Origin of the sequence: Cupriavidus sp. Agwp_2 (assembly GCF_040784895.1) — a bacterium.
Taxonomy (GTDB): Bacteria; Pseudomonadota; Gammaproteobacteria; order Burkholderiales; family Burkholderiaceae; genus Cupriavidus.
The window spans coordinates 2,447,438-2,504,159 of the sequence record NZ_CP088084.1 but is presented as its reverse complement, the minus strand read 5'-3'; the positions used below and the strand labels follow the sequence as shown (position 1 = coordinate 2,504,159).

General features: G+C 68.3%; 49 protein-coding genes (1 of these 49 only partly in view). 35 read left to right on the top strand and 14 right to left on the bottom strand.

All coding sequences use genetic code 11. The features are described 5' to 3' along the window. Together phnA and LPA45_RS29065 are read right to left on the bottom strand one after the other, a co-directional pair. On the bottom strand, positions 1-747 hold the 5' portion of the coding sequence (gene phnA, locus LPA45_RS29070; protein WP_317920786.1) for a phosphonoacetate hydrolase. The gene continues 522 nt to the left of window position 1, outside the view; the window shows 747 of its 1,269 coding nt (coding positions 1-747); the start codon lies at positions 745-747; the stop codon falls past the left edge of the window. Between the two features lie 77 nt (positions 748-824). After that, a complete protein-coding gene (locus LPA45_RS29065; RefSeq protein ID WP_317920773.1) occupies positions 825-1,535 on the bottom strand; it encodes a phosphonate utilization associated transcriptional regulator in 711 nt (236 codons plus the stop codon). Between the two features lie 267 nt (positions 1,536-1,802). Here LPA45_RS29065 and LPA45_RS29060 point away from each other — a divergent pair, with 267 nt between their 5' ends. The 9 genes from LPA45_RS29060 to LPA45_RS29020 all read left to right on the top strand — a co-directional run bounded on the left by LPA45_RS29060 (position 1,803) and on the right by LPA45_RS29020 (position 13,988). Continuing rightward, positions 1,803-2,834, top strand: a complete 1,032-nt coding sequence (locus LPA45_RS29060) for a putative 2-aminoethylphosphonate ABC transporter substrate-binding protein (protein WP_317920771.1) — start codon at positions 1,803-1,805, stop codon at positions 2,832-2,834. A 74-nt stretch (positions 2,835-2,908) separates the two neighbouring features. Further along, on the top strand, positions 2,909-4,021 hold the full coding sequence (locus tag LPA45_RS29055; RefSeq protein ID WP_116319506.1) for a putative 2-aminoethylphosphonate ABC transporter ATP-binding protein: 1,113 nt from the start codon (positions 2,909-2,911) through the stop codon (positions 4,019-4,021). Then, positions 4,012-5,820: a putative 2-aminoethylphosphonate ABC transporter permease subunit gene (locus LPA45_RS29050; RefSeq protein ID WP_367395063.1), complete on the top strand. Its 1,809-nt coding sequence runs from the start codon at positions 4,012-4,014 to the stop codon at positions 5,818-5,820. The genes LPA45_RS29055 and LPA45_RS29050 overlap by 10 nt, the downstream gene beginning before the upstream one ends. 53 nt (positions 5,821-5,873) lie before the next feature. Continuing rightward, positions 5,874-7,007 carry a 2-aminoethylphosphonate--pyruvate transaminase gene (locus LPA45_RS29045; RefSeq protein WP_116319504.1) on the top strand — a complete coding sequence of 378 codons (1,134 nt, stop codon included), beginning with the start codon at positions 5,874-5,876 and terminating at the stop codon, positions 7,005-7,007. A 110-nt stretch (positions 7,008-7,117) separates the two neighbouring features. Beyond that, positions 7,118-7,969, top strand: a complete 852-nt coding sequence (locus tag LPA45_RS29040) for an EamA family transporter (RefSeq protein ID WP_317923505.1) — start codon at positions 7,118-7,120, stop codon at positions 7,967-7,969. A gap of 92 nt (positions 7,970-8,061) precedes the next feature. After that, positions 8,062-10,548: an FAD-dependent oxidoreductase gene (locus tag LPA45_RS29035; protein ID WP_317923504.1), complete on the top strand. Its 2,487-nt coding sequence runs from the start codon at positions 8,062-8,064 to the stop codon at positions 10,546-10,548. 365 nt (positions 10,549-10,913) lie between these two features. Then, on the top strand, positions 10,914-12,434 hold the full coding sequence (gene adh / locus LPA45_RS29030; protein ID WP_317923503.1) for an aldehyde dehydrogenase: 1,521 nt from the start codon (positions 10,914-10,916) through the stop codon (positions 12,432-12,434). Positions 12,435-12,549: 115 nt separating this feature from the next. Next, on the top strand, positions 12,550-13,578 hold the full coding sequence (adhP, locus tag LPA45_RS29025; protein WP_317923502.1) for an alcohol dehydrogenase AdhP: 1,029 nt from the start codon (positions 12,550-12,552) through the stop codon (positions 13,576-13,578). Positions 13,579-13,592: 14 nt separating this feature from the next. Further along, positions 13,593-13,988 (top strand): DUF779 domain-containing protein, encoded by a 396-nt coding sequence (locus LPA45_RS29020; RefSeq protein ID WP_116319500.1) that lies wholly within the window; start codon positions 13,593-13,595, stop codon positions 13,986-13,988. 132 nt (positions 13,989-14,120) lie between these two features. On the opposite strand, the gene LPA45_RS29015 is transcribed toward LPA45_RS29020, so the two are convergent. Further along, positions 14,121-16,091, bottom strand: coding sequence for a sigma-54-dependent Fis family transcriptional regulator (locus LPA45_RS29015; protein ID WP_317923501.1), 1,971 nt, complete (start codon positions 16,089-16,091; stop codon positions 14,121-14,123). Between the two features lie 191 nt (positions 16,092-16,282). Next, positions 16,283-16,525, bottom strand: a complete 243-nt coding sequence (locus LPA45_RS29010) for a hypothetical protein (RefSeq protein WP_116319498.1) — start codon at positions 16,523-16,525, stop codon at positions 16,283-16,285. A 204-nt stretch (positions 16,526-16,729) separates the two neighbouring features. Between LPA45_RS29010 and LPA45_RS29005 the strand changes: the two genes are divergently transcribed. The 3 genes from LPA45_RS29005 to LPA45_RS28995 are packed head-to-tail and all read left to right on the top strand — an operon-like array spanning position 16,730 to position 21,199. After that, positions 16,730-17,695: an alpha/beta hydrolase gene (locus LPA45_RS29005; protein ID WP_116319497.1), complete on the top strand. Its 966-nt coding sequence runs from the start codon at positions 16,730-16,732 to the stop codon at positions 17,693-17,695. A 43-nt stretch (positions 17,696-17,738) separates the two neighbouring features. Beyond that, positions 17,739-19,898, top strand: coding sequence for a penicillin-binding protein 1A (locus LPA45_RS29000; RefSeq protein ID WP_317923500.1), 2,160 nt, complete (start codon positions 17,739-17,741; stop codon positions 19,896-19,898). A 47-nt stretch (positions 19,899-19,945) separates the two neighbouring features. Then, positions 19,946-21,199, top strand: a complete 1,254-nt coding sequence (locus LPA45_RS28995) for an arsenic transporter (protein WP_317923499.1) — start codon at positions 19,946-19,948, stop codon at positions 21,197-21,199. Positions 21,200-21,243: 44 nt separating this feature from the next. Here the strand turns inward: LPA45_RS28995 and LPA45_RS28990 are convergent, their stop codons facing one another. Continuing rightward, on the bottom strand, positions 21,244-21,405 hold the full coding sequence (locus LPA45_RS28990; RefSeq protein WP_116319616.1) for an arsenite efflux pump ArsB: 162 nt from the start codon (positions 21,403-21,405) through the stop codon (positions 21,244-21,246). Between the two features lie 335 nt (positions 21,406-21,740). Between LPA45_RS28990 and folE the strand changes: the two genes are divergently transcribed. Together folE and LPA45_RS28980 are read left to right on the top strand one after the other, a co-directional pair. After that, entirely contained in the window at positions 21,741-22,487 is a 747-nt protein-coding gene (gene folE, locus LPA45_RS28985) for a GTP cyclohydrolase I (RefSeq protein WP_116319494.1), read from the top strand. Between the two features lie 60 nt (positions 22,488-22,547). Then, positions 22,548-22,991, top strand: a complete 444-nt coding sequence (locus tag LPA45_RS28980) for a BLUF domain-containing protein (protein ID WP_116319493.1) — start codon at positions 22,548-22,550, stop codon at positions 22,989-22,991. Between the two features lie 28 nt (positions 22,992-23,019). Here LPA45_RS28980 and LPA45_RS28975 read toward each other — a convergent pair whose 3' ends face one another. Then, positions 23,020-23,271, bottom strand: a complete 252-nt coding sequence (locus LPA45_RS28975; protein ID WP_116319492.1) for a hypothetical protein — start codon at positions 23,269-23,271, stop codon at positions 23,020-23,022. 177 nt (positions 23,272-23,448) lie between these two features. Next, positions 23,449-23,613: a zinc ribbon domain-containing protein gene (locus LPA45_RS28970; RefSeq protein WP_029044829.1), complete on the bottom strand. Its 165-nt coding sequence runs from the start codon at positions 23,611-23,613 to the stop codon at positions 23,449-23,451. A 445-nt stretch (positions 23,614-24,058) separates the two neighbouring features. Here LPA45_RS28970 and LPA45_RS28965 point away from each other — a divergent pair, with 445 nt between their 5' ends. The 3 genes from LPA45_RS28965 (at position 24,059) to LPA45_RS28955 (ending at position 29,870) form a co-directional block, all read left to right on the top strand. Then, positions 24,059-24,706 carry a response regulator transcription factor gene (locus LPA45_RS28965; protein WP_317923494.1) on the top strand — a complete coding sequence of 216 codons (648 nt, stop codon included), beginning with the start codon at positions 24,059-24,061 and terminating at the stop codon, positions 24,704-24,706. A 26-nt stretch (positions 24,707-24,732) separates the two neighbouring features. Beyond that, the gene (locus LPA45_RS28960) at positions 24,733-28,311 is read left to right on the top strand and encodes an ATP-binding protein (RefSeq protein ID WP_317923492.1); all 3,579 of its coding nucleotides are present in this window, start codon (positions 24,733-24,735) and stop codon (positions 28,309-28,311) included. Between the two features lie 167 nt (positions 28,312-28,478). Further along, positions 28,479-29,870 (top strand): MFS transporter, encoded by a 1,392-nt coding sequence (locus tag LPA45_RS28955; protein WP_116319489.1) that lies wholly within the window; start codon positions 28,479-28,481, stop codon positions 29,868-29,870. Between the two features lie 42 nt (positions 29,871-29,912). Here LPA45_RS28955 and LPA45_RS28950 read toward each other — a convergent pair whose 3' ends face one another. Next, positions 29,913-30,725, bottom strand: a complete 813-nt coding sequence (locus tag LPA45_RS28950) for an SDR family oxidoreductase (RefSeq protein ID WP_317923490.1) — start codon at positions 30,723-30,725, stop codon at positions 29,913-29,915. Positions 30,726-30,728: 3 nt separating this feature from the next. Continuing rightward, on the bottom strand, positions 30,729-31,706 hold the full coding sequence (locus tag LPA45_RS28945; RefSeq protein ID WP_233528121.1) for an IclR family transcriptional regulator: 978 nt from the start codon (positions 31,704-31,706) through the stop codon (positions 30,729-30,731). 338 nt (positions 31,707-32,044) lie between these two features. On the opposite strand from LPA45_RS28945, the gene amrS reads away from it, so the two are divergent. Both amrS and LPA45_RS28935 read left to right on the top strand, forming a co-directional pair. Beyond that, positions 32,045-33,139, top strand: a complete 1,095-nt coding sequence (gene amrS, locus LPA45_RS28940; protein ID WP_116319487.1) for an AmmeMemoRadiSam system radical SAM enzyme — start codon at positions 32,045-32,047, stop codon at positions 33,137-33,139. 25 nt (positions 33,140-33,164) lie between these two features. After that, a complete protein-coding gene (locus LPA45_RS28935; protein ID WP_116319486.1) occupies positions 33,165-34,193 on the top strand; it encodes a TGS domain-containing protein in 1,029 nt (342 codons plus the stop codon). Between the two features lie 80 nt (positions 34,194-34,273). On the opposite strand, the gene LPA45_RS28930 is transcribed toward LPA45_RS28935, so the two are convergent. Beyond that, the gene (locus LPA45_RS28930; protein WP_116319485.1) at positions 34,274-34,576 is read right to left on the bottom strand and encodes a hypothetical protein; all 303 of its coding nucleotides are present in this window, start codon (positions 34,574-34,576) and stop codon (positions 34,274-34,276) included. A gap of 420 nt (positions 34,577-34,996) precedes the next feature. On the opposite strand from LPA45_RS28930, the gene LPA45_RS28925 reads away from it, so the two are divergent. From LPA45_RS28925 to LPA45_RS28895, 7 genes are all read left to right on the top strand, one after another. Continuing rightward, positions 34,997-35,125: a hypothetical protein gene (locus tag LPA45_RS28925; protein WP_271815817.1), complete on the top strand. Its 129-nt coding sequence runs from the start codon at positions 34,997-34,999 to the stop codon at positions 35,123-35,125. A gap of 115 nt (positions 35,126-35,240) precedes the next feature. Then, positions 35,241-36,104 carry a branched-chain amino acid ABC transporter permease gene (locus tag LPA45_RS28920; RefSeq protein ID WP_317923484.1) on the top strand — a complete coding sequence of 288 codons (864 nt, stop codon included), beginning with the start codon at positions 35,241-35,243 and terminating at the stop codon, positions 36,102-36,104. 13 nt (positions 36,105-36,117) lie between these two features. Beyond that, on the top strand, positions 36,118-37,146 hold the full coding sequence (locus LPA45_RS28915; RefSeq protein WP_116319483.1) for a branched-chain amino acid ABC transporter permease: 1,029 nt from the start codon (positions 36,118-36,120) through the stop codon (positions 37,144-37,146). Further along, a complete protein-coding gene (locus tag LPA45_RS28910; protein WP_317923483.1) occupies positions 37,139-37,903 on the top strand; it encodes an ABC transporter ATP-binding protein in 765 nt (254 codons plus the stop codon). The genes LPA45_RS28915 and LPA45_RS28910 overlap by 8 nt, the downstream gene beginning before the upstream one ends. Next, positions 37,890-38,597, top strand: coding sequence for an ABC transporter ATP-binding protein (locus tag LPA45_RS28905; protein ID WP_116319482.1), 708 nt, complete (start codon positions 37,890-37,892; stop codon positions 38,595-38,597). The genes LPA45_RS28910 and LPA45_RS28905 overlap by 14 nt, the downstream gene beginning before the upstream one ends. Positions 38,598-38,654: 57 nt before the next feature. After that, positions 38,655-39,827: an ABC transporter substrate-binding protein gene (locus LPA45_RS28900; RefSeq protein ID WP_116319481.1), complete on the top strand. Its 1,173-nt coding sequence runs from the start codon at positions 38,655-38,657 to the stop codon at positions 39,825-39,827. 125 nt (positions 39,828-39,952) lie between these two features. Then, the gene (locus LPA45_RS28895; RefSeq protein ID WP_116319480.1) at positions 39,953-40,423 is read left to right on the top strand and encodes a DUF1801 domain-containing protein; all 471 of its coding nucleotides are present in this window, start codon (positions 39,953-39,955) and stop codon (positions 40,421-40,423) included. 19 nt (positions 40,424-40,442) lie between these two features. Here the strand turns inward: LPA45_RS28895 and LPA45_RS28890 are convergent, their stop codons facing one another. The 3 genes from LPA45_RS28890 to LPA45_RS28880 form a co-directional block, all read right to left on the bottom strand. Beyond that, positions 40,443-41,030, bottom strand: a complete 588-nt coding sequence (locus tag LPA45_RS28890; protein WP_116319479.1) for a J domain-containing protein — start codon at positions 41,028-41,030, stop codon at positions 40,443-40,445. 74 nt (positions 41,031-41,104) lie between these two features. After that, a complete protein-coding gene (locus LPA45_RS28885; RefSeq protein ID WP_317922706.1) occupies positions 41,105-43,990 on the bottom strand; it encodes a DUF6600 domain-containing protein in 2,886 nt (961 codons plus the stop codon). Between the two features lie 324 nt (positions 43,991-44,314). Then, complete coding sequence (locus tag LPA45_RS28880; RefSeq protein WP_116319477.1) at positions 44,315-45,643, bottom strand: bifunctional diguanylate cyclase/phosphodiesterase; 1,329 nt, start codon at positions 45,641-45,643, stop codon at positions 44,315-44,317. A gap of 319 nt (positions 45,644-45,962) precedes the next feature. Here LPA45_RS28880 and LPA45_RS28875 point away from each other — a divergent pair, with 319 nt between their 5' ends. The 9 genes from LPA45_RS28875 to LPA45_RS28835 all read left to right on the top strand — a co-directional run bounded on the left by LPA45_RS28875 (position 45,963) and on the right by LPA45_RS28835 (position 56,375). Next, positions 45,963-47,579: a methyl-accepting chemotaxis protein gene (locus tag LPA45_RS28875; protein WP_317922708.1), complete on the top strand. Its 1,617-nt coding sequence runs from the start codon at positions 45,963-45,965 to the stop codon at positions 47,577-47,579. A 53-nt stretch (positions 47,580-47,632) separates the two neighbouring features. Further along, entirely contained in the window at positions 47,633-48,106 is a 474-nt protein-coding gene (locus LPA45_RS28870) for a chemotaxis protein CheW (protein WP_317922709.1), read from the top strand. Next, on the top strand, positions 48,103-49,389 hold the full coding sequence (locus LPA45_RS28865) for a CheR family methyltransferase (protein WP_317922710.1): 1,287 nt from the start codon (positions 48,103-48,105) through the stop codon (positions 49,387-49,389). Before LPA45_RS28870 ends, LPA45_RS28865 begins: the two co-directional genes overlap by 4 nt. Beyond that, on the top strand, positions 49,382-50,146 hold the full coding sequence (locus tag LPA45_RS28860) for a chemotaxis protein CheW (RefSeq protein WP_317922712.1): 765 nt from the start codon (positions 49,382-49,384) through the stop codon (positions 50,144-50,146). The genes LPA45_RS28865 and LPA45_RS28860 overlap by 8 nt, the downstream gene beginning before the upstream one ends. Then, entirely contained in the window at positions 50,143-52,452 is a 2,310-nt protein-coding gene (locus LPA45_RS28855; protein WP_317922713.1) for a hybrid sensor histidine kinase/response regulator, read from the top strand. Before LPA45_RS28860 ends, LPA45_RS28855 begins: the two co-directional genes overlap by 4 nt. Continuing rightward, positions 52,449-53,492 (top strand): chemotaxis response regulator protein-glutamate methylesterase, encoded by a 1,044-nt coding sequence (locus LPA45_RS28850; protein WP_116319472.1) that lies wholly within the window; start codon positions 52,449-52,451, stop codon positions 53,490-53,492. Before LPA45_RS28855 ends, LPA45_RS28850 begins: the two co-directional genes overlap by 4 nt. Before the next feature lie 82 nt (positions 53,493-53,574). After that, positions 53,575-54,621 (top strand): PleD family two-component system response regulator, encoded by a 1,047-nt coding sequence (locus LPA45_RS28845; RefSeq protein ID WP_367395062.1) that lies wholly within the window; start codon positions 53,575-53,577, stop codon positions 54,619-54,621. Positions 54,622-55,000: 379 nt separating this feature from the next. Then, the gene (locus LPA45_RS28840) at positions 55,001-55,783 is read left to right on the top strand and encodes a DUF4397 domain-containing protein (protein ID WP_116319471.1); all 783 of its coding nucleotides are present in this window, start codon (positions 55,001-55,003) and stop codon (positions 55,781-55,783) included. A 223-nt stretch (positions 55,784-56,006) separates the two neighbouring features. Beyond that, on the top strand, positions 56,007-56,375 hold the full coding sequence (locus tag LPA45_RS28835; RefSeq protein ID WP_116319470.1) for a VOC family protein: 369 nt from the start codon (positions 56,007-56,009) through the stop codon (positions 56,373-56,375). 20 nt (positions 56,376-56,395) lie between these two features. Here the strand turns inward: LPA45_RS28835 and LPA45_RS28830 are convergent, their stop codons facing one another. Next, complete coding sequence (locus tag LPA45_RS28830) at positions 56,396-56,704, bottom strand: helix-turn-helix transcriptional regulator (RefSeq protein WP_116319469.1); 309 nt, start codon at positions 56,702-56,704, stop codon at positions 56,396-56,398. Positions 56,705-56,722 lie beyond the last annotated feature (18 nt).

Here is a 56,722-nt window from a genome sequence, read left to right as displayed (position 1 = left end):
GGTCAGCGCCACCACGCAGCCGAGTTCGTCCAGACGCGCCAGGTACTTGTCCATCATGGCGTAGAACGAATTGGCGCCGTCCGAACCGGGCGCGAACTTGTGCTGGATGTAGTCGGTGGTGGACAGGTACATCAGGTCCGGGCGGCGCGTTTCCATCAGCCGCACGCCGGCGGCAAAGACGAACTCGGACAGCTCGGCGCTGTACACATCGGGCACCGGCATGCCGACCAGTTCCAGCACGCCGTCGATGCCGTTCTCGGCCACCGTGGCCTGGTCGGCTTTCTCGGACGAGAAGCAGATGCCCTGCATGCCATGGCCGAGCAGTCGGCGCAGCTTGTCCTTGGCGGTCACCACCGCGACGCTGGCGCCGGCGCTGGCAAACGCGGCAAGGATGGTGCCGGCGCGCAGGTACTTGGGGTCGTTCATCATCACTTCCTCGCCGCGGCCGCCATTGGCGCTGCGATCGAAGAAATAGTTGCCGCAGATGCCATGCACCGCCGGCGGCGCGCCGGTGACGATGGAAAGGTTGTTCGGGTTGGTGAAAGTCGGTACCACGCACGCGCCGCGGAACGACGAGCCACTGGCGAGCAGCCGCTTGAGGTAAGGCGCGCTGCCGCTGGCGGCGGAGGCTTCAAGGTAGTCGAACTCGCAGCCGTCGACGCAGACCACCACGACGGGCTGCTGCATCCAGCGGTAGCTGCGCTGGTTGACGGTAATGGTGCGGGCGGAATCGTTGGTATCGGGCATGGTGGTGGCCTGGCGGGTGTGGTCCGGGAAGCGAAGGATGGGTTCGGTGGGCGGTGCGATCGATTCAGGCGCCGTCATCAGGCAGCCGCGCCGGGACTGGCGCTGCCCGGATCGACGGCGGCATGCATGCGCGCGCGCCCGCGCTCGACGTGCTCGCGCATCAGCCGCGCGGCCAGCTCGCCGTCGCGCGCGGCGATGGCCGAAACGATGGCACGGTGCTCGCGGGTGGAGTCGGGCATGGCCGCGTTGCTGCCGGACAGCGCCTCGCGCCGGAACAGCGTCAGCTCCTTGACCAGGCGCCGGTAGGTGTCGAGCAGCTTGCCGTTGCCGGCCAGCTCGACCATGCGGTCGTGGAAGGCGAAGTTCAGGCGCGTGTATTCGTCCAGGTCGCGGGCTGCGCTGGCGGTGCCCAGCGCCTCGACCAGCGCGCGCAGTTCGCGCAAGCCCTCAGCCGTGATGCGGGCCGCCAGTTGCCGGCCGACGAACTCGTCGAGCACCGCGCGCAGCTCATAGATCTCGTCGGCTTCCTGCACCGAGATGGCACGCACGAACACGCCGCGGTTCTTTTCCGTGCGCAGCAGGCCGGCCTGCTCCAGCGCGCGGAACGCTTCGCGTACCGGGCCGCGCGAGACACTGAGCTGGCCCGCGACTTCGATCTCGTTGAGCTTGGCGCCCGGCGGCAGCTCGCCGGACATGATCCGCAGTTCCAGTTCGCGCTGCACCAGCGTGGTCAGGGATTGGCTCTGCAGGATGGTGATTTCGCTCGCCAGCGGGGCTTGGCGTGACATGAAAACTCCCGTTTGTGACGGATTCGGCAATATCGAAAATCCTTATTGCGATTAAAGCAAGCGATTTGTATATTGTCAACAATCAAGACATCGGCGACGCCAGCAGGGTGACGCAAAAGCCATTGATAAAACAGGCATATGTCTTGTAAGTGTTGTAGCAGAAGGGTTTCAAGGTGATCCAATGTTGTGCAACGCAGCGCCACACATTGCAACATATTCACCAAATTGACACAAATATCCACCTACAATGCCGGAAAAGGAGGCCCCATGAAACTGTCCATCACGTCCACCCTGCATACCGCCGCCGCCCTGCTCGCACTGGGCGCCGCCAGCACCGCGCTGGCCCAGAAAACCACCCTGACGGTCTACACCGCGTGGGAGATCGAAACCCTGAAGCCATACGCCGAAGGCTTCGCCAAGGCCGCGCCCGACATCGAACTGAAGTACGTGCGTGACTCCACCGGTGTCATCACCGCCAAGGCGCTCGCTGAAAAGGCCAACCCGCAGGCGGACGTGATCGCCGGCCTGGCCGCATCGAGCCTGGAGCTGCTGAAACAGGAAGGCATGCTGACGCCCTACACGCCCAGGGGCTTCGAAAAACTGACGCGCGACTACAGCGACAAGGCCACGCCGCCGTCATGGGTGGGGCTGGATGTCTGGGGCGCCACCGTGTGCTTCAACACTGTCGAAGCCAGGAAGCGCAACCTGCCCCGACCCGAGAGCTGGAAGGACCTGGCCAAGCCGGTCTACAAGGGCACCATCGTGATGCCCAACCCGGCCTCGTCCGGCACCGGCTTCCTGGACGTGACCGCCTGGCTGCAGCTGTTCGGCGAACAGGAGGGCTGGAAGTACATGGACGCGCTGCACGAGAACATCGCCCAGTACACGCACAGCGGCTCCAAGCCGTGCAAGCAGGCAGGCTCGGGCGAATTCCCGATCGGCATCTCGTTCGAGCTGCGCGCGCACAAGACGCTGGCGTCAGGCGCACCGATCGAGATGATCTTCCCCAAGGAAGGCCTGGGCTATGACATCGAGGCCGCCGGCATCGTCAAGGGAACGAAGAAGCAGGAGGCCGCGCAGCGCTACATGGACTGGCTGGCGAGCAAGGAAGCGGCGCAGCTGTTCGCAAAAGACTGGGCCATCGTGACCTACCCTGGCGTGGCCCGGAAGGTGGAGACCATCCCTGCCAACTACGAGCAGATGCTGGTCAAGAACGATTTCAGCTTCATCGCCAGGAACCGCGAGCGGGTGCTGAACGAATGGCAGAAGCGGTACGCCGGCAAGTCCGAAAAGCAGTAATCCGGGAACGCCTTGGCCCGGCGCCCAGAGCGCCGGACCACCGCCACGACAACACCGCCGAGGATCCCCACGCCATGCAATCCCCCACTTCCACGGCCGAGACCTACCTCAGCCTGAAAGGCATCCACAAGCGCTTCGGCAGCGGCGCCAGCCCCTTCGTCGCGCTGCATCACATCGATCTCGACGTGCGCCAGGGCGAGCTGCTGTGCTTCCTGGGCCCGTCGGGCTGCGGCAAGACCACGCTGCTGCGCATCATCGCCGGGCTGGAATCGCAGAACGCCGGCACCATCCACCAGGGCGGGCGCGATATCTCCACGCTGCCGCCGATGGAGCGCGACTACGGCATCGTGTTCCAGTCCTATGCCTTGTTCCCCAACCTGACCGTGGCGGACAACGTCGCCTACGGCCTGGTCAACCGGCGCATGCCGCGCGACCAGCGCCGCGCGCGTGTCGCCGAGCTGCTGACGCTGGTGGGCCTGCCCGACCGCGGCAACCAGTACCCCGCGCAACTCTCCGGCGGCCAGCAGCAGCGCGTGGCGATCGCGCGCGCGCTGGCTACCTCGCCCGGCCTGCTGCTGCTGGACGAACCCCTGTCCGCGCTCGACGCACGCGTGCGCGTGCGGCTGCGCAGCGAGATCCGCGCGCTCCAGCAGCGGCTGAATATCACCACCATCCTGGTCACCCACGACCAGGAAGAGGCGCTGTCGATGGCCGACCGCATCGTGGTCATGAACCAGGGCGTGATCGAGCAGGTGGGCACGCCGGCGCAGGTCTACCAGCGCCCGTCCACGCCGTTTGCCGCGGACTTCGTCGGCAAGACCAATATGCTGGGCGCGCGCGTCGGCGGTGACGGGGCGCTGCACCTCGGCGGCGTGCGCATGGATTGCACCGCGCCGGCCGGCTGCTGCGCCGACGAAGCGGTGCAGGTGTTCTTCCGCCCCGAAGACGTCTGCGTGCGCGGCATCGAGCAGCACGGGTCCAATGTGCTGGAGGCCACCGTGGACAAGATCGAGTTCCTGGGCGCGTTCTCGCGCCTGACGCTGCGGCTGCCCGATGCCGCCTCCGGCACGCTGTGCGCCGACCTTTCTCTCAATGACCTGCACGAGCTGCGCCCGAACACCGGCGACCGCCTGCGCCTGGCCATTCCCGCCGACCGCCTCCGCATCTTCCGCCACGCATGCGCCTGAGCCTCACGACGGCGCCGGCCAGTGTGCCGGCTACCGATACCGCCCCAGGCGCCGTACCTGCCGGGCTTGTCAACCCCGGCGGGCGGCCTTCCATGCCCGCTCCACCCGCGATAGTTGCGACTTCGGTGCGTGCGCACTGGACCGACCGGCTCGCGCACCTGCTGCTGGCACTGGCCGCGGTGGCGCTGCTGTGCTTCGTGCTGGCGCCGATCGTGATGATCCTGGCCAAGAGCGTACAGAACCGCGACGGCTCGCTGGCCGGCATCACCCACTTCCGCGCCTACCTTGAATCGCCGGCGCTGCTGCGCTCGGTGTGGAACAGCCTGTGGGTCTCGGCGCTGGCCACCTGCATCACCGTGCCGCTGGCCTTTACCTTTGCCTATGCGCTCACGCGCAGCCGCATCGCGTGCAAGGGGCTGCTGCGCAACCTGGCGCTGGTCCCGCTGCTGGCGCCGTCGCTGCTGGCGGCGATCTCCTTTATCTTCTGGTTCGGCAACCAGGGGCTGTTCAAGCCCTGGATGGGCGGCACGCAGATCTACGGGCCGCTGGGCATCGTCGCCTCGCTGGTGTTCGCCACCTTCCCGCATGCGCTGATGATTTTGGTCACGGCGCTGTCGCTGACCGACGCGCGGCTGTACGAGGCGGCCGATGCGCTGGGCACCTCCACTACCCGCAAATTCTTCACCATCACCGTGCCGGGGGCCCGCTATGGCCTGGTCAGCGCGGCGATGGTGGTGTTCACTTATGCGATCTCCGACTTCGGCATCCCCAAGGTGATCGGCGGCAACTTCCATATGCTGGCCACCGACATCTACAAGCTGGTGATCGGCATGCAGGACTTCTCGCAGGGTGCGGTGGTGTCGCTGATGCTGCTGGTGCCGGTCGCGGTCACCTACTGCGTCGATGCGCGCGTGCAGAAGCGGCAGATGGCCCTGATGTCGGCGCGCTCGGTGCCCTATGTGCCGCGTCGCAGCCGCCGCTTCGACCTCGCCATGGCGTCGTTCTGCTGGCTGATGGCGGCGCTGATGCTGGCGGTGATGGGCATGGCGATCTATGCATCCTTCGTCAAGCTGTGGCCGTACAACTTCTCGCTGTCGCTGAACCACTACCGGGTAGGCCTGGTCGAGGGCGGCGTGGTCGACTCCTACCTGAACAGCCTGCGCATGGCGGGGGTGGCCGCGGTGATCGGCCCGGTGTTCATCTTTGCCACCGCCTACCTGCTGGAAAAGACGCGCGGGCTGGACTGGCTGCGCGGCGTCGTGCGGCTGATGGCGGTGCTGCCGATGGGCGTGCCGGGGCTGGTGCTGGGCCTGGGCTACATCTTTTTCTTCGTGCCGCAGGCCAATCCGCTGCACGGCCTGTACCAGACGCTGGGCATCCTGGTGCTGGTGACGATCGTGCACTACTACGCGTCGTGCCACCTGACCGCCGTCACCGCGCTCAAGCAGCTCGACAGCGAGTTCGAGGCCGTGTCGGCATCGCTGAAGGTGCCCTTCTACAAGACCTTCTTCAAGGTTACGGTGCCGGCGTGCCTGCCCGCCATCCTGGAGATCTCGCGCTACCTGTTCATCAACGCCATGACCACGGTGTCTGCGGTGGTGTTCCTGTACGGCGCCGACACCAAGCTGGCCTCGGTCGAAATCGTCAACCTGGACGAGTCCGGGGACATCGGCCCGGCGGCGGCAATGGCCACGCTGGTGGTGGTGACCTCCGCGCTGGCCTGCCTGCTCTATTACCTGCTGCAACGCGTGCTCGACCGCAAGACCCAGGCATGGCGCCAGGGTCAGTCGAGTGACTGAAATCTCCCAATACGCAATCGCATCCCCCACTCCTTCCCAATCAGGAGCTCACCATGATCCGCGGCAACGACCCGATCCTTCTGACCCCCGGCCCCCTCACCACCTCGCTCGCGACCAAGCAGGCCATGCTGCGCGACTGGGGGTCGTGGGACGCGTCCTTCAACGCCATCACGCGCAGCCTGTGCGACGACCTGGTGCGCATCGTCCACGGCGAAGGCACCCATGTGTGCGTGCCGATGCAGGGCAGCGGCACCTTCTCGGTCGAAGCCGCCATCGCCAATGTGGTGCCGCGCGACGGCAAGGTGCTGGTGCCGCAGAACGGCGCGTACTGCCAGCGCATCCTGAAGATCTGCAAGGTGCTGGGACGCGCCAGCGTGGAGTTGCCGATCCCCGAAGACCAGCCGGCCACGGCCGCGCTGATCGAGCAGGCGCTGGCGCGCGATCCCTCGATCACGCACGTGGCGCAGGTGCATTGCGAGACCGGCGCCGGCGTACTGAACCCGCTGCCGGAAATCGCCGCGGTGTGCCAGCGCCTGGGCAAGGGGCTGATCGTCGATGCCATGAGTTCGTTCGGCGCGATCGATATCGATGCCCGCGCCATGCCGTTCGATGCGCTGGTGGCTGCCACCGGCAAGTGCATCGAGGGCGTGCCGGGCATGGGGTTCGTGCTGGTGCGCAAGGACGTGCTGGAGGCCAGCCAGGGCAACAGCCATTCGCTGGCGCTCGATCTGTACGACCAGTACGCCTATATGCAGAAGACCACGCAGTGGCGCTTTACGCCGCCCACGCACGTGGTGGCAGCGTTCCGCGCGGCGCTGGACCAGTTCCTGGAAGAAGGCGGGCAGCCGGTGCGCGGGGCGCGCTATCGCAGGAACTGCGGGGCGCTGGTCAGGGGCATGGGCGAGCTTGGCTTCCGGCCGTTCCTGCCGGCGGCGGTGCAGGCGCCGATCATCGTTACCTTCCACGCGCCGGCGGATGCGCGTTACGACTTCAAGACCTTCTACAGCAAGGTGCGCGAGCGCGGGTACATCCTCTATCCCGGCAAGCTGACGCAGATGGAGACGTTCCGCGTTGGGTGCATCGGCGCGATCGACGACAACGAGATGCGCAATGTGGTGACGGCGGTGGGCGAGGTGCTGAAAGAGATGGGGATAGCGATGAACGCGCCGCTGGCGCAGGCAGCATGATGGCCACGTCCCACCCACGCTAGCAGCAGGCCCCCCTCTCCCGCAAGCAGGAGAGGGGAGAAAACAAGCGGGTTCGAGAAACGCGACAGACTGAACTCCAAAGCCTTCCCATGCCCCTTCCCCCCGACTTCCACGGCCTCGCCTTTGCCGCCGTGATGCTGTCCGCGCTGATGCACGCCTCCTGGAACGCGATCGTAAAGATCGGCGGCGACCGCCTCTCGTCGATGGCGCTGATCGACACCTTCTGCCTGCTGGTGGCGATCCCCTTCCTGTTCCTTGTGCCATTGCCCGCGCCACAGGTATGGCCCTTCCTGCTGGCCACCGTCGCACTGGAAGTCGGCTACAAGCTGTCACTGGTGGCGGCCTACAATCGCGGCGACTTCAGCCAGGCCTATCCACTGATGCGCGGCTCGGCACCGATGCTGGTGGCGGTCCTGCTGTTGATCACCGGCAGCGAGCGGCTCAGCCCCGGCGGCTATGCCGGCATCGCCCTGATCTGCTGCGGCCTGGTCAGCCTGGTGCGCTGGCGGCGGCAGTCGCCTGACCTGCTCGGCTTTGCGCTGCTTGCCGGCGCCTGCCTGGCGGCAGGCACGGTGATCGACGGCACGGCGGTGAAGCGCTACGGCGAGGTCTTTACCTACATCGTCTGGCTGCAGGCGATGTCGCACATCTTCATGCCCACCTACGCGCTGAGCCGGCGCGGCAGCGCGTTAGTGACGCTCCTGCGCGCGGAATGGAAGCGTGCCTGGATCGGCAGCATCAACCGCGTGGGCTCGTATGCGCTGATGTTGTGGGCGATGACGCTGGCGCCGGTGACCAAGCTGGCGGCACTGCGTGAATCCAGCGTGATCTTTGCCGCGCTGCTGGGGCATTTCCTGCTGCGCGAGCCGTTCGACCGCCGCCGCGTCATCGCGACCGGGCTGGTGCTTGCCGGCATCCTGACGCTGCAGCTGGCACGCTGACCTGGCCTGTTGCGTTTTGTGTTGTTTATTGGCATTTTGTGGCATACCATGGCATTCATCCTCCACCGCCTTCGCGCCGCGCGTTGCCCACCATGCCCCCTGTCATCCCCACCCATACCCGCGTCGTCATCATCGGCGGCGGCATTATCGGCTGCAGCGTTGCCTACCACCTGACGAAGCTGGGTTGGCAGGATGTGGTGCTGCTTGAGCAGGGCCAGCTGTCTTGCGGCACCACCTGGCACGCAGCCGGGCTGGTCGGCCAACTGCGCTCGCAGGAAAGCATGACGAAGCTGATCCGCTATTCCACGCAGCTCTACAGCGAACTGGAAGCGGAAACCGGCCTCGGCACCGGCTGGAAGCAATGCGGCTCGCTGTCGGTGGCGCGCACCGCCGAGCGCATGACGCAGCTGCGCCGCACCGCGGCGGTGGCGCGTGCCTACGGCGTGGCGTGCGAGGTCATCTCCCCTTCCCAGGCCGGCGAGCTGTGGCCGGCGATGCGTACCGACGACCTGCACGGCGCGGTCTGGCTGCCCGGCGACGGCAAGGCCAATCCCACCGACCTGACGCAGGCGCTGGCGCGCGGCGCGCGCAGCCGGGGCGCGATCGTCGTGCAGGACACCAGGATCACCGCGATCCATACCGCCGACGGCCGCGCCACCGGGGTCAGCTGGCGCAACAAGAGCGGAGACGAGGGCCGGCTGCAAGCGGAGATCGTAGTCAACTGCGCGGGCCAGTGGGCGCGGCAAGTGGGGCTGATGTGCGGCGTGACCGTACCGCTGCATTCAGCCGAGCACTACTACATCGTCACCGAGCGCATCGCCGGCGTGCATCCCGACCTGCCGGTGATGCGCGATCCGGACGGCTTCATCTACTTCAAGGAGGAAGTCGGCGGGCTGGTGATGGGCGGCTTCGAGCCTGACGCCAAGCCGTGGGGCATGCAAGGCATTCCCGAGCCGTTCGAGTTCCAGCTGCTGCCGGACGACTGGGACCAGTTCCAGGTCCTGATGGAAAACGCGCTGGTGCGCGTGCCCGCGCTGGAAACGGCGCAGGTCAGGCAGTTCTACAACGGGCCTGAGTCGTTCACGCCGGACAACAACTTCATCCTCGGCGAAGCGCCGGAGTTGCGCAATTTCTACGTCGGCGCGGGCTTCAACTCGATGGGCATCGCCTCCGCCGGAGGCGCCGGCATGGCGCTGGCGGAATGGATTGTCGCGGGCGAGCCCACCATGGACCTGTGGCCGGTCGATATCCGCCGCTTTGCCGGCTTCAACGGCAACCAGAACTGGCTGCACGACCGCGTCAAGGAAACGCTCGGCCTGCACTACGCGATGCCGTGGCCGAATCGCGAGCTGGAGACCGCACGCCCGTTCCGCCGCTCGCCGCTATATGCGCACCTGCGCGATGCCGGCGCCAATTTCGGCAGCAAGATGGGCTGGGAGCGGCCCAACTTCTTCGCGCCGCCGGGAGAATCGCCGCAGATCGAGTATGGCTTTGGCCAGCAGAACTGGCTGCCATGGAGCGGCGCCGAGCACCGCGCGTGCCGCGAAGGCGTGGCGCTGTTCGACATGAGCTCGTTCTCCAAGTACCTGGTCAAGGGCGCAGATGCCGAGGCGATGCTGCAATACGTGATGAGCAATGACGTGGCGGTGCCGCCGGGGCAAACCGTCTATACCGCGATGCTCAACGAACGCGGCAGCTATGAATCGGACCTGACCGTCACGCGGCTGGCGCGCGACCAGTACCTGGTGGTGACCGGCTCGGCGCAGACCACGCGCGACTTCAGCTATATCGAGCGGCTGATCCCGGCCGAGAAGCGTTGCGTGATCGTCGACGTCACAAGCCAGTACGCGGTGCTGGCGCTGATGGGACCGCGCTCGCGCGAACTGCTGCGGAAGGTGTCGCGCGCGGATTTCTCCAATGAAGGCTTTCCCTTCGGCAGTTCGCGCGAGATCGACCTCGGCTACGCCACCGTGCGCGCGACGCGGCTGACCTATGTGGGCGAGCTCGGGTGGGAACTGTACGTGCCGGTGGAGTTTGCGGTGGGCGTCTACGAGACGCTGCACGAGGCCGGCCGCACGCTCGGGCTGGTCAATGCCGGCTACTACGCCATCGAATCGCTGCGGCTGGAAAAAGGCTACCGCGCCTGGGGCCGCGAGCTGTCGCCGTCGGTCAACCCGTTCGAGGCGGGATTGTCGTTTGCCTGCAAGCTGGCCAGCGACATCGATTTCCGCGGCCGGGAGGCGCTGCTGCGAGCGCGGCAGGCGGGCGCGCCCGAGCGGCGCATGGTGGTCGTGACGGTCGACGGCGCCAGCGACGCCATGCTGTGGGGCGGAGAGGCCGTGCTGCGCACCGGCCCCGACGGCGGCGTGCGCGCGGTGGGATCGCTCAGTTCCGCCGCGTTCGGCCATACGCTGGGCTGCCCCGTCGGCATGGCATTGCTGGCGCGCGAGGACGGGCCCGCCGATGCGGCGTGGCTTGGAGCCGGCACGTATCACGTCGACCTGGCCGGCGAACTGCTGCCCGCACGCGTACACCTGCGCGCGCCATACGATCCGGCATCCGCGCGCCCGAAGGGTTGAACCGGGGCCGGGCGGGGAATCTCCGCAAGCAGCGCCCCCCTCTGCGGGCACGGTGACCATCCCGCCGGTTTGCTCCCTCTCCCGCTTGCGGGAGAGAGGAGCGATTGCGAGGGGTAGTGGCAAGGGCCAGCCCGGTCGTATGGCTGCGTCAGTTCACTGAGTGTTCCAATCTGGAACACTCGCTGTCACCCCCTGGCACACCGTCGCCAGCGCGTGACACATCTCCGGCCTGTTTCCGCGGTCAATTCTTCGATTCCTCCCCGCTTTTCCGCTCTCTCGCCTCCCGGCACACCTCTTGCGATCCGCTCCGGTGCGCACGGCCCTGCCGTGACGACACGACACAAATCCTTCAAACGGAGCGAGACATGAACATGGCGGAAATCGCCCAGCTGGGCGTCAGCAACCCCTACAAGCAGCAGTACGAGAACTTCATCGGCGGCCAATGGGTGCCGCCCGCCGGTGGCGAGTACTTCGAGTCGATCACGCCGATCACCGGCAAGCCGTTCACGCGCGTGCCGCGCTCCAACCAGCAGGATGTCGATGCCGCGCTGGACGCCGCCCACGCCGCGAAGGCCGCGTGGGGCCGCACCTCCACCACCGAGCGCGCCAACATCCTGAACCGCATCGCCGATCGCATCGAGGCCAACCTGACGCTGCTGGCGGTGGCCGAGACCATCGACAACGGCAAGCCCGTGCGCGAGACCACCGCGGCAGACCTGCCGCTCGCCGTCGACCACTTCCGCTATTTCGCCAGCTGCATCCGCTCGCAGGAAGGCGGCATCTCCGAGATCGACGCCGACACCGTCGCCTACCACTTCCATGAGCCGCTGGGCGTGGTCGGCCAGATCATCCCGTGGAATTTCCCGCTGCTGATGGCGACCTGGAAGCTGGCTCCGGCGCTGGCCGCCGGCAACTGCGTGGTGCTCAAGCCGGCCGAGCAGACGCCCGCCTCGATCCTGGTGCTGATGGAGCTGATCGGCGACCTGCTGCCGCCGGGCGTGATCAACGTGATCAACGGCTTCGGGCTGGAAGCGGGCAAGCCGCTGGCATCGAGCCCGCGCATCAGCAAGGTGGCCTTCACCGGCGAGACCACCACCGGCCGGCTGATCATGCAATACGCCTCGCAGAACCTGATCCCGGTCACGCTGGAACTGGGTGGCAAGTCGCCCAACATCTTCTTCGAAGACGTGCTGGCCGCCGACGACGCGTACTTCGACAAGGCGCTCGAAGGCTTTACCATGTTCGCGCTGAACCAGGGCGAGGTCTGCACCTGCCCGTCGCGCGCGCTGATCCAGGAGTCGATCTACGAACGCTTCATGGAACGCGCGCTCAAGCGCGTGGCGGCGATCCGCCAGGGCCATCCGCTCGACAAGGGCACCATGATCGGCGCGCAGGCTTCGGCGGAGCAACTCGAGAAGATCCTGTCGTACATCGACCTGGGCCGCAAGGAGGGCGCGCAGTGCCTGGCGGGTGGCGAGCGCAATGCGCTGGACGGCGACCTGGCCGGCGGCTACTACGTGAAGCCGACGGTATTTGCCGGCCACAACAAGATGCGCATCTTCCAGGAAGAGATCTTCGGGCCGGTGGTGTCGGTGACCACCTTCAAGGATGAGGAAGAGGCACTTGCCATCGCCAACGACACGCTCTACGGCCTCGGCGCCGGCGTATGGACGCGTGACGGCGCGCGCGCATTCCGCATGGGCCGCGGCATCCAGGCGGGCCGCGTGTGGACCAACTGCTACCACGCCTATCCCGCGCATGCCGCATTCGGGGGATACAAGCAATCCGGCATCGGCCGCGAGAACCATCGCATGATGCTGGACCACTACCAGCAGACCAAGAACCTGCTGGTGAGCTACAGCCCCAACGCTCTCGGCTTTTTCTGACGACGCTCAAAGCATGGCGCAATGGCCGCCTGCAGTGGCCCCGCGCGTGCCATGATCCGGTTGTGCCCCGCGGGCGCGGGGCCATCCCGGACAAGGAGTCATTCAAGGAGTCGAGATGCCTGCAACGATGAAAGCTGCGGTGGTGCGTGAATTCGGCGCACCGCTCACGATCGACGAAGTTCCTGTTCCCCAACCCGGCCCCGGCCAGATCCAGGTAAAGATCGAGGCCTCGGGCGTCTGCCACACCGACCTGCATGCCGCCGACGGCGACTGGCCGGTCAAACCCACCCTGCCCTTCATCCCAGGCCATGAAGGCGTGGGCTATGTCTCTGCCGTGGGCAGCGGCGTGACCCGCGTGAAAGAAGGCGACCGCGTCGGCGTGCCGTGGCTCTACAGCGCCTGCGGCTATTGCGAGCACTGCCTGCAAGGCTGGGAAACGCTGTGCGAGAAGCAGCAGAACACCGGCTATTCCGTCAACGGCGGCTATGGCGAATATGTCGTCGCCGATCCCAACTACGTCGGCCTGCTGCCCGACAAGGTCGGTTTTATCGAGATCGCGCCGATCCTCTGCGCGGGCGTGACGGTCTACAAGGGACTGAAGGTGACCGATACGCGGCCGGGCCAGTGGGTCGTGATCTCGGGCATCGGCGGCCTCGGCCACGTGGCCGTGCAGTACGCGCGCGCCATGGGGCTGCGCGTAGCCGCGGTCGATATCGATGACGACAAGCTCGCGCTCGCGCGCAGGCTCGGCGCCGAGGCCACCGTGAATGCGCGCACCACCGATCCCGCCGCATGGCTGCAAAAGGAAATCGGTGGCGCGCATGGCGTGCTGGTCACCGCGGTGTCGCCGATCGCCTTTTCGCAGGCGATCGGCATGGTGCGCCGCGGCGGGACCATCGCGCTCAACGGGCTGCCACCGGGCGAGTTCGGCACGCCGATCTTCGACGTGGTGCTCAAGGGCATCACCATCCGCGGCTCCATCGTCGGCACGCGCAGCGACCTGCAGGAATCGCTGGACTTTGCCGCGCATGGCGACGTGAAGGCCACGGTGTCGACTGCCAAACTCGATGACATCAACAACGTGTTCGGGCGCCTGCGCGACGGCAAGATCGAAGGCCGGGTCGTGCTGGACTTCAAGGCCTGACGAGGAGAAGGGTCATGCCGGCTTCCGCCTCTGCCGACCCGTCCGTCGCCCGCGTGGTGGCAACGCCTGCCGCGCTGGCGCTGATCGCGCAGCTGAGCGCGCGGCATGGCCCGCTGATGTTCCACCAGTCCGGCGGCTGCTGTGACGGCAGCGCGCCGATGTGCTACCCCGACGGCGAACTGCTGATCGGCCCGGCTGATATCCGGCTGGGCGAGATCGGCGGCGCGTCGTTCTACATGACGCGCGCGCAATTCGAATACTGGCAGCACACGCGGCTGCTGATTGATGTGGTGCCGGGCGCGGGCGGAATGTTTTCGCTGGAAGGGCCGACAGGCCAGAGGTTCCTGACGCGGTCGGAGCTGTTCAGCGACGAGGAAGCCGCGTGGCTGGCGGCGCAGCCTGCGTTATAGCGCCGTCACTGAAAACCTGGCACGGCTGGTGCCGGAGAACCAATGGGTGCGCGCCAACCCCGCGGCGCATCGACCGCGCGCAGCAGGTGGTCGATATCCTGCAATCGGTGGCAAGACGACGACGTCCCTGCGCTATGCGCCCGGCTCGTCGTCCGTGCCTTCCTTCAGTCGCCGGTAGATCGTATTGCGCGATACCCCGAGTTCGCGGGCAGCGTGGCTGACATTGCCGCCATGGCGCTCCAGCGCCTGGCGGATCAACGCCGCTTCGCAGTCGCGGATACGCGCGGCCGCCGAGGGAGCGGAGGGAGCGGAGGACGAGGCGTCGCTCGCTGGCGTGGGGGCCGCGGCAGCGGCTCTGCAACCAACGCCTTCCCCACATTCCTGCTCGAACCCTTCCGGCAGGTGCTCGCACCCGATCTCCGCCTCGCCCTCGGCCAGTATCGCCGCCGTGCGCAACACGTTGGCAAGCTGGCGGATATTGCCGGGCCACGGATGGATGCACAGCAACGCCAGCACTTGCGCACTCACCTTCACCGGTGATTCCGGCCCCGCCTCTTCCTGCTGCCGCTGCAGGATCCGCTCCACCAGCACCGGCAGGTCGCTGCGCTCGCGCAGCGCCGGCAGCGTCACCACAAGCGCATTGATGCGGTAGTACAGGTCTTCACGGAAAGTGCCATCCGCGATCATGGCGCGCAGGTCGCGGTGGGTGGCGCAGACCACGCGCACATCGACCGGCACCGCGTGCGCCGCGCCCAGCGGCGTCACCGCGCGCTCCTGCAGCACGCGCATCAGCCGCACCTGCTGCGCCAGCGGCATGTCGCCGATTTCATCGAGGAACAGCGTGCCGCCGTGCGCCTGTGCCAGCTTGCCGGCGCTGCCGCGGCGGCGCGCGCCGGTAAAGGCACCTTCTTCATAGCCGAACAGCTCGGCCTCGATCAGGGTTTCGGGAATCGCCGCGCAATTGACGGCGACAAAGGGGCCATTGGCGCGCGGCGAGGCGGCGTGGATGGCGCGCGCCAGCCACTCCTTGCCGGCGCCGGTGCGGCCCTGGACCAGGATCGGGATATCGCGGCCGCTGACCTTGCGCACGCGGCGCAGCACGGCCGCCACGGCGGCGTCGCCGGTGTCGAGCGCGGCCAGCGCGGGCGGCAGCGGCTCCTCCGCCAGCGGCTGGCGCACGCTGACCGGCGCCGCGCGGTATTCGATGCGGGCGAACACCTGCACACGGCTGGGCAACGTCAGCACGTGCAGCGTTCCGGCCGCACGCGCCTGCATGGCCATGCGCACCGGCTGGCCGAACAGCTCGGCAAACCCGGACAGTGCCAGTGACTGCGGCGCCAGCCCCAGCTGGAACAGGCCGCTGCGGTTGGCGGCAAGGAAGGCTCCGTCGGGCGTGAACGCCGCCATCCCTTCAAACAGCGTGCCGACGAATTCCGGCCGCGCATGGAAGCGCACCAGCACGGCCTCGGGGAAATGGTTGGCGAACAGGTGGTTCTCGATCATCTGCGCCGACATCCGCACCAGCGCCATGGTGTGGCGATGGAAGCCGCGATGGTCGCCGCTGACGTCGAGCGCGCCCAGGATCTCGCCGGTGGGACCGGCAATCGGCGCGCACGAGCAGGTGAGCTGGTGGTTGGCCTGCAGGAAGTGCTCGGCGGCGTGGACGATGGTGGGACGCGCCTCGGCCAATGCTGTGCCGATGGCGTTGGTGCCCTTGCTGGGCTCGGACCACGACACGCCCGGCGCCAGCGCCACGCGGCGGGCGCGCGCGACGAACTCGCCGTCGCCCAGGCTGTGCAGGATCACGCCGCTGCTGTCGGTCAGCAGCACCATGCTGTCGGTATTGGCGATCTGCGCGTGCAGGGTTTCCATCACCGGCAGCGCGTGGCGGTACAGGTCGCGGCTGGCATCGACGAGCTCGACCAGTGCGCGCGCGCCGAGGGCGTCGTAGCCCGGCGCGTGGCAGACATCCAGGCCGAAGCCGGCGGAGCGCGCATGCGCGCGCGCGATCAGTCCGGCGCGGTCGGTGTCGTCAGCGTCTGCGCCGTGGCGCTGGACGCCGGAAAGCGCTGGGTCTGCTGCGGGATGGGCGGCACGGTGCATGACGGCGGGTCTCCGCTGGGTCTCCGGGAATGGCTGGCGGCTCGCGTGGCGGCCGCTGCCTTGCCGTCCCGATTACAGATCACTCAGACCGCACACGCGGACGCTGCGGCCGGCCGGGCGGCTGTTGTCCGGCAACCTTATCACAGCGGACTGGCCGTGTACGGAACCACGCCGCCCCCGGGGCCCCGGGGTCAGCGTTTTTCGTCGAGCAGGTCGTTCAGGATCTCGTCGAACGTCGCCTGGGCGTCCTCCAGCGCCTGCAGCGCCGCATCGAAGGTCTGCAGCGCGAGCTTGGATGGCTTGCCGCTGCCTTGCGGCGGGTAGTGGGCCTGCAGCGCGGTGAATGCCACCTGCACCTGGCGCGTGGCCGCGACTATGCGCTCCATGGCCTGCGCCTCTTCAGCGCGGAACTGCTCGTCTTTCTGTTCGCTCATGCCTGTTTGCTCCCTGGGCGCGCCGTCGGCCAGGATGCCGGAGTGGGGAGTGGGCGCGCGTGTATGAGGCATATCGTACAAGAACTGCGCGGCCTGGCTTGCGCTGCGCGCTCGGTCCCGACAAAAATGAGGTAGGCTGCGCAGCTTGGGCGGCATGGCCGGCGCCCCCCGGCGCCACGCCCGCCGCGCTCCTGAAGACTTGCCATGCAATTCAAGACCCGCCATGCGCTGGCCGCCGCGCTGATGACCGCCAGCGGCTTCGCCTGCTACTGGACCTACCTGTCGCTGAACCAGGACCGCCTGCTGTTCGACGCGCGCCGGCGTCCGCCGCGCGACCTGCCGGAGGGCATCATCGGCTATTCGCATGTCGTTCCAGGCGGCGTGGTGCGCGGCTACATCTACCACGCGCCCGGCGACAGCGTGCAGGACCTGTTGTTCTACCTGCCCGGACGCGGCGAGGATGTGCTGGATACGCTGCAATACGCGCGCTGGCTGCCAGGCGGCATGGCCTTCGCCACCTATGACTACCGCGGGCTGGGCCATTCCGACGGCATGCCGTCTGAAGCGGCGGCGGTCGCCGACGCCAGCCAGTTCCTGCTGCATGTGCGGCGTGTCTTTCCCGGCACCCGCGTGCACGTGGTCGGCCGCAGCCTGGGCACCGGCGTGGCGATCCAGCTGGCCGACCTGCAGGAATTCGAGAGCCTGCAACTGATCACGCCCTACGACTCGCTGCTGGAACTGGTGCGCAAGCGCTTCCCGCTGGTGCCGCTGCGGCAGCTGATGCGCCACCATTTCGATTCGATCTCGCACTGCAAGAAGGTCGTGCAGAGCACCAAGGTATTGCTGGCCGAGTCGGACGAGGTCGTGCCGCATGTGTGCTCCGAGCGGCTGATGGCGGCCTGGCCGGGTCCCGTCGCGCTGCAGACCATGCCCGGCACCGATCACTTCACCATCATCGAACAGCAGCAGACCTGGCTGTCGCTGGGCGAATTCGCGCGCCAGCACAGCGACGCGAGGCTGCGCCTGGCGGCGGCCACGCCGGCGCAGCCGGACCCGGACAGCGCCGCCGCGGGTCCTGCGCCGGCGCTCCATGCCGTGCCGGACTCCAGCGCCCCGCCCGCCGAACGGGACGACAGCGGCAGCCCGCTGCCGCTGGCCGCCACCCGATGACCGCTGCGCCGTTGACACCAGTCGGAGCAGGTAGAATGCGCGCATGAAAAAAATCGCAGTCAAGGCAGGCGGCGCTGTACTGGCGCTGGCTGCGGCCGGCAGCCTGCTCGCCGGATTTGCCGCGGTGCTGAGCCTGCGGCAGCTTCCACCGGTCGACGCCCTGCGAGACTACCGCCCCGATGTGCCGCTGCGGATCTACACCAGCGACAACGTGCAGATCGGCGAATTCGGCAGCGAGCACCGCGAGTTCATCCCCTTCGAGCAAATCCCCCCGCGCATGGTCCAGGCCCTGCTGGCGGCCGAGGACGACCAGTTCTACGAGCACGAGGGCGTCGACATCCCCGGGTTGTTCCGCGCCGCGCTGGCCAACTTCGGCCAGGGCTACGCCCAGGGCGCGTCCACCATCACCATGCAGGTCGCGCGCAATTTCTACCTGTCGCGCGAGAAGACGCTGGCACGCAAGTGGTATGAAATGCTGCTGGCCTGGCGCATCGACCAGTCGCTGCCCAAGGACCGCATCCTCGAACTGTATATGAACCAGGTCTACCTGGGCGAGCACGCCTATGGCTTCGGCAGCGCGGCGCACGCGTACTTCGGCAAGCCGCTGGGGGCGCTGTCGCTGGCCGAGAGCGCGATGCTGGCCGGACTGCCCAAGGCGCCGTCGACCATGAACCCGGTGGTGAACCTGCCGCGCGCCAAGCGCCGCCAGGAATACGTGCTGGGCCGCATGCTGGCGCTCGGCATGATCAGCCAGGACGACTACCGCGCGGCCCGCGCCGAGCGCCTGGCGATCTCCGGCGAAACACCCGGCAGCTTCGGCGGCCATGCCGAGTACGTGGCCGAACTGGCGCGCCAGCTGGCGCGCGAGCGCTTTGGCGACGAAGCCTACACGCGCGGCCTGAACATCTACACCACGGTGTCGTCGGTGCGGCAGACGCTGGCCTACGATGCCGTGACCGGTGGACTGCAGCGTTACGCGCGCCGCCACCGCAAGGCGGCGCCGACGCTGGCGCAGGGGCCGCAGGCGGCGCTGGTGTCGCTCGACAGCAATACCGGCGCGATCGAGGCGATGGTGGGCGGCGCGGACTTTGCCGCCAGCCGCTTCAACCACGCCACGCAGGCGCTGCGCCAGCCGGGCTCGACCTTCAAGCCTTTCGTCTACGCGGCCGCGCTGGAGCGCGGCGTGTCGCCCGGCACGGTCATCAACGACGCGCCGCTGGCCAATTCGTCGCGCTGGCAGCCGTCCAACGACGACGGCCGCTTTATCGGGCCGGTCACCGTGCGCCAGGCGCTGGCCGAATCGCGCAACCTGCCGGCGATCCGCACGCTGCAGGCGATCGGCATTCCCTATGTGGTGGAGTTCGCCAGCCGCTTCGGCTTCTCGCCCAAACGGCTGCCGCGCTACCTGCCGCTGGCGCTCGGCACCGGCACCACCTCGCCGCTGCGGCTGGCCGCGGCCTACGGCGTGTTCGCCAATGGTGGCCAGCGCGTCGAGCCCTACCTGATCGAGCGCATCACCGACAACGAGGGCAACGTGCTATTCGAAGCAGCCCACACCGGCGCCGATGGTGCCGCAGCGCCGACGCGCGTGATCAGCGCGCGCAATGCCTTCGTGATGGACAGCCTGCTGCGCAGCGTGGTCGACGAAGGCACCGGCGCGGGCGTGCGCCGCTACCTGCGCCGCGACGACGTGGCCGGCAAGACCGGCACCACCAACGAAGCCATGGACGGCTGGTTCGCCGGCTATGCCGGCGGCGTAGTCACGGTGGCATGGATGGGCTACGATGACAACCGCAGCCTGGGCGAGCATGAGTTCGGCGCCACCACGGCGCTGCCGGTGTGGGCGGCGTACATGGAAGGACGGCTCGCCGGCGTCCCCGAGGCGGATCCCGACGCCCCGGCGGGCGTGGTGCGCGCGGGCAATGACTGGATCTATGCGGAGTATGCGGACGGCAGCCGTGGCATCGCTTCGCTTGGCTTCCCGCCGCCGGCGGATCCGCAGGTGGCACCGGCAGCAGATCCTGTCGCGGCGCCGGTGGCCAGCAACCCTGCCATCCCGACCGCGCCGGCCGCCGTGCCCTCTGCCGCACCATCTGCCGCACCATCTGCCGCAGCCAAGCAGCTTCCCGGCAACGCCACCGGCGTGCCGGCGCCTGCCACGATGGCCGCGCCCGCCGTATCCGCCAGCCGGGACGGCCTGTAAACTCCACGCATTCCTGCCGCCTCACCCTACCTGCGAGTCCTTTTTCGATGTCCAGCCACAGCCCGCTGCTGATCTGGTCGGTCGCCGCGCTGACCACCGCCGGCGTATTGTTCCGTCCCTTCCGCCTGCCCGAGGCATTCTGGGCCGCCGCCGGCGCGCTGCTGCTGTGCGTCACCGGTTTGCTGGCGCTGCCCGACGCGATGGCTGCGGTGATGCGCGGCTACGACGTCTACCTGTTCCTGGCCGGCATGATGCTGATCTCCGAACTGGCCCGCAAGACCGGCCTGTTCGACCACGTCGCCGCGCTGGCGGTGCGCCGGGCGCGCGGCTCGGCGCTGCGGCTGTTCCTGCTGGTATATGGCTTCGGCACGCTGGTCACCGCGTTCATGTCGAACGATGCCACCGCGGTGGTGCTGACGCCCGCGGTGCTGGCCGCCACGCGCGCGGCGCGCGTGCGCCATCCGCTGCCCTACCTGTACGCGTGCGCGTTCATCGCCAACGCCGCCAGCTTCGTGCTGCCGATCTCCAACCCGGCCAACCTGGTGATCTTCGGCGAGCGCATGCCGCCCCTGGCGGGATGGCTGGCAAGCTTTGCACTGCCGTCGCTGGCCGCAATACTGGCGACGCTGGCTGCGCTGTGGTGGACCCAGCGCCATGCGCTGGCTGAGCCGATCGGCAGCGACGTCCCGGTGCCGCCGCTATCGCTGCAGGCGTGGCTGACCGCGCTGGGGATCGTGCTGACCGGCATCACGCTGCTGGTGGCGTCGCTGCGCGGCAGCGAGCTGGGCTGGCCCACCTGCGCCGCGGGCGTGGCCACGCTGCTGCTGGTCTGCGCCACCCGGCGCGACTTGCTGGCGCCGGCGTTGCGCGAAGTCTCGTGGAGCGTGCTGCCGATGGTGGCTGGCCTGTTCGTGCTGGTAGCCGCGCTGGAGCAGACCGCGGTGATCGGCCACCTGGCCGACGCGGTCGCGGCAGCCTCGCACGATGGTGGCGTGCTCGCGCTGCTGGCGACGGGCGGACTGGTAACGCTGGCGGGCAATATCGCCAACAACCTGCCGGCCGCGCTGATCGCGGCATCGGCGCTGACCGCGGGCAATGCATCGCACGCGGTCACCGGCGCGGTGCTGATCGGCATCGACCTGGGCCCGAACCTGTCGGTGACCGGCTCGCTGGCCACGCTGCTGTGGCTCACCGCACTGCGCCGCGAGGGGCATATGGTCAGCGCCGGCCAGTTCCTGCGCGTCGGCGCGATCGTCATGCCGGCCGCGATGGTGCCGGCGCTGGCGCTGCTGCTCTGGTAGCTGTTGCCGGGGACCTAAGCCAACGCGGCACGCCGCCGCGCGCCTCAGCCGGTGGCGGCACGCCCGCCCGCCGGTGCGCGCGCGCCCACCGCAAGTGGCCGCCGCAGGCCGGGCATGCCGGCACGGGCGGCGCTGGCGTGGTGTTCCGCCACGCCCGTTTCCACCGGCGTTGCCGGCAGCGGTACCGTCACGACATGGAGCAGCATCAGGCTGCTGCACGGAAAGGCAATCGGCAAGGTCACGTTGTTCCCGACAAAAGTAAGCCCGCAACTTCCGGTACGCCCGCCATCAGGTGGCGGGCGGCTGATGTTTGCAGGCATTATGTGGGCTTGTCGGCGTTGCGCGGCGCGGGGTTGAGCGTTGTCACGAACTATTCACGGAGCCACGCGCGGGTGTGCTGTATGCGGCGCGTCCGGCAGCGGACAACCGCCCGTCTGGCGCCGGGCGGGCAGGTTGTCGGGCCACCGCATCTGCCATATAGTGAACCCGGCACACCCGCCGGCGCCCGTGCCGGACATCTCCGCAACCCACCACGCTACCCATGACCAAGGACGCGGCGCGCCACGCGCATGACCTCCACCCGGCCGACGCGGCGGCCGGCGATCCGGCCCATTCTGTCTCGGAGCGGATCCGCGCGCGCCTGCAGGCGGCGCAGGAACGCTTCCACGCCAACGACAATATCGCCCGCTATATCGAGCCGGGCGAGCTGGAGCAGTTGCAGGCCGAGGTCCAGTCCCGCATCGAAGGCGTGCTGCGCGCGCTGGTGATCGACGTCGACAACGACCACAACACGCAGGAAACCGCGCGGCGCGTGGCCAAGATGTACCTGAAGGAAATCTTCGCCGGCCGCTACGCGAAGCCGCCGGCGGTGACCGAGTTCCCCAACGTCGGGCAGCTGAATGAGCTGATGATCGTCGGCCCGCTGCGCGTGCGCAGTGCCTGCTCCCACCACCTGTGCCCCATCATCGGCAAGCTGTGGGTGGGGGTGATGCCCAACCAGCATTCCAACCTGATCGGCCTGTCCAAGTACGCGCGGCTGGCGGAATGGATCATGTGCCGGCCGCAGATCCAGGAAGAAGCCGTGGCGCAGGTGGCCGACCTGTTGCAGGAAAAGATGAACCCCGACGGCCTCGCCATCGTGATGGAGGCCGAGCATTTCTGCATGCACTGGCGCGGCGTGCGCGACACCGACGCCAAGATGACCAACAGCGTGATGCGCGGCTCGTTCCTGAAGGACGACAGCCTGCGGCGCGAATTCCTCACGCTGCTGAACAACAACCGCGGCTAGGCGCCTGCTCCTGAATCAGCATCCGCCCCTTATCCACGCCATCACGGAACCGCCACGACCATGCTAGTCCGCCTGATCTATGCCAGCCGTGCCCGCCAGGCCATCGACACCGCCCTGCTCGACGCGATCCTGGCCACCAGCCTGGAGCGCAACCCGCGCCACGGCATCACCGGCGTGCTGTGCCACGGCAACGGCATCTTCCTGCAGGCGCTCGAAGGCGACCGGCAGGAGGTCTCGCAGCTGTTCCAGTCGATCGCGCGCGATCCGCGCCACCAGGACGTGACGCTGCTGCATTTCGAGGAAACCTGCACGCGCGACTTCGCCGGCTGGGCCATGGGGCAGGTCAACGCGGCACGCATCAACACCGCGACGCTGCTGAAGTTCTCGGCGCGCGCCGAACTCGACCCGTTCCGCACCGGCGGCGCGGCCTCGCTGGCGCTGCTCAAGGAGCTGATTGCCGGCGCCTCCGTGGTTTCGCGCCTGGGGGAGCGCGGCCGGCACTGAGCCGCGCTGCCTGCCCTGTCCGTCCGCGCTACGCCGCCACCCGCCCGAACAGGCCGCATTCGAGATCGCTCTCGAACTCTTCGACCCATGCCGAGCCCGGCCCGGCCTCATAGACGCTGACCGCGTCCGTGCCCAGCCGCTTCACGCTGACGCGGCGAGCCTCGCCGTCGCCCTCGTCCGTGATCTGGAACGACTCCTGCGTGATGCCGACATGCATGCACGCCTGCGTTACCTGTTGCTGCTCGTCGGCGGGAAACTGGGAAAACGGTCTCGTAGCCATGGCATCCTCCGTCAAGGTTGAGATCGCCGCTTGCGCGCAGCGTGAACGCGCGTGGCCGTGCATGCACCACGCAAAACACCGATCAGGCATGCGGCCGGCATCGCCCGGCGGCATGCACGCCAACGCCCCGCTGCGGCCTCGCGGCGGAGCGCAAATCTTCTGGGACTTTGTTACAGCTCAGCTCTTGCGCTGGGTCACTGCCACGAACGGGGCCGGTGCGTGCTGGACGGACTGGCTGCCGCAGTTCGGGCAATTCGGATGGGCAGAGGCATGTTCCGCGAGATGCTCGGTTTTCTCGAACACATGGCCGCACTTCTCGCAGCGGTATTGATAGACGGGCATGGCAAATTCCCCCACGCGGCACGCGCCGCAAGCGCCACCCGGCGCAAGCCGGGCCTGCGCGGCATGATGGCCGCGGGCGCGTGTCAGCTTCATTCTAGGACAGGGTTCGCGTGCACCAAGCGTGAAAGTTCGATGACTCCCGCTGGCGTTCGCCGCATGTCGTCGGCGGTTCACTTCCGCCGTGCATTGATGTCACGCAAATGCCATGGCGCGCGAACCGCGGATCAATGGCGCTGCCACCGTGCAATTCGCCGTAAAGGCGTGGGGGCCAGACCGTACCCTTGTACACCTCATGCCGGCCTGGCACGACGGCAGTGACCGTGAACTAGCCGAATTACGATTCAGGGGCGCCGGGAACATAGCCAGAATGCGGATTCGCCGTGACGCCGTGGCGCCGGCAGGTGCCCCGGCCAGCAAGCGTCGAGAACCCGAGGACCCGAAAACGATGTACGACCAGATCATCCGTGTCGCACTGGCGGACGACCATCCGCTGGTCATGGCCGCGCTGCGCGACTGCCTGCAGCGCACGCCCAACTTCCAGGTCGGCAGCACCTGCGGCAACGGCACGGAATTGCTGGCCGCGCTCGACCGCGAGCCCGCCGGCATTGCCGTCACCGACTTCTGCATGGGCCGCGGCGATGCATCGCTGGACGGCTTCAACCTGCTGAACCGGCTCGCACGGCGCCATCCGCGCACCCGCATCGTGGTGCTCAGCGCCCAGGCCAACGCCGCCATCATCCGCCGCGCCATGAAGCTGGGCGTGCGCGCCTACGTCAGCAAGGAGGATCCGATCGATGAAGTGGTGCGCGCCTGCGTCCAGGTTGCCACCAGCGACGGCTGCTACTGCTCGCCTTCGGCGCAGGCCATGCTTGACAGCGCCGCGCTCGCCTCGGCACCGGCGACCGAGCTGACGCTGCGCGAACTCGAGGTGGTGAGGCTGTATGCGCAAGGAATCCAGCTCGCGGACATCGCCAACAAGCTCGGACGCTCGGTCAGCACCATTTCCAGCCAGAAGACGATCGCCATGCGCAAGCTCGGCGTGCAGACCAACACCGGGCTGATCCGCTACGCGTACGAAAATGGCCTTATCTGACGCGGCACCGGCCTGAACACGCGCCGATGGAATCGACCGTGGAGCGCACGCGCGAATCGCTCGCGAGCGCCTTCGATAAGCTGGCCGAGCAATCCCGGCGCCAGCAGCAGCGCTACGCCGCCACCATTGCCGTGCTGATCGCCGTGGTGGTGTTCTCCGGCCTGCTGCTGGCCGGGCTGGCCGCGGGCCGGCACCTTGATTACCGGCGCGGGCACGTCGCGCAGTACATGGCGGCGCTGTCGCAACTGCTGCAGAACGAGGCGTCGTTCCTGCGGCGCAGCGTGCTGACGCTCCGCTACCAGCGCGAAGCCCCTGCCCCCGAGCGGGCGCTCGATGCCGCCGTTGAATCGTTCCGGCGCATCGGCGCGGCCAGTATCCACGTCGATGCGGTAGGCAAGGACTACCACCTGCTCGCCGCCGCCGGCACGCGGCAAGCCTGGGGCGCAAGGCTGCCGGCGCAGTTCGCGGAGCTGCGCCATATCGCGCTGGCCACCATGGCAACGCAGCTGGCATTCGGCCTCGATCACGATGCCTATGCCGTCGCGCTGGACGAAGACAGCGCCGTGGTCATCCGCCAGCCCGAAGCCGGCGCGCGCGCGCCGATGGCGCTCGATCCCACGCTGATCCCGCTGCTGCGCACGCGCCTGACCGAAGCGCTGCTGGACCGTACCGGCCATGCCGTGCCGACGCGCGACCAGCCGGTGTGGATCGGTCCGCTGCGGCACCCGGTCGACGATACCCCGGTCATGATGCTGGTCAGTGCCGCCTACGCCGGCGACAGGCCGACTACGCTGGTCGCCGCCTGCATCCCGGTTCAGGATTTTCTGACGAACCTGCACCGGCCAGGCAAGCCGGCGCTGCTGCTGCTGGTCAGTGAAGCCGACGAGATCATCGGCGTGTCGCCGCGCGAGGGCGTGGTGTCGGCCGCCCAGATTTACCACCTGGCTGCGCGGGCGCGCCACGTCGATCACGATACGCTGCTGTACACCGGCAATGGCGTGCTGCTGGTCGAGCCACTGCAGGCGGGCCTTGGCCTGCTGGTGTACTTCCTGCCTTACCGGATGCTGGCCGCAGCGCTCGCCGCAGAGTTCGCAGGCATCGCGGCGGCCATGCTGGTGCTGGTGGGCGGCATCGTGCTGACCGCGCGCTACTGGAGCCGCCACCTGCTGCGGCGCACGCACGCCGAAGCCTCGCGCGCGCTGGAAAGCGAGCTGATGACGCATATCCTGGTCAGCGCCACGCCGGTCGGCCTGTGCATCGTGCGCCAACGCGACTATGGCGTGCTGATGCGCAACCAGCGAGCCGACATGCTGCTGCAGCTGCATGGCTCCATGCAAATGCCCGACGCGCTGGTACAAGCTTTCGGGGCGCAAGCGTGCCGCCGCGGCGACGGTCCTGCCGCCATTGCCAGCCTGACTGTCGCCGCGCCGGCAGCGGCCCCGGCGGACGAAGCCGCATCGAACGCCGTGCAGGTCGACGGTACCGCACTGCCGGCCGACGCCACCAACGCCACCATCGCCGCCAACGCCGCCAGGCGCTTCCTGCAGATCACCTATGCGCCGGCGCGCTACCGCGATGACGACGTGCTGTTCTGCGCGGTGCTGGACTGTACCGCACAACAGGCGCTGGAGGACCAGCTGCGCTCGGCGCAACAGGCCACGGAGTCCATGATGCGCGCCCGCTCGACTTTCTTTGCCGCCATGAGCCACGAGATCCGCACGCCGCTCAATGCGCTGCTCGGCAACCTGGAGCTGCTCGCGCGCAGCCCGGGGCTGCAGCCGCATGCGGCGCGCCTGCAAGCGCTTGACGCGGCCGCCGAGGCATTGCGGCGCATCGTCAACGATGTGCTGGACTTCTCCAAGATCGATGCCGGCAAGCTCGAACTGTTCGAAGAACCCTTCCGCCCGATCGACGCACTCGAAAGCCTGGCACTGACCTATGCGCCGATGATGGCGGGCCGGCCGCTGCGCTTTCAACTCCTGCTGTCGCCGTCGCTCGACGTGGAAATCACTGGCGACAGCACGCGGCTGGTACAGGTGTTCAACAACTTGCTGAATAACGCGTTCAAGTTCACCGCCAGCGGACGCATCATCTTCAGCGCGGAACTGTGCACTGACGGCCAGGGCGTACCCCAGCTGGTCTGCCGCGTCGCCGATTCGGGCATCGGCATGCCGCCGTCGCTGGTGGAGCGGGTGTTCCAGCCGTTCGTGCAGGGCGATGGCGTCGGCGCCGGGCGCCATGGCGGCACCGGGCTCGGGCTGTCGATCTGCGCGCGGCTGTGCGAGCTGATGGGCGGCAGCGTCACGGTGGCGAGCGTTCCCGATATCGGCAGCGCCTTCACGGTGCGCCTGCCGGTGCGGGTCACGCCGGCGGCGCACCCGGCCGCCGGGCACGCTGACACCACTGCGCCGCGGAGCGATGTGCTGGTGCTGTGCCAGGATGCGCGCATCGGGGAAAACCTTGCAGCATGGCTCAAAGCCGCAGGCTGGCGCGCGAACTGGCTGGCATCACTGGCAGCGGCGCAGGAATACCTGGCGTACAAGCCCGCCCGGGTCATTGTCGCCAGCGACGACTTTCCGCTGGCCGCGCTCACCACGCTGCTCGAAGCGGCCGCCGCCACGGTGGCATGGGTCACGCCGGACGGCCCCCATCGCCCGCGCCAGCGCGCGCCCGGGATTCTCGAGGTCACGGCCTACAGCCATCATGCGTTGCTGGCGTGCGTAGCCATGGCAGCCGACAACGCTGCGCAGGCTCTGCCCGCCGCGGTCAGCGACCGCCCCAGCGATGCACTACCTCATGCACTACCCCATGCACTACCCCATGCACTACCCCATGCGCCAGACCATGCCGTCAGCAATGGCAGCATCGCGCCCGCGGCGCCGCAGGCTCCACCAGCCCAAGCCACGCCGCTGGCAACCATCCTGGTGGCCGAGGACAACCCGCTGAACCGGGCCCTGGTCACAGAGCAGCTGCAGACACTCGGCTATCAGCCGATCGTGGTCAGCAACGGCAAGCAGGCGCTTGCCGTGCTGGAGACCACGCCGGTCGACGCCTTGCTGACCGACATCCAGATGCCGGGCATGAGTGGCTACGAACTGCTGGAAGCGGTGCGCGACCGGCATGCCGGCGTGCCGGTGCTGGCGTTCAGCGCGTTCGCGGGCAGCGAGTGGACGACCGGCTGGCGCCAGCGCGGGTTCGCCGGCCATGTGTCCAAGCCGGCCTCGCTGCAGGACCTGCAGGCATGCCTGCGCAGGTTGCCTGGTTGCTGCCCGGCCCATGCCGATGCCGAGGGCAACGCCGGCGCGGATGCCGGCGCCGCCGACCGCGAGCGCTATGAAGCCATGCTGCGCACCCAGCTGCGGCAGGACCTGCCAGAACTTGAGCACATCATCGCGCAATGCGAGCTGGCTGCGCTGCGGCGCTGGACACATTCCGTGGCCGGCGCCTTCATGATCGTGCGCCGCAAGTCGATCGTACGCGAGTGCCGGGCATTGGAATCGCTGTGCGTCGCGGCCAGAGCCTGGACACCCGCGATCGCCGCCGCTGCCGCGGCGCTGCGCGAGCGGCTGCGCAGCTACATCGAAAACATTGGCGCCGCGTCCTAGCGCGCCCTAGCGTGCCTGCAAGTGCCCGCAAGTGCCTTGCCGGCACGCCTTACCACAATTGGCGGATTTGCGAGTACCGCCACGCAGGACGATAATGGCGGGGCCGCGCGATGGCCCGCCATCCCCCCGCCTTTCCGGGCGCGCCATTGTCTCCAATGTCTTCCCCCATGCAGCCAGAACAAGGCCTCCCCCAGCCGCAACGCACCTGGGCGATCCTCACCGTTTTCTTCGGCCTGATCATGGCCGTGCTCGATGGATCGATCGCCAACATCGCACTGCCCTCCATCTCGCGCCAGCTGCAGGCCGAGCCGTCGAGCACTATCTGGGTCGTCAACGCCTACCAGCTCACCGTGACGGTGTGCCTGCTGCCGCTGTCGTCGCTGGGCGACATCCTCGGCTACAAGCGCGTGTACCGCGTCGGGCTCGCTACCTTCCTGGTGGGCTCGCTGCTGTGCGCGCTGTCGGTCAACCTGCCCATGCTGGTGGCGGCGCGCGTACTGCAAGGCATTGGCGGCGCGGGCATCATGAGCGTCAATACCGCGCTGGTGCGCTTTATCTACCCGCCCACGAAGCTGGGTCGCGGCATCGGGCTGAATGCGGTGGTGGTTGGCGTGACCATTGCGGTGGCGCCTTCGCTGGGCGCCATGATCCTGGCGGTGGCCAGCTGGCAGTGGCTGTTCGCGGTGAACGTGCCGGTGGCAATCCTTGCATTGGCCATGAGCCGGCGCTCGCTGCCGGAGACGCCGCCGCAGCCTCGCGACTTCGACTATCCCAGTGCGCTGCTGTCGGCGCTGGTGTTCGGCCTGTTTATCCTGAGCGTGGATGGGCTCGGCCATGCCCGCTGGCGCGCAATCGGCGTCGCGGGGCTTGTCGCTGCAATCCTGCTGGGATGGCTGCTGGTGCGGCGCCAGCGGGGCCGCACCGCGCCGCTGGTGCCGGTGGACCTGTTTGCCAGCCGGTCCTTCACGCTGGCGGTAGGCACCTCGTTCTGCTCCTTCATGACGCAGATGCTGTCCTTCGTGGCGCTGCCTTTCTACCTCGAATACCAGCTTGGCCGCTCGCTGCAGGAGACCGGGCTGCTGATCACGCCCTGGCCGCTAATGGTGGCGGTGATGGCCGCGCTGTCGGGGCGGCTTTCGGACCGCTACCCGGCCAGCATCCTCGCGGGCCTCGGGCTGGCCATGCTGGCCGGCGGGCTGGTGGGACTGGCTACGCTGGGACCGGATGCCAGCAGCCTCGACATTGCGTGGCGCATGGCGATGTGCGGCACCGGCTTCGGCTTCTTCCAGTCACCCAACAACCGCGCCATGATCGGCGCCACGCCGCCGGCCCGCAGCGGCGGTGCCAGCGGCGCGCAGGCCACCACGCGGCTGCTGGGGCAGACCACCGGTACGGCGGTGGTGGCCTTGCTGTTCAGCCTGGTGCCGGACGGCGCTGCGCGGGTCGCGTTGTATGTGGCGGCGGCGGTCGCGACCGTCGGCGCCATCATCAGCCTGAGCCGGCTGCGCGATCCCAGCGGCGAAGGCAATGCGCAGGCGGCGGCCGAACCGGACGCCTGAGGACGACACGCGAGAGCCCGCGGCCGCAGGCCCTGTGCGGTTCTACACCGCGATGCCGCCGAACTCCTGCATCACCTTGTCATGCAGGCGCCGCATGCCGCGCAGCCAGCGATCGTAGTCCTGGCCCTTGCGCCGGTAGTATTCCAGCACCTCCGGGTGCGGCAGGATCAGGAAGCGCTCGTCGGCCACGCCCTCGAGAGTCACCGCGGCAACATGCTCGGCGGTGACCGACCCCTCCTGCAGGAAGCCCTTGCGCTCTCCTTTCTCGCCGAACAGCATGTTGGTCTGCACGCCCTGCGGGCAGATGCAGCTGACCTTGATGCCGCGGTCGCCGTAGGTGATCGACAGCCATTCGGCAAACCCGATCGCCGCGTGCTTGGTCACCGCGTACGGAGCCGAGCCGATCTGCGACAGCAGCCCCGCCGCCGATACCGTGTTGATGAAGTAGCCGTCGCCGCGCTCGAGCATCTGCGGCAGCACCGCGCGCGCCGCATGGATATGCGCCATCACGTTGATTTCCCAGATGCGCTGCCATTCTTCGGCACCGGCGTCGAGGCCCTTGCGCAGGATGATGCCGGCGTTGGAGCAGAAGATATCGACCTGCCCGAAGCGGCGGGTGGCTTCGTCGGCCAGTGCCTGCACCGCGTTCGCGTCGGCGACGTCGACCGCTTGCGCGAACACCTGGCACGACGGCACGGCCTCCTGGACTTCGGCGGCGACGCTGGCGGCGCCGGCCTCGTTCAGATCAGCCACGGCCACGCCACGCGCTCCGGCCTGTGCAAACGCCAGCGCCAGCGCGCGGCCAATGCCGGTGGCCGCACCGGTTACCACGACGGACTTGTTGCGTACTTCCATGCGCTATCTCCTCATTGATCCTTGTTGATATGGGTGTGTCACCGCGTCATTCGTTGGTGGCCGCTCGCTGGCGGCACACGCGCCCGCCTCGGGCGCATCCGCTGGCAGCCGCATCGACGCGCGCGCGCCGCCGGGCTGCCACAGGCGCGCCTGCAGGGTCCCGGCCAGGTCGCGGATGCGCGGGCCGAGATTGCCTTCCAGGATCTCCGGCGACAGGCGCGCCGCGGAGCCACCGATATTCATCGCCAGCACTTCGCTGCTGCCCGCGAGCCGCAGCGGCGCGGCGGCGCCGCTGACGGTGCGGTCCCATTCGGCGTGCGCGACGCAGAAGCCGCGCCGGGCATGGTCTTGCAGCGCCCGCTCGATGCCGCTGCGCACGGCGGGCCAGCGGGTGCCGTAGTGGCGCGCCAGCTCGCCCAGCGCGGCCTCGCGATGGCCGGCGTCGAGTCCCGCCAGCCAGGCGCGACCGATCGCCGAGGTCGCCATCGGCAGGCGCGCACCCGGCGCCAGCCGGATCACCAGCGCGCCGCGCGGCTGGCAGCTTTCCAGGTAGACCATGGCGTGCCGGTCCGGCATCGCCAACGCCACCGTGCAGTCGGTGGCGAAAGCCAGCGACTGCATCAGCGGCTGCGCGATCTCGCGGATGCCCGCGCCGGCGATGTAGCGATGGCCCAGCACCATCGCGCCCTGCCCGAGCCGGTATTTCTCCGAACCCTCGATATAGGTCAGGTAGCCAAGCGTGGCCAGCGTGTAGGTCAGCCGCGACACGGTCGGCCGCGGGATGCCGGTGCGGCGCGAGAGCTCGGCATTGCCGAGGTAATCGTCCTGCGGCCCGAAGGCCCGCAGCAGCTCCATGCCGCGCGCCAGCGCCGTGACGAAGTTGCGGTCGTCGGCGCAGTTCGGACCCGCCGGCGCGTCAGCCGGCGCAAGCGCATGGGCAGCGTCAGGTGGCGGAGTCGGGATGGTGGTGGAGCGCTTCATGAGGCAGGCGGCGACGGCTTGCGGCAACGGCAGAGGACTCTTGATAGCAGTTTCCTGCCCGGACCTGGCACCGCTATGTAGCAAAAACATGTGAGCCAATAACGGGACTTATAGATTCAAATCAAGGTGTTAGCACCCTTCCTGAGACGCAAGGACCAGGCGCAGTAACGGGGGCAGAGCGAGCGCAGAGGCGGGGCGCAGTAGCGGGCAGATACGTCCCAATGGAATCAAGCACTTACCTGCCGGACCCGCCTGCCGCCAGGGGCGCGAACCGCGGTCTAGAATGGAACTGCCCTTTGGCGATTGAGTCGCTTTGGGCGCTTCGGGAGGGATATGCCATGACGGCAATCGAAGAGCCCTCTCCGGGAACGTATCCCGGTCGCTACTGGCATTTCCTGGACGATGGCCGCATGCAGTGCGACCTGTGTCCGCGCCACTGCCGCCTGCATGACGAGCAGCGCGGCGCCTGCTTCGTGCGCCAGCGGCTTGGGGACCGGATGCTGCTGACCGCCTATGGCCGCTCATCCGGCTTCTGCATCGACCCGATTGAAAAGAAGCCGCTCAACCACTTCTACCCGGGCAGCGCCGTCCTGTCGTTCGGCACGGCGGGCTGCAACCTGGCCTGCAAGTTCTGCCAGAACTGGGATATCAGCAAATCACGTGAAATGGAGACACTGGCCGTGGCAGCCATGCCCGAAGCCATCGCCGAAGCGGCGGCGGCCCATGACTGCAAGAGCGTGGCTTTTACCTATAACGACCCGGTGATTTTCGCCGAGTACGCGATGGACGTCGCCGATGCCTGCCGCGAACTCGGCATCCTGGCGGTGGCGGTGACCGCCGGGTATATGGGCGAGCAGGCACGACGCGATTTCTACAGCAGGATGGACGCGGCAAACGTCGACCTGAAGGGCTTTACCGACGCGTTCTATGTCGCACTCACCGGCGCGCATCTGCAACCGGTGCTGGATACGCTCCTGTACCTGAAGCACGCAACCAAAGTCTGGTTCGAGATCACGACGCTGCTGATTCCCGGCAAGAACGACAGCGATGATGAGATCCGCGCTGAGGCCCGGTGGATCGCGAGAGAACTTGGCACCGACATCCCGCTGCACTTTACGGGGTTTCATCCAGACTACAGGATGCGCGACGTGCCGCCCACGCCGTTCTCCACGCTTGCGCATGCCCGCAAGCTCGCGATCGATGAGGGGCTGCGTTACGTGTACACCGGCAACGTCCACGACACTGAAGGCGCAACCACCTACTGCCCCGCCTGCCGTGCACCGCTGATCGTGCGCGACTGGCATGCGATCGATAGCTATCGCCTCACGCCCACCGGAACCTGCCCGGATTGCTTTGAGCCGGTTGCCGGCTGCTTCGGGCATTTCAGGCATCACTACGGGCGGCGCCGGATTCCTGTGCACGTCGGAACGTAGGCCAGTGATGCAGCACTGACGGCCCATGCCAGCAAACCTCACCCCCGAATACAAGCAGGCCGAACAAGCCTACCGGCTGGCACGCCAGCCGCGCGAGCAGCTCGAATGCCTGAAGGAGATGCTCCGTGTCATCCCCAAGCACAAGGGGACGGAGCGTCTGCAAGCCGATATCAAGTCGCGGATCAGGGAACTGACCCAGGAATCAGCGGGCCACGGGAAGGCGGCGCACAGGGGGCCGTCACATGCAGTGCATGCTGAAGGCGCGGCCCAGCTCTGTCTGATCGGCCCGTCCGGCGCGGGAAAATCCAGCCTGCACGCGCGGCTGACTGGCTCGGGCAGCGAAGCCGGGCCCTACCCCCACCCGACCCAGTTGCCGGTTCCCGGCATGTTGCAGTTCGAGGACATTGCCTTTCAGCTGGTGGATCTGCCACCTGTCTCAGCCGAATTCATGCAACCCGGGCTCACCGATATCGTGCGGGTGACAGACGGCGTACTGCTCGTGGTCGACCTGAGCGCGCCAGACTGTACAGAACAGCTGGCGCTGATGCTCCAGCGACTCGCCGAGGCAAGGATTAACCTGTCGGAGCGCTGGCCGGGCCAGGCCGACAGCACTGCCGCATCGGCACCATCGGGGGAATCGGCGGCGGCTGACCCGTTCAGTGTTCACCTCCCTGCGCTGCTGCTGGCCAACAAGGCCGATCTCGCCAGCCCGGAGGACGCGGCCGTGCTCGAAGACCTGCTCGGCGTACATTTTCCGGCGCTCGCAACCTCGGCAACCCGCGGACAAGGACTGGCCGGGATCGGTCCGTTTCTTTTCGGGGCCCTGAGCATCGTGCGCGTCTACACCAAGGCGCCCGGGAAGCCCGTCGACCAGAGTCGGCCATTTACGATGCGCCGCGGCGACACCGTGCTGGATGTCGCCCTGCGGGTGCACCCGGATCTCGCGCGTACGTTCAAGTTCGCCCGCATTTGGGGGAGCGGAAAGTTCAGCGGGCAGCAGGTGGGCGCCGATCATCCGGTAGCCGATCGGGACGTGGTGGAACTGCATGCGTAGGTGCCGGCCCGCGCGGCGGGCGGCACAGCCGGCTTCAGGTTGACCGCCGCACTGGAGCGATTCCGGCAGGGCGACAAGCCCTAGATATCGGGAGCGAGCAGGAGTCCGGTCTTCACTGTGTGGATCAGCGCGAGGCGATCTTCGACTGCCTTGCGCAGGACTTCTCGTCCCCTGAACGGATCCGTCAGGTAACTGGCGTACTGGCTTGCCCGAATCTGCACCTTGAGGGTCATCACCATCGCCCCGCTCTCCGGCCATGTCACCGTGAACGCCGGATGGCTGTCCGCGCATTCAACGAAAGCCGTGTCAGGCGACACAAAACAGGAATCAGCGCCCTGGGCCAGGAACTGGAGATCCTTGTCCTTGAACTCGTAAGTTGCCATGTCTTTCTCCCATCGCGCGGAAGATCGTGGCGTGAACGTTATCAGCGCTGGCAGCCGCCGCAATCTGCTCATTCCCATGTTAATACGCCTGGAGCTTCCAGGAGTAGCCATCAATCAGGGACGGCGGCGGCCTGTGGAACGGCGTGGCACAAACGGCTAGTGGGCATTCCATCCCAGCTCCCTCAGGGCTTTCCCGAGGTCATTCCCCCAGCACTGGCGCCGCTATTTCGCTGTGCGGAATACTCCACCGGTTTCCTTGACGATGCCGCGAAGCCTATGCAAAAGTCGGTGAAAACGAACGACCGTGCGGGAATACTCCCGACACCTCGTCACCGGGCTTTCGCTGCCGCCGGCCTCGTCGGCGCAGCGTTACCCGGCAAGCCGGGCGGCCACGTTGCCGCATCGCACAGGAGACAGTCCATGCAGCATCCGCACCTCGCGTCCGCGCATCCGCCCCGTAGCCGTCGCGGCGCGATCCCGGCCACGCCGACCTGCCCGCGCCAGCCTGGCGCTGGCGCCCGCTATACAGCGCGCACGCCGCGCGCCTGATCCACACGCCCCGAATTCTTGCGTGGCAGCGCCCGGCGCTGCCGCGAGGGATCACGCCCGGGCCTTGTCCGCGCGTGCCTGGATTTCCGATTCGCGAACCGCATGAGGTAACCCCGTGGCATTGTTCCTACAACAGATACTCAACGGCCTGACGCTGGGCGGCGTCTACAGCCTGGTGGCGCTTGGCCTGACGTTGGTCTACGGCATCCTGCACGTGCCCAACTTCGCGCACGGCGCGTTCTACATGGCCGGCGCCTACGTGTCGTACTACCTGATGACATCGCTGGGCTTGAACTACTGGCTGGCCATGGTGGGCGCCGCGCTGGTGGTGGCCCTGCTGTCGATGCTGGCCGACCGGCTGGTGTTCCACCCGCTGCGCAATTCGCCCGAGCTGCACGACATGATCGCGGCCATCGGCATCCTGCTGTTCCTGGAGGCCGGCGCGCAGGCGCTGTGGGGCGCGGACTTCCACCGCATGCCGACGCCATACGGGCAGATCGTCGACGTCTTCGGCCTGACCGCGCCGCTGCAGCGCCTGCTGATCATCGGCGCCGCCTTTGCGCTGATGGTGCTGCTGCACCTGTTCCTCACGCGCACCATGACCGGCGCCACCATCATGGCGATGGCGCAGAACCGCGAAGGCGCCGCGCTGGTCGGCATCGACGCCACGCGCGTCACGCTGCTGGTGTTCGCCATCTCGGGCGCACTGGCCGCGATCGCCGCCACGCTGTACGCGCCGATCAACCTGGTCTACCCGAGCATGGGCAACCTGGTCATCACCAAGGCCTTCGTCATCATCATCCTGGGCGGCATGGGCAGCATCCCGGGCGCCATCGTCGGCGGGCTAATCATCGGCATGGCCGAGAGCTTCGGCGGCTTCTACGTTTCCACCGACTACAAGGACATCATCGCCTTCGTGCTGCTGGTGGTGATCCTGTCAATCCGGCCGCAGGGCCTGTTTGCCGCCAAGGCAGCCTGAGGAGGCGCACAACATGAAAGCACTGCAAGGAAAGACCGGCTGGATGCTGCTGCTGGCACTGGCCATCGCGTTCCCGCTGGTCACGCCCAACAGCTACTACCTGAGCGTGATGACGCTGGCCTTCATCTATGCCCTCGCCACGCTGGGGCTGAACCTGATCACCGGCTACACCGGCCAGCTGAACCTGGCGCACGGCGGCTTCATGGCGATCGGCGCCTACACGCTGGGCATCCTGACCGTTGACCACCAGGTGCCGTTCTGGCTCGCGTTTGCGCTGTCCGGCGTGGTGTGCATGGTGCTGGGCTATGTGGTCGGCGTGGTCTCGCTGCGGCTGAAGGGCCATTACTTCTCGATCTTCACCATGTGCATCGGCTACATCATCTACCTGGTGATCGAGAAATGGGAAAGCCTGACGCATGGCACCGTCGGGCTGATCGGCATCCCGGTGCCGGCGGCGATCGGGCCGCTGGCGTTCGACAGCGTGCAAGCGCAGTACTACCTGGTGCTGTTCTTCCTGGCGGCGGGCACGTTCCTGATGCACCGGATCGTCACCTCGCTGCTGGGCCGCAGCTTCATGGCCGTGCGCAACAGCGACGCGCTGGCCGAGGCGCTGGGCATCAACCTGATGCGCACCAAGATCCTGTCGTTCGTGCTGTCGGTGGGCTACGCGGGCTTTGCCGGCGCGCTGTATGCCGGGCAGGTGCGCTTCCTGGGTCCGGACATTGCCCGCACCGACCTGACCTTCGACATGGTGATGTCGATGCTGGTGGGCGGCATCGGCACGCTGTTCGGGCCGCTGCTGGGCGCGGTGCTGGTGCCGTGGATCACGCAGTCGCTGCAGTTCATGCAGGACTACCGCATGCTGGTGTTCGGCCCGGTGCTGATCCTGCTGATCATCTTCGTGCCGGACGGCATCGTGGGCTCCTGGCTGAAGAAGCAGGCACGCAGGGCCGCCGCCGCACGCCGCGGCAAGCCCACGCAGCCCGCCGTTACCGGCAATCACGCTGTCCCGACCACCCGCGCCGGAGCCGACCATGCTTGAGATTCGCAACCTGACCAAGAAATTCGGCGGCCTGACCGCGGTGCACGATGTCTCGGTGACCTTCGAGCAGGGCCACATCAACGCCATCATCGGCCCCAACGGCGCCGGCAAGACGACCTTCTTCAATCTGGTGGCAGGCACGCACGCCCCCTCCTCCGGGCAGATCCTGTTCAAGGGCCAGGACGTGGCCGGCCTGCGCGCCGACCAGATCGCGCGCCTGGGCGTGGCGCGCACCTTCCAGGCGACCGCGCTGTTCGACCGCGCCACGGTGCTCGACAACCTGATCGTCGGCCACCGGCTGTGCACGCGCTCGGGGCTGGGCGACGTGCTGTTCAACACGCGCCGCCTGCGCGAAGAGGAACGCCTGTGCCGCGACAAGGCCGAAGCCGCGCTCGACTTCGTCGGCCTGTCGCACCTGGCGCATGAAGTCGCCGCCGATATCACGCAGGAAGCGCGCAAGCGCGTGGCCTTCGCGCTGGCGCTGGCGACGGACCCGGAACTGCTGCTGCTCGACGAGCCCGCGGGCGGCGTGAACCCGGAGGAAACCGTGGGTCTCGCCGAACTGATCCGCAAGATGGTGCGCCATGGCAAGACCGTCTGCCTGATCGAACACAAGATGGACATGATCATGCGGCTGGCAGACAAGATCATGGTGCTGAACTACGGCGAGAAGATCGCCGAAGGCACGCCCGCGCAGATCCAGCAGGATCCGCATGTCATCGAGGCCTACCTGGGAGCCGACCATGTTGCAGCTTGAACGCGTCTCGCTGTCGTACGGCAGCTTCCGTGCCCTGGACAACATCACGCTGCACGCCGCGGCAGGCGAGCTGGTGGTGCTGCTGGGCGCCAACGGTGCCGGCAAGAGCTCGATCTTCCTGGCGATGAGCGCGATCCACCGCATCAGTGGCGGCAGCATGCGCTTCGACGGGCGCGAGCTGTCCGGCATGAAGCCATCGCAGATCGTGCAGGCGGGGCTGGTGCATTGCCCGGAGGGACGCAAGCTCTTTCCGGCGATGAGCGTGGAGAAGAACCTGGTGCTGGGCGCGTACGTGCACCGGCGCGATGGTGCGGGCATCCGCAAGACGCTGGAGGAAGTCTATGAACTCTTCCCGATCCTGAAGCAGAAGAAAGACGACCCGGCCGGCTCGCTGTCAGGCGGACAGCAGCAGATGGTGGCACTGGGCCGCGCCCTGATGAGCCGGCCGCGCGCGCTGCTGCTGGACGAGCCGTCGCTGGGGCTGGCGCCGCTGGTGGTCAAGCAGATGTTCGAGATCATCCAGCGCATCAACCGTGCGGGGACGACGGTATTGCTGGCGGAGCAGAACGCCTACGCGGCGCTGGGGATCGCGCATCGCGCCTATGTGATCGAGAGCGGGCGGATCGTGATGGAGGGGGACAGGGATACGTTGCTGAAGGATGAGGGGATTCGGAAGGCGTATATCGGCGGGTAAAAGTCAATCGCAAGACCGCCGCAACTGACAAGCGCAGTACTTTCAGGAGACATAGCAATGCAAAGCAAGATCATGCGCCGCATCATCCCGCTGGCCGCCACCGCCGTGGCCGCGATGCTGGCTTCGGGCGCCGCGCTGGCGCAGGAAGTCGTCAAGATCGGCTATACCGGCCCGCTCTCGGGCGGCGCTGCGCTGTATGGCAAGAACGTGCTGTCGGGCGTGCAGATGGCTGTGGACGAGATCAACGCCGCGGGCCTGGAAGTCAAGGGCAAGAAGGTCAAGCTGGAAGTGGTGGCGCTGGACGACAAGTACTCGCCCGCCGAAGCCGCCATCAACGGCCGCCGCCTGGTGCAGCAGCACAAGACGGCGGCGGTCTTCGTGCCGCACTCGGGCGGCATCTTCGCCCTGCAGGCGTTCAACGAGCAGGAAAAATTCCTGGTGATGGCCTATTCCAGCGTGCCGCGCATCACCGATGCCGGCAACAAGCTGACCATCCGTATCCCGCCGGCATACACCGGCTACATCGAACCGTTCATCAAGGCGCAGATGAAGCGCTATGGCAAGAACGTGGCGCTGACGCCGGCCGACCACGACTACGCCAAGGCGTGGGTGCAGGCCTTCGTGCCGGCGTGGGAATCGGCGGGCGGCAAGGTGGTGGCCAACAATCCGATGTCGTACACCAAGGCCACTGACTTCTACAGTGGCGTGTCGCGCGCCATCAGCGAAAAGCCGGACGTGATGTTCGTCGGCGGACCGTCGGAGCCGACCGCGCTGGTAGTCAAGCAGGCACGCGAGCTGGGCTTCAAGGGCGGCTTTATCGTGATGGACCAGGCCAAGATGGACGAGATGGCCAGGGTCACCAACGGGCTGGCGATGCTGGAGGGTTCGATCGGCGTGCTGCCGCTGGTCAACGACAACCGCCCGGCGGCGCAGGCATTTAATGGCAAGTACAAGAAGCTGCATGACGGGCGCGATGCGACCACCGAGATGTCGCTGAACTACACCATGGTCTATGCACTGGCCGGCGCCATGAAGCTGGCCGGCACCACCAGCGATGCCGCGGCGATCCGCGCGAAGATGCCCGACGCGGTGAAGGGGCTGGCCAAGGAGGTCAATCCCAACGAGGTCGACGGCATCGACGCCAAGGGCGGCTCGGTGGCCGATACCGTGGTGGGCTGGGTGCAGAACGGCAAGATCTCGCAGGTGCGCCTGTCCGAGCTGGCCAAGTAAGCTAGTCAACTAAGCGGACCGGCCGCGCCGGTGAAGCCCTGCAGGCCGCGTGGCCTGCAGGGCTTTTTCTTTGGGCGGCCAGCCGATAGGATCCGTGCTTGTGCGTCTTAGTTGGAGGGAAGCCGATGGCCAGCCAGACTCCCAGGAAGCCGGCAAAAGCCGCAAGCAAGGTCGCTGACAAGGGCGGCGACGGAAGGCCCCGCCTGCTCTCCGGCGGCAATCCCCAGATCGCCAAGGCCGACGGCGATGCGCCGGTGCAGGCATATATCGCGGCCATGCCGGGCTGGAAAAGCGACGTCGGCCGCCGCCTTGACGCGCTGATCGTGCGTCACGCCCCCGACGTGCGCAAGGCGGTGCGGTGGAACTCGCCCTTCTATGGCATCGAGGGCCAGGGCTGGTTCCTCAGCTTTCATTGCTTCACGAAATACATCAAGGTGGCGTTCTTCCGCGGCGCGGCGCTGAAGCCCCTGCCGCCCGGCGAGTCCAAGGATCCGGACACGCGCTATCTCGATATCCGCGAGCAGGACGCTATCGACGAAGAACAGCTGGCGAGCTGGATCCGGCAGGCGTCGGCATTGCCGGGCTGGACCCCATAGCGTCCCGCGTGCGCTGCCGCTACGAGCGAACGCCGAACAGGCCGTGCCAGAATGAATCGAAGGCGCCGGGCTGGCGCCTGGCCCGCTCGGGGGCCTCGTGGCCCGACGCCGTTGCGGCCTCCGCCTCGGATGCTTGCGCAGCGGCCGCGCTTGCCCGGCGCGATGCCTGCAAGGCCGAAACACTGTCGGCGATACGTGCCGCCAGTTCCGCCTCGCAATCCCGGCCAAGCAGCACGCCAAAAAGGACATCGCGGTTGTGCCCGTCGTCGGCAAAGCGCATGGCGATGGCGACCATCTTCTCGTACTGCTCCTGCGCCACGCGCTGGGCCTCGCGTTGTACGGCGCGCTCCTGCTCTTCCTGTGCGTCTTGCTCCGCTTGCCAGCGGCGCATCTCGCGCTCGAAGACTTCGTCGTAGATCTGGCGCTGTTCGGCGTCGGACAGGATCGCGTAGGCGTCGCGGATGTCCTGGAACGCCGCGTGCGCCTCGGCCTCGCGGCCGAGGTTGCGATCCGGGTGCCATTTCATGGCGGCGCGCCGGTACGCCTGCTTGATCTCGTCAAGGGTAGCGTCGGATTGGACGCCTAACGTCGCGTAAAGAGTGGTCATGGGCCGATGGGGAGCGCTGCTGGGCTGGCGTTCATGCTAGCACGGCACGGTGACCCCTCGGTGGGCCACCGCCGCTACTGGCGCCTGTCGCCGTCACGATTGCGTGCTTCCATCTGCCCACGGTCGTGCTGGGCGCGCTGCTGTTGCTGTTGCTGGCGCTGCTGTTCCTGCTGCTGGCGCTGGCGGTCCTGCATCTGCCGCTGCTGCTCCTGCTGATGGCGCTGCTGCTCCTGCATCGCCCGCTGCTGCTCCTGCATCTGCCGCTGCTGCGCCTGCGCGGCGCGTTGCTGCTGCTCTGCCTGCTGGCGCTGCATGGCCTGCTGGCGTTGCTGCTCCTGCATCTGACGGTGCTGTTCCTGCATTTGCCGTTGCTGCTCCATCTGCTGGCGCTGGGCCGCCTGCGCCTGGCGCTGCTGGGCTTCCTGGGCCTGGCGCTGCTGCGCCTCTTGCATCTGCCGCTGCTGCTCGAAGCGTTGGCGCTGCATCTCCTGGCCCTGACGCTGCTGCTCGGCCATCTGGCGCTGGCGCTCCACCTGCTGACGCTGCTGCTCGCCCGCCTGCCGCTGCTGGTCCATCTGCTGGCGTTGCGCGTCCTGCGCCTGGCGCTGCTGGTCCAGCTGCTGGCGCTGCGCGTCCTGCGCCTGGCGCTGGCGGCTTTCCTGCATCTGGCGTTGCTGGGCGTCCTGCGCCTGACGCTGCTGCGCCTCTTGCATCTGGCGTTGCTGCTCGAAACGCTGGCGCTGCATCTCTTGCGACTGGCGCGCCGTATCGGGGCGATCCTGTCCGTCCGCCCACTGGCGTTGCTGCGCGCGCTGCTGTTCCTGCTGGCGCCGCTCCACCGCCTCCTGTTGCTGGCGCTGCAGCTCGCGCGCCTGCTGTTGTTCGCGGCCCGGCTGGCCCTGCCACTGGCGCTGCTGTTCCTGCTGGCGGCGCTCCATCGCTTCCTGCTGCTGCCGCTGCTGTTCGCGCGCCTGCTGCTGTTCGCGGCCCGGCTGGCCCTGCCACTGGCGCTGCTGCTCCTGCTGGTGGCGCTCCATCGCTTCCTGCTGCTGCCGCTGCTGTTCGCGCGCCTGCTGCTGTTCGCGGCCCGGCTGGCCTTGCCACTGGCGCTGCTGTTCCTGCTGGTGGCGCTCCGTCGCTTCCTGCTGCTGCCGCTGCTGTTCGCGCTGCATGGCCTGCGCCTGCCGTTGCGCATCGGGCTGGCCGGCGAAGCCGCGTGCGTCGTCGGGACGCGCGCTCTGTCCGCGGCCATTGCCGCGCCAGCCATCCGGGCCCTGACCCGGGTCTGGCCGACCGGCGCGCGGCTGCTGCTCGCGTGCGGCCAGGGCTGCCTGGCTCATGCGCACGTCTGGCATCCGCTGCGCCTCGCGCCCCGGCCGCCCCGGGCGTTGCTCGGCGCCGCCACGCCAGGCCGGGCCCGCGCCGGGGACCACGCCCCCCTCGCGGGCGAAGCGGCGGGCGAGATCATCGGTTGCCGGCCGCCCCGGCGGATGCGCCGCGATCGCCTGGCGCTCGAAGCCCGGGCGTGCTTGCGGCGGCAGTTGCCGCACCGGCGCGGCGCCGACCAGGCTGTTCTTGACGGGCGCCACCGGCGGGCCACCGCGTGCCTCGCCCGCCGGCAGGTTGCGCCATTCGGCGCGATGCATGCCGCGCGCCGGGCGTCCCTCGACAAAATTGCGCGCCGGCATGCCGGTGATGGCGCCAGGCACGTTGCGGTTGGCGTAGGGCGCGGGCCGACCCCGGTCGCCCATCACGAAGTTGTTGACGGTGACACGGTTGATACGCGCCACATAGCTGGGGCTGGCGCGGTATGCCGGCCGGTAGGCATCGCGCGGGCCCAGCGGGTACCACGCCACGCCGGGGCCGCCGCCCACATGCACGCCGCTCCAGCCGTGCCCGCCGCCGCCACCGCCGACAAAGGCGACCACGGCCGGCGAGTAGCACGGCCGCACGCGCGGGCCCGGCACCCAGCCCCAGCGCGTGCCCACATAGGCCCAGCGTCCGTAATGCGACGGGGCGAAGCCCCATGGGGCATCGTCGATCCAGGTCCAGCCCCATGGCGCGACCCAGGCCCAGTGGCCGACGCTGTAGGGTGCCCAGCCTGCACTGACGGCGCGCGGGAACCAGACCGCGCCATAGGCGGGTTCTTCCTGCCAGTCGCCGTAGTCATCGAGCGCCGCGTAGCCAGGCATTTCGCGCGGCAGGTAGCGGGCCGACGGCGACGCGTCTTCGCGGGCGTCGCGTGCCAAGGTCCAGCGGTCGAAGCCGTCGTCGGCAACGGGGCCGCCGCCGGCGTCGGCCAGGTCGGTGCCGGCAAAGCGCATGCGGTCGCCGCGCTGCAGTTCGATCGAGCGGCTGTCGCCGTAGACCATGGCGCTGCCATGCCGCATCGTCACCGTGGTGGTGCTGCCGTCCGGCGCCACGTCGAGCCGGTAGTCGCCCGGTTCGCGCGGCACGAAGGCGAGGTTGGGGGTATCGATCTCGACGGTCTGGTCCTGCGGCAGCGCGCGCACGCGTACCTGCAGCGTGCCCTGCGTCAGCTTGACCTGCGTGGTGTCGTCGTCCAGGTTCAGGATGCTGGCCGCGGTGGCGCCGCCCATGCGCATGGCGACCGTGCCGGCATGCAGCTCGGCGCGGCCGCCGGCGTCCATCCACAGCCGGTCGCCCGTGGTGACCGGCCGGTTCAGGCCCGTGGCGGCCCACTGATCCGAGCCCGCCGGCGCGAAGCTCAGGTTGCCTTCGACCGCGGTCAGCGTGGCGATGCGGGCGGACGGGTCGGCCTGCGCGACCGCGGCGTCGGCCACCGGCGCGTCCAGGTAGGGCTGGCCGGGTGCCGGCACCTGGGCCAGTGCAGCAGCCGCCACCGCCAGGGCGGCCGCGGCGGCCAGCGTGGTCAGGGCGAGCCGGCTGCGCGGCCCGGCAAGCGGGCGGGTACCATCAGGTTGGACGGATTCGGACATGATTTCAGGTCGGGACAAGACGCTCCGGATGCGGCGCGGGCCCACTGATCGGAGGCCGATCGGCGAAGCCAATGGCAACGCGCCATCCTATTGTCACCATACATTGCCGGGAAGCCAGGCAGCACGGCCCGCGCGGCGGACTTTGTAAGCGCGTATTTCGCCATGTGGCACGGCGGCTCGCGGCGCAACCGGGCGCGAGGCAGGCGGCGGGCGGGAAGGCGGGGGGCCGGCGATGCGCGGCGGCACGCCGGCCGTCAAAGGTGGAAACAACTATTGCCGCTATGGCCAAGCCCGGCGCATGCCGGCTGCTGGCCGGCGGCGGATTCAGCCGCCTTGCTGCTGGCGCAACAGTTCGGTCACGCGGTCGGCCGGCATCGGCCGCCCATACAGGTAGCCCTGGGCCTCGTAGCAGTCGTTGGCCAGCAGGAAGTCGCGCTGGTCGGTGGTTTCGACGCCCTCGGCAACCACGCCGATGTGCAGGCTCTTGCCCACGTTGATCACCGAGCGCACGATCGCGGCGTCGACCGGATCCTGGGTGACATTGCGGATAAAGGACTGGTCGATCTTCAGCCGATCCACCGGGAACGACTTGAGGAAGCTCAGCGACGCATAGCCGGTGCCGAAATCGTCGCAGGTCAGCGTCACGCCGTCTCGGCGCAGCGCCTGCAACTGGTCCGAGACTTCGTCGCCCTGCTGCAGCGCGATGGTCTCGGTAATCTCGATTTCCAGGCATTCCGGTGCCAGCTCCAGCGCGCGCAGCACGTGGCGCACCTCGGTCAGAAGGCGGCTTTCGGACAGTTGCGCGGCAAACAGGTTGATCGCCACGCGCGGCGGCTGCGGGAACGCCAGTGCCCAGGCGCGCGCCTGCGCGCACGCGGTCTGCAGCAGCCACATGCCGACATCGCTGGCGATGCTGCTGGCGGCCAGCGCATCGATGAACAGCGCCGGCACCACCAGGCCCCGGGTCGGATGGCGCCAGCGCATCAGCGCCTCGGCGCCGCGGATGCGGCCGTCGCGCAGGTCTACCTGCGGCTGGTACAGCAGTTCGAACTGGCGCTGCGCGTAGGCTTCGTGCAGGGCCTGCACCAGAGACAGCCGGGCGGTCACGTCCGAGCGCATCTGCGGCTTGAAGAAGCGGATGGTGCGGCCGCCATCGTGCTTGGCACGGGCCAGCGCCAGGCTCGCGGCGGCGAGGACGTCAGAGCCCTGTTCGCCGGCGGCGGGGATCACGCAGGCACCGATGCTGGCCAGCACATGGTGGCGGCGCCCGGCGTGCTCATGCGGGGAAGACAGCATTGACAGGATCGCCGCGCCAACATGCCGGACCAGCGTGGGATCGGAAATGGAAGGCAGCAGCACGCCGAACTCATCGCTGCCGACGCGGCCGATGGCAGCATCGCGCGGCGATGCGTCGCGCAGGCGCCGGGCCACGCGCTGCAGGATGACGTCGCCCTCGACATGGCCGTGCATATCGTTGAAGGCACGGAAATCGTCGATGCCGATCAGCAGCAATGCGCAGCGGGGCACTGCCTCAGCCTGCAGGCGCGCCTCCAGCCGCTTCAGAAACCCCTGGCGATTGTCAACGCCGGTCAGCGGATCGAGATCCGAGCCTGGCGAGGCGCCAGCCGCCTTCGCGCCGGACTTGGCCACCATCCCTGCCCCATCTGTAATTGTCGACATTGTTACCCGCTAGCAATTTAGCAAGTGTGACGAAAACTTGGAAAAAATCAAGAAGTTCCCGCCGGCTGCCGAAACCCCAATGCGGCGGCGCAACGCTGGCGAGCCCGCCGCGCCATTGCGCGTTGAATCGGCATCCGGCTTACAGTACCCTACCGCGCACCAGGGCAGTGCCAGCGGCCGCGCCGCCGGAAGCCGCCCTGGACGCGGCGATGCGGGCATTGGCCGCTCCCCGGAGCCTGTGCTCCGTAGCCACTGCCCCACCCTGAACAAGAACATAACCGGGACCTTCACCGTGAACGCTTGGACCATCCGCACCCGCATCCTGGCCAGCTTTTCCATGATCCTGCTGGTCATGGCCCTGATGGGCGTGGTCGCGTACACGCGGCTGACCGCGATCGAGCGCGAAACCACGCTGATGCTGCATGACGCGCTGCCGGGGCTGAACTACAGCACCGGCATCCGCGGCGTCTGGGGCGAGCGCTATGTGCTCGCCTGGCAGACTATCAATGCCTCCGGCGACGCCGAGCGGCGCAGCTTCCAGCAGGAGAGCCAGAATGCCGCCGCGCGCCTGGACAAGCTGGAGCAGCAGTACGAGGACTCGATCACGCGCAGCGACGACCGGGTCGCCTTCCAGGCCTACCGCGACCTGCGCGCCCAGTATGAACAGGCCGCACAGCTGCTGGTCCAGCCCGGCGACTGGAACGGCGCGGCCGCGGTAGCTGCCCTGCGCGGCAACGTGCATGATCGCTGGATCGCCGCGCGCAAGGCGGCCCAGCACCTGGTAGACGACAACAGCGCGGTCAATGCACGCGCCGCGCGCGGCATCGACGACGCCGTCAACGCGGCCAAGATCGGCATCGAGGCCGCGCTGGTCGTCGCCCTGCTGGTCGCGGTGGTCTGCGGCTACCTGCTGCTGCGTTCGATCACCGTGCCGATGCAGTCGATCGTCGGCCTGCTCACCGGCATGCGTGGCGGCGACCTGCGCCTGCGCATGGCGCTGCGCCGCAAGGACGAGTTCCTGGAGGTCGAGGAAGGCTTCAACCAGATGACCGGCGAGCTGACCTCGCTGGTGGGCCAGGCCCAGCGCACCGCGATCCAGGTCACCACCTCGGTCAACGAGATTGCCGCCACCGCGCGCCAGCAACAGGCCACCGCCACCGAGACCGCCGCCACCACCACGCAGATCGGCGCCACCTCGCGCGAGATCTCGGCTACCGCGCGCGACCTGGTGCGCACCATCCATGAGGTGTCCAGCGCCGCCGAGCAGGCGGCCGGGCTGGCCGGCACCGGGCAGGTGGGCCTGTCGCGCATGGAAGGCACCATGCAGCACGTGATGGAAGCCGCCGGCTCGGTCAACGGCAAGCTCGCCACGCTGAACGAGAAGGCCGGCAATATCAACCAGGTGGTGACCACCATCGCCAAGGTGGCCGACCAGACCAACCTGCTGTCGCTCAATGCCGCGATCGAGGCCGAGAAGGCCGGCGAGTACGGCCGCGGCTTCTCGGTGGTGGCCACCGAGATCCGCCGCCTGGCCGACCAGACCGCGGTGGCCACCTACGACATCGAGCAGATGGTGCGCGAGATCCAGTCGGCCGTGGCCGCCGGCGTGATGGGCATGGACAAGTTCTCGGAGGAAGTGCGCCGCGGCATGTCGGAGGTGACGCAGGTGGGCGACCAGCTGTCGCAGATCATCGCGCAGGTGCAGTCGCTGGCGCCGCGCGTGGTGATGGTCAGCGAAGGCATGCAGGCACAGGCCGGGGGCGCCGAGCAGATCAACCAGGCGCTGATGCAGTTGTCGGAGGCCGCGCAGCAGACGGTCGACTCGCTGCGCCAGTCGAGCCAGGCCATCGACGAGCTGACGCTGGTCGCCAACGACCTGCGCAGCGGCGTCTCGCGCTTCAAGGTCTAGGCGGCCACGTCGGCCTGCCGCGCTGCCTTTGCCATGTTTTCCGCCTCGCGACCATGAAGCTCTTCCTGCTGTTCCGCCTTGGCGCCGACCATTACGCGCTCGATGCGGCGGAGGTCGCCGAGGTGCTGCCGCTGACGCGCCTGAAGCAGATTCCCGGCGCGCCCCCCTGGGTGGCCGGCATGATGGAGCGCCGCAGCCAGCCGGTGCCGGTGATCGACCTGCCCGCGCTGGCCACCGGCGTGCCGGCGGCGCTGCGCACCAGCACGCGCACGGTGCTGGTTTACTACCGCCATCGCGGCACCGCGGCGCCCCGGCTGCTGGGCCTGCGGCTGGAGTCCGCCACGCAGATGCTGCGCTGCCCGGCCGAATCCTTCGTCGACGGCGGCATTGCGGGCGCCAGCCCGCGCTACCTGGGGCCGGTGCGCCATGACGCGCGCGGCCTGGTGCAGTGGGTGCGCATCGACGCCCTGCTGCCAGACGAAATCCATGCGATGCTGTTCGCCGACACGTCCGGAGACACAGCATGAGCACTGCCACGCACATCGAGGCCCTGCTCAAGGCCCGCATCGGCCTGGACGCCGATGCCATTGGCAGCGGCGCGGTGGAACGCGCGGTGCGCGAGCGCAGCCAGGCGGTGCAGGCGGCCGACACGCAGGCGTACTGGAACTTGCTGCACGGCACCGCGGGCGAGTTCCAGGCGCTGATCGAGGCCGTGGTAGTGCCCGAGACCTGGTTCTTCCGGCACCGCGAAGCGCTGCTGGAGCTTGGCCGCTTCGCTGCCGAGCGCGTATTTGCGAACGGCACGCGCACGCTGCGCGTGCTCAGCCTGCCCTGCTCCACTGGTGAAGAGCCCTACTCGATTGCCATGGCCCTGCTCGATGCCGGCGTGCCCGCGGCGCGCTTCCGCGTCGACGCCGTCGACATCAGCGCGCGTGCGCTGGCGCGCGCGCGCCAGGGCGAGTACGGCGCCAACGCCTTCCGCAGCGGACCGCTCGACTTCCGCGACCGCTATTTCACGGCCAGCCCCGCCGGCTACGCGCTGGACCCGCGTGTGCGTGCGCAGGTGCGGCTGCTGCAGGGCAACCTGTTCGATGCCAACCTGCTCGCCGGCGAGCCACCCTATGACTTCGTGTTCTGCCGCAACCTGCTGATCTATTTCGATGCGCCCGACCAGCGGCGCGCGGTGCAGATGCTGGCGCGGCTTACCATGGCCGACGGCCTGCTCTTCGTCGGTCCGGCCGAGGCCAGTTTGTTGAGCGCGCAGGGGCTGGTGCCAGTGGGCGTGCCGCTGACCTTTGCCTTCCGCAAGCCGGCGCCGCCCGTCCCCTTGCGCGCGGCGCCGGCCGCTACCGCCCATCCGCCGCAGGTGGCGAGGATGGCCGCGCCGCCGCGCCTGCCGCGCGCGCCGGTGCCAGCCCGGCCGGTACCCGCGCGTCCGGCCACGGTGGCTGCCTGGCCCGCCATACCCGCCCCGCCTGCCAATGCACACGCCGCCGAACTGGCCCGCATCGCCGGCATGGCCGACCGCGGCGAGCTGGAGGCCGCCACCGCCGCCTGCCAGGCGCTGCTCGAGCGCATCGGCACGACTGCCGGCGCCGTTGGTGCCTGGTGCATGCTGGGCGTGCTGCACGACGCCGCCGGCCGCACCGCGCAGGCGCACGCCACCTACCGCAAGGCGCTGTACCTGGACCCGTCGCACCAGGAAAGCCTGTATCACCTGGCCGCGCTGCTCGACACCGAAGGCGACCACGACGGCGCCATGCGCCTGCGCCACCGCGCGCAACGCCATACCCGCAAGCATCATGGCTGAACCGCAAGGCACTTTCTCGGGCACATTCGCGGGGTCCTCAGGCAACTTCGCGGACACCTCCGCGGCCACCGTCGTGGTGGACGATTGCTGGCGCCGCATCGGCGTGCGCGGCGACGGCTCCTGCCCGGCGCTGGCCGAGCATGCGCACTGCCGCAACTGCCCCACCTACGCGCAAGCCGCTGCCATGCTGCTGGATGCGCAGCAACTGGACCAGCTCGCCGATTCACTGCCCGACGCGGCAATGCTCGCCGCGGAAGCAGACGGCCCGTACACCGGGGATGGCACGGCGCTGTCGTGCCTGGTCTTCCGCATCGGTGACGAATGGCTGGCGCTGCCGACCGCGGCGCTGGGCGAAGTCACCGCGCCGTGCCCGGTGCATTCGCTGCCGCACCGCCGCGATGCCGCCGTGCTTGGCCTGGCAGCCGTGCGCGGCAACCTGCTGGTGTGCCTGTCGCTGGCACGGCTGTTTGGCTCCGGCGCCGGCACCCGCAGTGCCAGGCCCGCTACCGTCGATGCCGGCGAGGCCGCGGGCAGCCGCTTCCTGATCCTCGGGCAGGGCCGCGCCGCGCTTGCGCTGCCGGTGGCCGAAGTATCCGGCGTAGTGCGCGTGGCCAGGCCCGCGCTGCAGCCGCTGCCGGCCACGCTGGGCCGGGCGTCGGCGCACTACTCGCAGGCGCTGTTCCTGGACCAGGGCCGCAGCGTCGGCCTGCTCGACGCGACCCTGCTGCGCCAGGCCCTGGCACGGAGCCTGGCATGAACCCGGAACAATTGCGCGACGCCTCCCTGCTCGAGCTGTTCGCGCTCGAGGCTGAATCGCAGGCCGAGATCCTCAACGCCGGGCTGCTGGCGCTGGAACGCAACCCGGCCGCCGCCGAGCACCTGGAAGCGTGCATGCGCGCGGCGCATTCGCTCAAGGGCGCAGCGCGCATCGTCGGGCTCGATGCCGGCGTGCGCATCGCACACGCGATGGAAGACTGCCTGGTGGCCGCGCAAGGCGGCATGCCGCTGGCCGCCGCGCACATCGACGCGCTGCTGCAGGGTACCGACCTGCTGCTGCGCATCGGCCATCCGCCCGGCGGCGATCCAGGCTGGGCCGACGCTGCCGGCCGCGCCGGGATCGATGCGGTGGTGCAGCGGCTGGGCACGCTGGACGGCGGCCTGGCCTTGCCGCCTGCCACCGCTCCGATGGCCGCGCCCTCGACCGTGCAGGCAGGCGACGCGCCCGCCGTGCCACCTGCGCCATCCGCACCCGTCCCGCGGCCGCAGGCAGTGGAGACCCTGCCGCAGCCGACCGCCGCCGGCGAGGCGCAGGAACGCATGCTGCGCGTCAGTGCCGATGCCCTGGACCAGCTGCTGGCGCTGTCCGGCGAGGCCATGGTCGAATCGCACTGGCTGCGGCCTTTCAGCCAGGCGCTGCAGAAGGCCAGGCGCCAGCAGGCGCGCGCCCTTCGCGTCGCCGACGCGCTGCAGGACGCGCTGCAGGACACGCTCGGGGACAACGCCGGCGCGCGCGCGGCGCTGGCCGAGTTGCGCCAGCTGCTCGACGACGGGCATGGCGAGCTGTCGCGGCGGGCCGATGAATTCGACCAGTACGACCACCGTGCCACGCGCCTTGCGCGCCGGCTCTACGACAGCGCACTGGGTTCGCGCATGCGCCCGCTGGCGGATGGCCTGACCGGCTACGCGCGCATGGTCCGCGACCTGGGGCGCACGCTGGGCAAGTCCGTGCACCTGGAACTGGTCGGCGCCGGCACCCAGGTCGACCGTGACATCCTGGAAGCGCTCGACGCCCCGCTCGCCCACTTGCTGCGCAACGCCGTGGACCACGGCATCGAGCCGCCCGCGGTGCGCCAGGCACAGGGCAAGCCCGCCGAAGGCCGCGTCACGCTGCAGGCGCGCCACAACGCCGGCCGGCTGGTGATCGAGATCTTCGACGACGGCGCCGGCGTGGACCTGGACGCGCTGCGGCGCGCGATCGTGCGCCGCGGCCTGGCCTCGGAAGACACCGCGGCGCGGTTGTCGCAAGCGGAGTTGCTCGATTTCCTGCTGCTGCCCGGCTTCAGCATGCGCGACACCGTGTCGGAAGTCTCCGGCCGCGGCGTGGGGCTGGACGCGGTGCAGGAGATGGTGCGACGCGTGCGCGGCAGCCTGCGCCTGACGCAGCAGCCCGGACAGGGCCTGCATTTCCAGCTCGAGCTGCCGCTGACGCTGTCGGTGGTGCGCACGCTGCTGGTCGAGGTCGCGGGCGAGGCCTATGCCTTCCCGCTCGGGCGCGTGCTGCGCGCCACCGCGGTCGGGCGCGCGCAGATCGAGCAGACCGAAGGCCACCAGCATTTCCGCCATGAGGGCCGCGCCGTCGGCCTGGTCAGCGCGGCGCAGGTGCTGCAGCGGCCGGAGAGCGCCGCGCCCGAGCACGACGACGTGCAGGTGATCGTCGTCGGCGAGGGCGAACGCACCTACGGCATCGCGGTCGACCGCATGCTGGGCGAGCGGCTGCTGGTGGTGCAGCCACTGCCCGCCGCGCTGGGCAAGGTGAAAGACATTGCCGCCGGCAGCCTGACCGACGACGGCACGCCAGTGCTGATCTTCGATGTGGAGGACCTGCTGCGCTCGGTCGAGAAGCTGGTCTCCGAAGGCCGCATCGAAGGCGTGCGCCAGGCCGCCGAAGCCAGCGTGCAGTCGCGCGCGCGGCGCGTGCTGGTGGTGGACGACTCGCTCACCGTGCGCGAGCTGCAGCGCAAGCTGCTGGCCGGGCGCGGCTACGATGTCGCGGTGGCGGTCGACGGCATGGACGGCTGGAACGTGCTGCGCGCCGAGCCCTTCGACCTGGTCATTACCGACATCGACATGCCGCGCATGGACGGCATCGAGCTGGTGAGCAGGATCCGCCATGATGCCGCGCTGCGCCAGCTGCCGGTGATGGTGGTGTCGTACAAGGACCGCGAACAGGACCGCCAGCGCGGCCTGGAAGCAGGCGCGGACTACTATCTGGCCAAGGGCAGTTTCCACGACGCCGCGCTGCTCGACGCGGTGCAGGACCTGATCGGCGAGGCACGCTCATGAAAATCGGCATCGTCAACGATTCCCCGCTCGCGGTCGCCGCGCTGCGCCGCGCCATCGCGCTGGACCCCGCCTTCGAGGTCGCCTGGGTCGCCGGCGACGGCGAACAGGCCGTGCAGATGGCGGCGGCCCGCACGCCCGACCTGATCCTGATGGACCTGCTGATGCCAGTGATGGACGGCGTCGAGGCCACGCGCCGCATCATGGCGGCCACGCCTTGCGCGATCGTGGTCGTCACCATGGATCTCGGCCGCAATGCCGCGCAGGTGTTCGACGCGATGGGACACGGGGCCATCGACGCGGTCGATACGCCCACGCTGGCGGAAGCCGATGCGCAGCTTGCGGCCGGCCCGCTGCTGCGCAAGATGCGCAATATCGGCCGGCTGCTGGCGGGCCGCGTGGCCCCGCAGCACACACTGCAAGCCGCCCCGCGCGCGCTGACCGCGCCGCGGCTGGTAGCGATCGGCGCTTCCGCCGGCGGCCCCGCCGCGCTGGCGACGTTGCTGGGCGCGCTGCCGGCCGACTTCGGCGCGGCGGTGGTGGCCGTGCAGCACGTCGACGAGGCCTTTGCCGCCGGCATGGCCGACTGGCTCGATGGCCAGTGCGCGCTGCCGGTGCGCATCGCCCGCGCCGGCGACACGCCGCAGGCCGGCACGGTGTTGCTGGCCGGCACCAACGACCACCTGCGCCTGGCCAGCCCGACGCGCATGGTCTACACCGAGCAGCCGTGCGACTACTTGTACCGGCCCTCCATCGATGTTTTTTTTGAAAGCGTGGTCGAACACTGGCGCGGCGACGTGGTCGGCGTGCTGTTGACCGGCATGGGCCGCGACGGCGCGCTCGGCCTGAAAGCGATGCGCGACCGGGGCTTCCTGACGATCGCACAGGATCGCGCCACCAGCGCGGTGTACGGCATGCCGAAAGCGGCGGCGACAATCGGCGCGGCCGCCGAGATCCTGCCGCTGAACCGCATCGCGCCGCGGCTGGTGCAGGCATGCGGGCGCAGCGGCCTGCCGGCCCCCATGCCGTCTCCCTTGCCCTGAGCGCCCCTGAACACGCTGAGCGCCACCAGACCGTTCGACGACATCCCGCCCGGCAGCGGGACCGAATACCCAGGATTACAGCATGCAACCCCAATACCCTGCCTCTTCACCCAATGCGGCCGCCACGGCTGCCACGCCTGGCACCACACAGGACTACCAGGTCATGGTGCTGCTGGTGGACGACCAGGCCATGGTCGGCGAAGCGGTGCGCCGTGCGCTGTCCACCGAGCCCGACATCGATTTTCACTATTGCTCGCAGCCCGACGAGGCCGTCGCCGTGGCGCAGCGCACCCGCCCCACGGTGATCCTGCAGGACCTGGTCATGCCGGGCGTGGACGGACTGACGCTGGTCCGCCACTATCGCGAGAACGCCGCCACGCGCGATATCCCGATCATCGTGCTGTCGACCAAGGAAGAGGCCTCGATGAAAAGCGCGGCCTTCGCCGCCGGCGCCAACGACTACCTGGTCAAGCTGCCCGACAGCATCGAGCTGATCGCGCGCATCCGCTACCACTCGCGCTCGTACCTGAACCTGCTGCAACGCGACGAAGCCTACCGTGCGCTGCGGCAAAGCCAGCAGCAGTTGCTCGAAACCAACCTGGAACTGCAGCGGCTGACCAACTCGGACGGCCTCACCGGGCTCTCCAATCGCCGCTACTTCGACGAGTACCTCGGTGCGGAATGGCGTCGCGCGCAGCGCGAGCAAACGCAGCTGGCGCTGGTGATGATCGATGTCGACGCCTTCAAGGCCTACAACGATACCTATGGCCACGTCGCCGGCGACGACGTGCTGCGGCGCGTGGCCGCGGTGATCAAGGACAACTGCGCGCGGCCCTCTGACCTGCCCGCGCGCTTCGGCGGCGAAGAGTTCGCGATGGTGCTGCCGGGCACCTCGCCCGGCGGCGTGCGGCTGCTGGCCGAGAAAGTCCGCCGCGCGGTGCAGGGCCTTGCCATCGCGCACAGCGGCTCGCCCACCAGCGATTGCGTGACCGTCAGCATCGGCGGCGCGCTGCTGGTACCGCAGGCCGGCGAGCCGTCGAGCCGGCTGGTGGAAGTCGCCGATGCGGGTCTTTACCAGGCCAAGCGCAACGGGCGCAACCAGGTCATGATGTCGCTGCCGCACGGATGAGTCCGATCGCGCCAAAACCATTGCCTTAATGACGGCGTCAATCTGGCGCCTCGCCCCTTGCAACAACCGGTTACACAGTAGTTGCCGCGGGCCCGCACAAGCCTGCGCGTCGGGCCGCCAGCCGCCACCCTATGCCCGCTCACGCTTTGCCGCATTTCGGACGGATTTTGGGCACTGTGGCTTGTGGGATTCCTCCGACAGGGAATTCGGAACCGCGCGCCTGTCTCGCACCACCCTTCATACCTATCGTTGCATCACGGCACGCGCGTTCTTCAACGCGTCTGCAACCCACGCAGAAAGCCAACTGGCCACGCTATCGGCGCTCCCGTCCCGCGGCATGGGCCAGATCGTCTCTGAATCCAACGGTAAGAGGTGACCCATGTTCCGATCCAAGACCAGCCTTATCCTCGGCCTCGCGCTGGCCGCAACGGCAATCCTGTCCGCCTGCGGCGGCGGCGGCGATGACGGTATCGACGATCGCGTCGGCCTGAGCAAGCCGACCATCCGCGCGATCCATGCGGTCACCGGCGGTCCCAACGTCGACATCCGGCAGAACGGCGCGCTGACCAGCTTCACCAACAAGCCGTACAAGTTCGTCTCGACTTACTTCAACGTTGAAACCGGCAACCAGCTGATCTCGTTCAACACGGCTGGCACGCAGACCGAACTCGGCCGCGCAGTCGTGACGGCAGCGACCGGCCACAAGTACACGGTGGTTGCCCTGCCTGGCGCCACGGGGGCCGAAGTGCTGCAGATCGATGATCCGTTCGAGAAGGGCCTGCTGTCCAACAAGGCGCGCGTGCGCACGCTGAACGCTTCGTTCAATGCCCAGGCAGTTGACTTCTACCTGACCATGCCGGCGATCGATATCAACTCGGTGGGTCCGAACTTTAGCAACGTGGGGTACAAGCAGGCAGCGCCCGCTTCAGGCGTTGACTCGGTCGACATGGACGGCGGCACCTATCGCCTGCGCATCACGGCGGCAGGGACCAAGACCGTGATCTTTGATTCCGGCGCGCTGACGCTGGACAACAACGCCGACTGGCTGATCACCACCATTCCGGTCGACGGCATCGGCGCAACCGTGCCGAACAAGATCAAGGTGCTGGTGGCGCGTGGCAACGACGAATCGCAGGCCGGCCTGGAGCTGGTCACGCAATAACGCAACAAGCAAGCATCCCCTTGCCTGTGCCATGCGCGCAGGCAAGCGCTGCAGGCCGGTCCACAGGACCGGCCTGCTTTCATTCCATGCACTCGGTCCGGCCGCGACTGACGACATTCGGGTGCCGAGCCTGTACGCTATGGGGGGAACGTGCGTGGCGACGCTGCCCGTTGCGGCAATTCGCGCGCTGCTTCCTGCACACATCCTTCGGGGAGATTGAGACATGGCCATCCAGCTCAACCACACCATCGTGTTTTCCCATGACAAGAAGGTATCCGCCGACTTCCTTTGCGAGATCCTCGGACGCCCCGAGGCGGTGCCGTTCGGGCCATTTCTCGGAGTCCGGCTCGACAACGGCGTCACCCTGGACTTCATGGACGCCGAAGGCGATGTTGCCCTGCAACACTATGCCTTCCTGCTCAGCGATGCCGAGTTCGACCAGAGTTTTGCCCGCATCCGCGCGCGCAACCTGATGTACTGGGCCGACCCGTACCGCCGGCGGCCAGAAGAAGTCAACACCGACGATGGCGGCCGCCGGGTCTATTTCGAAGACCCGAGCAAGCATTTCCTGGAGATCTTTACGAGGGAATGACGAGCAGAAGGGCTTGCCCGTCAGCCCTGCTCGCCCTCCTCCGGTGCCAGCTCGGCCTTCAGCACCGCAAGGTGCGAGATGTACTGCTCCAGCTCGGCGCGCCCGCGCTCCGTAATGCAGTAGACACGGCCGCTGCCTTCCACCAGTTCGGCGGTGATGGCACGCGCCATCATCAGGCTGCGCAGCACCGGGCGCAGCGAGCGGATGTTCTTGTCGATGCCCCGCTCGCGCAGGCGCTCGACCAAGTTCAGGACCGTCGCAGGGCTCGACTGCACGAGCTTCAGGACGTAGATACGTGAGAAAAACCGGTCAAATGTTGGCGGTTTCATGGGCGCTGTCGGCGCACC

What these genes read in the sequence shown, in the direction of transcription:
- LPA45_RS29065 (WP_317920773.1), bottom strand. Translation starts at nt 1,535, where the DNA reads ATGTCACGCCAAGCCCCGCTGGCGAGCGAAATCACCATCCTGCAGAGC.
- LPA45_RS29060 (WP_317920771.1), top strand. Translation starts at nt 1,803, where the DNA reads ATGAAACTGTCCATCACGTCCACCCTGCATACCGCCGCCGCCCTGCTC.
- LPA45_RS29055 (WP_116319506.1), top strand. Translation starts at nt 2,909, where the DNA reads ATGCAATCCCCCACTTCCACGGCCGAGACCTACCTCAGCCTGAAAGGC.
- LPA45_RS29050 (WP_367395063.1), top strand. Translation starts at nt 4,012, where the DNA reads ATGCGCCTGAGCCTCACGACGGCGCCGGCCAGTGTGCCGGCTACCGAT.
- LPA45_RS29045 (WP_116319504.1), top strand. Translation starts at nt 5,874, where the DNA reads ATGATCCGCGGCAACGACCCGATCCTTCTGACCCCCGGCCCCCTCACC.
- LPA45_RS29040 (WP_317923505.1), top strand. Translation starts at nt 7,118, where the DNA reads ATGCCCCTTCCCCCCGACTTCCACGGCCTCGCCTTTGCCGCCGTGATG.
- LPA45_RS29035 (WP_317923504.1), top strand. Translation starts at nt 8,062, where the DNA reads ATGCCCCCTGTCATCCCCACCCATACCCGCGTCGTCATCATCGGCGGC.
- adh (WP_317923503.1), top strand. Translation starts at nt 10,914, where the DNA reads ATGAACATGGCGGAAATCGCCCAGCTGGGCGTCAGCAACCCCTACAAG.
- adhP (WP_317923502.1), top strand. Translation starts at nt 12,550, where the DNA reads ATGCCTGCAACGATGAAAGCTGCGGTGGTGCGTGAATTCGGCGCACCG.
- LPA45_RS29020 (WP_116319500.1), top strand. Translation starts at nt 13,593, where the DNA reads ATGCCGGCTTCCGCCTCTGCCGACCCGTCCGTCGCCCGCGTGGTGGCA.
- LPA45_RS29015 (WP_317923501.1), bottom strand. Translation starts at nt 16,091, where the DNA reads ATGCACCGTGCCGCCCATCCCGCAGCAGACCCAGCGCTTTCCGGCGTC.
- LPA45_RS29010 (WP_116319498.1), bottom strand. Translation starts at nt 16,525, where the DNA reads ATGAGCGAACAGAAAGACGAGCAGTTCCGCGCTGAAGAGGCGCAGGCC.
- LPA45_RS29005 (WP_116319497.1), top strand. Translation starts at nt 16,730, where the DNA reads ATGCAATTCAAGACCCGCCATGCGCTGGCCGCCGCGCTGATGACCGCC.
- LPA45_RS29000 (WP_317923500.1), top strand. Translation starts at nt 17,739, where the DNA reads ATGAAAAAAATCGCAGTCAAGGCAGGCGGCGCTGTACTGGCGCTGGCT.
- LPA45_RS28995 (WP_317923499.1), top strand. Translation starts at nt 19,946, where the DNA reads ATGTCCAGCCACAGCCCGCTGCTGATCTGGTCGGTCGCCGCGCTGACC.
- LPA45_RS28990 (WP_116319616.1), bottom strand. Translation starts at nt 21,405, where the DNA reads ATGCTGCTCCATGTCGTGACGGTACCGCTGCCGGCAACGCCGGTGGAA.
- folE (WP_116319494.1), top strand. Translation starts at nt 21,741, where the DNA reads ATGACCAAGGACGCGGCGCGCCACGCGCATGACCTCCACCCGGCCGAC.
- LPA45_RS28980 (WP_116319493.1), top strand. Translation starts at nt 22,548, where the DNA reads ATGCTAGTCCGCCTGATCTATGCCAGCCGTGCCCGCCAGGCCATCGAC.
- LPA45_RS28975 (WP_116319492.1), bottom strand. Translation starts at nt 23,271, where the DNA reads ATGGCTACGAGACCGTTTTCCCAGTTTCCCGCCGACGAGCAGCAACAG.
- LPA45_RS28970 (WP_029044829.1), bottom strand. Translation starts at nt 23,613, where the DNA reads ATGCCCGTCTATCAATACCGCTGCGAGAAGTGCGGCCATGTGTTCGAG.
- LPA45_RS28965 (WP_317923494.1), top strand. Translation starts at nt 24,059, where the DNA reads ATGTACGACCAGATCATCCGTGTCGCACTGGCGGACGACCATCCGCTG.
- LPA45_RS28960 (WP_317923492.1), top strand. Translation starts at nt 24,733, where the DNA reads ATGGAATCGACCGTGGAGCGCACGCGCGAATCGCTCGCGAGCGCCTTC.
- LPA45_RS28955 (WP_116319489.1), top strand. Translation starts at nt 28,479, where the DNA reads ATGCAGCCAGAACAAGGCCTCCCCCAGCCGCAACGCACCTGGGCGATC.
- LPA45_RS28950 (WP_317923490.1), bottom strand. Translation starts at nt 30,725, where the DNA reads ATGGAAGTACGCAACAAGTCCGTCGTGGTAACCGGTGCGGCCACCGGC.
- LPA45_RS28945 (WP_233528121.1), bottom strand. Translation starts at nt 31,706, where the DNA reads ATGAAGCGCTCCACCACCATCCCGACTCCGCCACCTGACGCTGCCCAT.
- amrS (WP_116319487.1), top strand. Translation starts at nt 32,045, where the DNA reads ATGACGGCAATCGAAGAGCCCTCTCCGGGAACGTATCCCGGTCGCTAC.
- LPA45_RS28935 (WP_116319486.1), top strand. Translation starts at nt 33,165, where the DNA reads ATGCCAGCAAACCTCACCCCCGAATACAAGCAGGCCGAACAAGCCTAC.
- LPA45_RS28930 (WP_116319485.1), bottom strand. Translation starts at nt 34,576, where the DNA reads ATGGCAACTTACGAGTTCAAGGACAAGGATCTCCAGTTCCTGGCCCAG.
- LPA45_RS28925 (WP_271815817.1), top strand. Translation starts at nt 34,997, where the DNA reads ATGCAGCATCCGCACCTCGCGTCCGCGCATCCGCCCCGTAGCCGTCGC.
- LPA45_RS28915 (WP_116319483.1), top strand. Translation starts at nt 36,118, where the DNA reads ATGAAAGCACTGCAAGGAAAGACCGGCTGGATGCTGCTGCTGGCACTG.
- LPA45_RS28910 (WP_317923483.1), top strand. Translation starts at nt 37,139, where the DNA reads ATGCTTGAGATTCGCAACCTGACCAAGAAATTCGGCGGCCTGACCGCG.
- LPA45_RS28905 (WP_116319482.1), top strand. Translation starts at nt 37,890, where the DNA reads ATGTTGCAGCTTGAACGCGTCTCGCTGTCGTACGGCAGCTTCCGTGCC.
- LPA45_RS28900 (WP_116319481.1), top strand. Translation starts at nt 38,655, where the DNA reads ATGCAAAGCAAGATCATGCGCCGCATCATCCCGCTGGCCGCCACCGCC.
- LPA45_RS28895 (WP_116319480.1), top strand. Translation starts at nt 39,953, where the DNA reads ATGGCCAGCCAGACTCCCAGGAAGCCGGCAAAAGCCGCAAGCAAGGTC.
- LPA45_RS28890 (WP_116319479.1), bottom strand. Translation starts at nt 41,030, where the DNA reads ATGACCACTCTTTACGCGACGTTAGGCGTCCAATCCGACGCTACCCTT.
- LPA45_RS28885 (WP_317922706.1), bottom strand. Translation starts at nt 43,990, where the DNA reads ATGTCCGAATCCGTCCAACCTGATGGTACCCGCCCGCTTGCCGGGCCG.
- LPA45_RS28880 (WP_116319477.1), bottom strand. Translation starts at nt 45,643, where the DNA reads ATGGTGGCCAAGTCCGGCGCGAAGGCGGCTGGCGCCTCGCCAGGCTCG.
- LPA45_RS28870 (WP_317922709.1), top strand. Translation starts at nt 47,633, where the DNA reads ATGAAGCTCTTCCTGCTGTTCCGCCTTGGCGCCGACCATTACGCGCTC.
- LPA45_RS28865 (WP_317922710.1), top strand. Translation starts at nt 48,103, where the DNA reads ATGAGCACTGCCACGCACATCGAGGCCCTGCTCAAGGCCCGCATCGGC.
- LPA45_RS28860 (WP_317922712.1), top strand. Translation starts at nt 49,382, where the DNA reads ATGGCTGAACCGCAAGGCACTTTCTCGGGCACATTCGCGGGGTCCTCA.
- LPA45_RS28855 (WP_317922713.1), top strand. Translation starts at nt 50,143, where the DNA reads ATGAACCCGGAACAATTGCGCGACGCCTCCCTGCTCGAGCTGTTCGCG.
- LPA45_RS28850 (WP_116319472.1), top strand. Translation starts at nt 52,449, where the DNA reads ATGAAAATCGGCATCGTCAACGATTCCCCGCTCGCGGTCGCCGCGCTG.
- LPA45_RS28845 (WP_367395062.1), top strand. Translation starts at nt 53,575, where the DNA reads ATGCAACCCCAATACCCTGCCTCTTCACCCAATGCGGCCGCCACGGCT.
- LPA45_RS28840 (WP_116319471.1), top strand. Translation starts at nt 55,001, where the DNA reads ATGTTCCGATCCAAGACCAGCCTTATCCTCGGCCTCGCGCTGGCCGCA.
- LPA45_RS28835 (WP_116319470.1), top strand. Translation starts at nt 56,007, where the DNA reads ATGGCCATCCAGCTCAACCACACCATCGTGTTTTCCCATGACAAGAAG.
- LPA45_RS28830 (WP_116319469.1), bottom strand. Translation starts at nt 56,704, where the DNA reads ATGAAACCGCCAACATTTGACCGGTTTTTCTCACGTATCTACGTCCTG.